The sequence below is a fragment of the Lentzea sp. NPDC058436 genome (genome assembly GCF_042721515.1).
Classification (GTDB): domain Bacteria; phylum Actinomycetota; class Actinomycetes; order Mycobacteriales; family Pseudonocardiaceae; genus Lentzea.
The window spans coordinates 171,625-227,245 of record NZ_JBHXLF010000003.1; the positions used below are offsets into that span (position 1 = coordinate 171,625).

Consider the following 55,621-nt stretch of genomic DNA (forward strand, 5'->3'; position numbering starts at 1 on the left):
AGCTGGCCGAGGGCACCAAGGACCGGCTGCTGGAGCTGATGGAACCCGAGGAGTCAGCACCGGTCCGGCGCCTGCTGGAGTACTCGTTCGACACCGCCGGCGGTCTGATGACCCCGGAACCGATCATCCTCACGCCGGACGCGACGATCGCGGAAGCGTTGGCACGAGTGCGAAATCCCGACCTGACGCCCGCACTGGCGTCGATGGTCTTCGTGTGCCGCTCCCCCTCCGCGACACCGACGGGCCGCTACCTCGGCTGCGTGCACATCCAGCGCCTGCTGCGCGAACCGCCGTTCGACCTCGTCGCCGGCGTCCTCGACACGGACATGGCGTACCTGTCGCCCAACGCCTCGCTGAGCGACGTCACGCGCTACTTCGCCACCTACAACCTGGTGTGCGCCCCGGTGCTCGACGAGACCGAGCACCTGCTCGGCGCCGTCACCGTGGACGACGTGCTGGACCACCTGCTGCCGGACAACTGGCGCGAGACGGGACTGAGCCATGCCTGAAGTACTGCCCCGGCGCAGACTCGACCAGCCGCGCGAGCCCCGCGGCTTCCGGTTCTCGGTCGACCCCGACACGTTCGGCCAGCTCTCCGAACGGCTCGCGCGCTTCCTCGGCACCGGCAAGTTCCTGTTCTGGCAGACGCTGATCGTCGTCGCCTGGATCACGACGAACCTCGTCGCGGTGTCGCTGCGCTGGGACCCGTACCCGTTCATCCTGCTCAACCTGGCCTTCTCGACGCAGGCCGCCTACGCCGCACCGTTGATCCTGCTCGCGCAGAACCGGCAGGACGACAGGGACCGGGTGTCGCTGGAGGAGGACCGCAAGCGGGCGGCGCAGACCAAGGCGGACACCGAGTACCTGGCGCGCGAGCTGGCGGCGGTGCGGCTGGCGCTCGGCGAGGTGGCCACTCGCGACTTCATCCGCGGGGAGCTGGAGAAGCTGGTGAAGGAGCAGAACAACCTGAAGAAGGTCAGGCCCTGACCCGTCCACCCGCGACCAGGTCGTCCAGCACCTCGTGGATCGCGGGAGCGGTCTCGGCGTGCCCGCGGTACTCGTCGCGGGTCACGTAGGTCAGTTCGGCGATCTCGCCCGTGGGCCGCGGTGTGCCTTTCAGGACCGCCGTGAAGCAGGTCATGTCGACCATCGCGCCTTCGCCCTCGCCGTACGCGGGTGAGACGTAGCGCTTCAGTTGCGAGGGATCGTCGAGTTCGACGCCGAGCTCTTCGCGAACCTCGCGGCGGACGGCGTCTTCGAGGGATTCCCCGGCCTCGATCTTGCCGCCGGGCAGGTAGAAGGCCTTCTTGTTGCGTGAGCGCACAACGAGGAGACGGCCAGCCTCGACGTGCACGAGTCCCACCACCGTGATCATGCGATCAGGGAAACACGTCGTCCGCGGCGAGGCGGTCGCAGGTGCGGCCGAACGCTTCGAGCTCACCGGGGCCGAAGCTCTCCCCGAAGTGCTCGGCAACGCCGGCGAGGTGGGTCGTGGAGGCACTGCGCAGACGTTCGGCGCCCAGCGGTGTGAGCACCGCCACGATGCCGCGTCCGTCACCGTCGGCGCGTTCGCGCCCGACGAGACCGGCACGTTCCAAACGGTCCACCAGGCGGGTCACGCCAGAGCGGGACAGCAGAACGGCATCGGCCAGTTCGGTCATGCGCATGCGCATGGAAGGCGTCTCGGCCAGTTGAACCAGCACGTCGTACGCCGCGAGCGATAGGCGCTGCTCAGCAATCAGTTCGGCCTCGAGGACCCTCGTGATCCGTGCATGCGCGCGGAGGAACGATCGCCACACCCCGAGCTCGACACGGGTGGGCAACCGGGAACTACCCGATTCCGGCACGGGCGTCGATGTTACGGACAGCGCGCTCCCGGCTACGACCTGGGCCTGCACTGGAAAGTGACCGGCCGGTAGGACCGGTGCGAACCGGACGTAGCATGGATCGGTGACCACCACGCAGCCCCTCCCCACCGTCGACGACGTCCGCAAGGCGCTCGCCGGTGTGCAGGACCCCGAGATCCGCCGTCCGATCACCGAGATCGGGATGGTCAAGGACGTCGAGGTCGGCGCGGACGGTGCCGTGGTCGTCGGCATCTTCCTGACGGTCGCGGGCTGCCCGATGCGGGACAAGATCACGAAGGACGTCACCGCGGCGGTGGAGGCCCTCGACGGCGTCTCGTCCGTGCGCGTCGACCTCGACGTCATGAGCGACGCCCAGCGCACCGAACTGCGCAAGACGCTGCGCGGCGGCACCGAGGAGCCGGTCATCCCGTTCGCCCAGCCGGGCTCGCTGACGCGCGTGTACTGCGTCGCGTCCGGCAAGGGCGGCGTCGGCAAGTCCTCGGTCACGGTGAACCTCGCGGTGGCGATGGCGGCCCGCGGCCTGTCCGTCGGCATCGTCGACGCGGACATCTACGGCCACTCGATCCCCCGCATGCTGGGCGCGGACGGCCGTCCCACCCAGGTCGAGAAGATGATCATGCCGCCGCAGTCGCACGGCGTGAAGGTCATCTCGATCGGCATGTTCACCCCGGGCAACACCCCGGTCGTGTGGCGCGGCCCGATGCTGCACCGCGCTCTTCAGCAGTTCCTCGCGGACGTGTTCTGGGGCGACCTGGACGTCCTGCTGATCGACCTGCCGCCCGGCACCGGCGACATCGCGATCTCCGTCGCCCAGCTCGTGCCGAACGCCGAGATCCTGGTCGTCACCACCCCGCAGCAGGCCGCCGCCGAGGTGGCCGAGCGCGCCGGGTCGATCGCGCTGCAGACCCGTCAGCGGGTCAGCGGTGTCATCGAGAACATGTCGTGGCTGGAGATGCCCGACGGTTCGCGCATGGACGTCTTCGGGACCGGTGGCGGTGCGGCCGTCGCCGAGTCGCTGACGAAGGCGATCGGGTCCGACGTGCCGTTGCTCGGGCAGGTGCCGCTGGACCCGCGGTTGCGGGAGAACGGTGACACCGGGACGCCGATCGTGAAGGCGGTGCCGGAGTCGGCCGCCGCCCAGGTGCTGACCGAGGTGGCGACGAAGCTCTCGGTGCGGTCGCGCGGGCTGGCCGGGCGGCTGTTGAACGTCTCGCCCGCCGGGCGCTAGCTCTCACACAAAACGCATGAGGGGCCTCTCCGCAGTGGAGGGGCCCCTCATGGCGTTTCGGACTCAGGTCGCGTCCGGGTCGTACGGCGGACGCTCACCTGGTGCGAGCGGGCGCTGTTCGGCCGCGGGCGGCGTCGGGTAGCCGTTGGACTTGGTCGGCTCGGGGTCTTCGAACAGGTGCTTGGTGACCGCGCGCTTCGGGTCGAAGTTGCGCAGCTCGCGGAGGTCTTCGAGCGGCTTGCGCAGCGACTCGAACTCAGGCCCCATCTCCTGCTTGAGCTGCTCGCGTGCGCCGGTCGCGTACTCGCGGACCTGCCTCACCGTCTTCCCCAACCACGCTGCCGCGGACGGCAGGCGCTCGGGCCCCAGGATGAAGAGACCCGCGACGACGATGATGAGGATCTCTACCCATCCGATGCTGTCGAACACGGTCCCAGCCTACTGCTCAGTCGCTCTTGAGGGTCACGTCGAGTTTGAGTTCACGGCCTTGGCGCGCAAGCGTTACCTGCACCGTTTGACCGATTTCGTGCTCCCGGACCGCCACGACCAGTTCTGCGGCGTTGCGGACCATGCGGTCGCCGACCCTGGTGATGACGTCGCCCTCCTGGATGCCCGCGGCCGCCGCGGCGCCGCCGGCCGGGACGTTCTGCACCTGGGCGCCCTCGGAGGTCTCCGCGGACACGGACTTCACGTTGACGTTCATGTCGGCGTGCTTGACCTGGCCGTTGCGGATCAGCTCCTGGCTGATCTTGCGGGCCTGGTTGCCGGAGATCGCGAAGCCGAGGCCGACCGAACCGCCGGTCTCGGTCCGGATCGACGAGTTGATGCCGATCAGGGCGCCGCGCGAGTCGACCAGCGCGCCGCCCGAGTTGCCCGGGTTGATGGCGGCGTCGGTCTGGATCGCGTCGTAGGTGACCTGAGGGCCGCCGTTCTCGCCCGCCGCCGTGACCGGGCGGTGCAGCGCGGAGACGATGCCCTCGGTGACGGTGTTGGAGAGCTGCAGCGGTGAGCCGATGGCGATCACGCTGTCGCCGACCTGGAGTTCGTCGGAGTTGCCGAACTGCAGGACGGTCGGGTTGGTGACCTCGACCTTGATGACGGCGAGGTCGGTCTTCGGGTCGCGGCCGACGACACGGGCCGCGGCGCGAGTGCCGTCGGTGAAGACGGCGCTGAGCTTCGCGGACGAGTCCTGCGCGGCCGGGGCGACGACGTGGTCGTTGGTCAGGATGTAGCCGCCGCCCTCGATGACGACGCCGGAACCGACGCCCGCCACGTTCGCGCCCTTGAACTCGATCGAGACGACGCTGGGCGTGACGCGCTTGGCGATGTCCGAGATCGAACCGGCGGGGCGTTCCTTGCCCTGGGCGACCTCGGACAGCGTGACGGTCGAGTCGGTCAGCGGGTTGCCGGCGCGGCCGATCAGCCAGCCGACGAGACCACCGACGGCACCCAGCACGAGCGCCACGGTGAGCAGCAGCGCCAGGGCGGTCGGCTTCACGCGACGGCCGAACAGAAGCTCGGGAATGCTCAGCTGCGGGCCGGGCTCGGGCTTGCGCTCGGGTTCGCCGGGAGGTTCCTCGCCGACGGCGGGCGGGCCGATCACGGCACCGGAGGCGGGGTCGCGCCACGGGTCACCGGCGGGCTTGTCGCCCCAGAACACGGGGTCGATGTCCGGATCCGGGTCGGACGTGGGCTGCGGCGGCCGCTGCAGGAGTTCCTGCGAGCCCTGGCGGCCGAACGCCGTCACGAGGGACTCGGGAGGCGGCGGCGCGGACTGGAGCTGGGACACGGGCACGTCGCGCGAGGCGAACGCCCCGGCGACACCGTCCGGGCGACCGAAGGCGGTGGCGGACGCGGGGTCGACCGGCGGCTGCACCAGGGGCCGTGGCCGGAGCCTGCGATGGGCTCCGTCGTCCACTCCGGAAACGGGTGTGGACGTCTGGCCGTTGGGCGACTGCTGGCTCATCTCTCCCCGAATTTTCCGCTAGGAGTGCTGAACTACAGCGTGCCTGACGAACGGTGAAATGACTGTCAGGGGGTGGTCGCGAAGACCGCGCCGGCGTTCTGCGGCGCCGGGACCTGGACCGGCGGCTCGCCGTCGGACGTGGTGAACGCGAGCGCGCTCAGCAACATGCCGCTCACGACGACACCGGCACCCTGGCGGGCGCGGCGGCCGCTGAACCAGCCGTTGCTGCCCAGTGGTCTCGACGAACCCAGCACCGGGCCCGAGCCGAACGCGGGCTTGTCCGTGCGCTGGACGGCGACGAACTGGCCGTCCTCGGTGATCGCGAGCCCGTCCGGAGCGGACGGCAGCTCGACCTCCTGGGGGATCGCTCCGAGCCTGTCCAGCAGCGACGCCGACGCCGTTGGCGCCGGTGCGGTGCGCACGGCTGCGCGCGCCTGCTGCTGCGTATAGGCCTCGAAGGCGCAGAAGCCGCAACTCTGGATGTGCGCGGAGGCTCGTTCGTGGGCGGTCGAGGAAAGCTCCCCGTCCACGAACGCCACCACGGCATCCAGCGCGAGATGCTGCTCAGGCAGTCCCCAACCACGGAGGTCGGTCATGCAGAGTCCTCCAGCAACGATTCCTGACGACGGCGTTCGAGCGCGACCCTCAGAGCCTGGCGGCCCCTGTGGATCCTGCTCCTCACGGTACCCATCTTCACCCCGAGCGTGGCGCCGATCTCCTCGTAGGAGAGTCCTTCCACGTCACAGAGCACGACCGCGGCGCGGAACTCCGGCGGGAGCTCGTCGAGCGCGGCCTGCAGGTCGGGGTCGAGGTGGTTCTCGTCGTAGATTTCCTCGGGGGACAGGTCGTCACCCTCAAGGCGGTCGTTGTCCTCGGGCAGCGCCTCCATGCGCACGCGGCTGCGCCGGCGTGCCATGTCGAGGAAGAGGTTGGTGGTGATGCGGTGCAGCCACCCCTCGAAGGTGCCCGGCTTGTACGACGCCAGCGACCGGAAGACGCGGATGAAGGTCTCCTGCGTCAGGTCCTCGGCGTCGTGCTGGTTGCCGGTCAAGCGGTACGCGAGCCGGTAGACCCTGTCCGCGTGCTCGCGGACGATTGCGTCCCACGAGGGCGGCGTCCAGTCGGCCGTCTCGATGGGCGCGACGGCCTCCGGCGAACTCGACTGCGTGCGCATCAGGTGTTTCGGCACCTCCATGTGGGCCGCCCGGCGACCCTTATGCGGCTCAACGGGCGACGGGTCCGGCTTGTTCCCGACTAGAGCCTGGCTTCTTGCTTCTGTACCTTCTCCTGCTCCCTTTAAACGATCGTGAGAGTGGGCTGAGAGCATCCTGAGAATCTCGGTTCGGGCCGCGTTCACCCGTTTTGGGCACAGTTGGCACTAACCTGCTAGACCGTGACCACGGAATCGGCCCTGCGGGAGTACGTCGAGCAGTACCTCCCCGAGGACGACGTGCACCTGGCGGCGCGAGCACGCGGCCAGGAACTGGGCTGCGTGCCCATCGGCGCGGGCGGAGGCGCCGCCCTGCGGTTCCTCGCGACCGCACTCCAGGCCCGCGCGGTGGTCGAGATCGGCACCGGAGCGGGCACCAGCGGCCTCTACCTCCTGGCGGGCATGCCTGCGTCAGGCATCCTGACCTCGATAGACGTGGCCTCAGAACACCAACGCGCCGCCCGCGAGGCCTACGCGGCGGCAGGCATCTCCCCGTCGCGCACCCGCCTGATCATGGGCAAGGCGCTGGAGGTGCTGCCCAGGCTGACCGACGCGGCGTACGACCTCGTGTTCGTGGACGCCTACAAGCCCGAGTACCCGCAGTACCTGGAACACGGCGTGCGCATGCTGAGGCCGGGCGGGGTCATCGCGTTCGACAACGTGCTGTGGCACGGGTCGGTCGTGGACGCCTCGAAGCGGGACGAGTCGACGCAGGCGATGCGGGACATCGCAAGGCTGGTGAAAGAGGACGCGCGGCTGGTGCCGGTGATCCTGCCTCTGGGAGACGGCCTGCTGGTGGCGGCCCGCAGGCCTTAGAGCAGCGGGGCGCGAGCCGCAGGGCGGCGGGGCGCGAGCCGCAGGGCAGCGGGCCGCAGGGAATCAGGGGCGCAGGCCGCAGAGGGCAGCGGGGCGCCTGATCGCCCGCGATGCCGCAGGCGAGGCGGATGACAGACGCGAAGCCGCAGGCGAGCCGTGTGATGGCCGCGATGCCGCAGGCGAGCCGTCCTTAGCAAGCTGGCCGGGCGGTGGGGTCCCATCACGAGTCGCGCCATAGCTCTTGCCACACCTGGTCAGGGGTGTCAAGCGGACACGCTTTTCGTCCGCTTGACACCCCTGACCAGGTGTGGCCCGCTCTTGGTGCGGCTCGTGATGGGACCCCACCGCCAACGCAACCTCATAAGCAACGCGCAGCCGCCCTACGCAACAGGCGTGCCATCAACCTGCCCCCAGCGCTACCCCCATTTCAGATTGCCGGGGTCTGGGGCAGAGCCCCAGGGGAAGCACGCAACGCAACAGGCCGCACGCAAAACAACCACCCGCAAAACAGGCGCCAACAAAGCAAAGACCCCCAGCCACAAAGCCGGGGGCCCGCCAAACCAAGCCAACCAAACCAACAGACCTACTTGGACTCACCCTCCGAGTTCTCAGCAGGCAGCTCAACATCCTCAACAGCCTTGCCATCCTTCAAAGGCGCGGGCATCAAGGAATCCAAAGCAGCCCCAGCGATCCGCCGGAACGCCCGCCGAGGCCGAGCCCGCTCCAGAACAGCGACCTCCAGCTTCGCAGCCGGAAGCAACTCGGACGACCCGGCCGCGGTAGACGGCGACCCGGCCGACAACGCCTTCACCGCAACCGGAACAGCCTCAGCCAACGACAAGCCGTCGGCAAAGGCCTCCTTCAACGCCGTGTTGGCAGCATCCACGGTGCCGCCCATCACGATGTACTGCGGCTCGTCCACGATGGACCCGTCGTACGTCAAGCGGTACAACGTGTCGGTGGCGGACGAGTCGCCGACCTCGGCCACCGCGATCTCCACCTCAAAAGGTTTGATCTGCTCGGTGAAGTAGGTACCCAACGTGGTCGCGTAGACGTTCGCCAACGACCGAGACGTGACGTCACGCGGGTCGTTCTGATACCCGCGGACGTCGGCGAACCGGATGCCGGCCTGACGGAGGTTCTCGAACTCGCTGTAGCGGCCGACGGCGGCGAAGCCGATGCGGTCGTAGATCTCCGAGACCTTGTGCAGGGTGCTGGAGGGGTTTTCCGCGACGAACAGAATGCCGTCCGCGTACTTCAGCACGATGACGCTGCGACCCCTGGCGATGCCCTTGCGGGCGTACTCCGAGCGGTCGCGCATCACCTGCTCTGCCGATGCGTACAGCGGCATCGTCATGGGTGGTGCTCCTGACGTCGAACCTGTGGGGGACTCAGCCTGCTGGGCGGGACCTGCGGCCTTCGACGACCGCGTCGGCGACCGTGGCGACCTCGGGTTCCGGCACCTCTACCGCGCCGTCGGCGCCGTTGATGGTGACCACTACCGGGTAGAGGCGGCGGACCGGGTCCGGGCCGCCCGTGGCCGAGTCGTCGTCGGCCGCGTCGTACAGGGCCTCGACGACCGAGCGGATCGCGGCGTCCGCGTCGGCGTCCGGGTCGTAGAGCTTCTTCAGCGCCGACTTCGCGAACAGCGAGCCCGAGCCGACGGCCTGGTAGCCCTGCGACTCCTCGTAGCGGCCACCGGTGACGTCGTAGGACACGATGCGGCCGGCCCGCTCCGGGTCTGCGGCCGAGATGTCGTACCCGGCGAACAGGGGCACCACGGCGAGGCCTGCCATGGCCGCGTCCAGGTTGCCCCTGATCATCGCCGAGAGGCGGTTCGCCTTGCCGTCGAGCGACAGCGGCACGCCCTCGATCTTCTCGTAGTGGCGCAGCTCCACCGTGTACAGGCGCACGATCTCGATCGCGATGCCGGCGGTGCCGGCGATGCCGACGGCCGAGTGGTCGTCGGTGACGAAGACCTTCTTCATGTCGCGCTGGGCGATCACGTTGCCCATCGTCGCGCGCCGGTCGCCGGCGATGACGACACCACCCTTGTAGGTGGCCGCGACGATCGTCGTCCCGTGCGGGGCCTGGACGGTCCCCTCCGGGAGCTTCCGGGCGCTAGGCAGCATGTCGGGTGCCTGGGCCCGCAGGAAGTCCGTGAACGACGACGAGCCCGGCGTGAGGTACGCGGAAGGCAGCGCCGCGGCCGGGTAACGCCCGGTCGAGCTGTTGTCCATGTGTTGGTTGTTCTCCCGTCCCCGAGGTGGTCCGCAGGCCCCCGAAGGCCTACTGACCACCCTTCTGCACGTATGCGCGGACGAAGTCCTCCGCGTTCTCCTCGAGCACGTCGTCGATCTCGTCGAGGATCGCGTCCACGTCCTCGCCGAGCTTCTCGCGGCGTTCCTGACCTGCTCCGGCGGCGTCGTCCGCACCGTCGTCGCCGTCGCCACCGCCCTGGCGCTGCTTCTGTTCCTGGGACATCTCGGCCTCCCGCTCACTCGCCTGACAAGAACACTACCCAGCGGCACCGACAAAAACCCTGAGCCACTCGGGTAGACGATCACCCGCGGGTCAGCGCGTCCACCAGCTGCTCGGCGGTGTCAGAAGCCTCCAGCAACGCTCCGACGTGGGCTTTCGTGCCCCGGAGCGGTTCGAGCGTCGGAATCCGCACGAGCGATTCCCGACCCAGATCAAAGATCACCGAGTCCCACGAGGCTGCCGCCACCGAGGTCGGGTAGCGCTCCAGGCACCGGCCGCGGAAGTACGCACGCGTGTCCTCGGGCGGCGAGGTGATGGCCGCGATGACCTCCTCCTCGCTCACGAGGCGCTTCATCGAGCCGCGCGCGACCAGGCGGTTGTAGAGGCCCTTGTCGAGGCGCACGTCGGAGTACTGCAGGTCGACCAGGTTGAGCCGCGCCGCGCCCCACTCCAGGCCGTCGCGCTGCCGGTAGCCCTCCAGCAGCCGCAGCTTCGCGACCCAGTCGAGCCGGTCCGCGCACTCGGACGGGTCACGGGCCAGCGCGTCGAGCACCTCGCCCCAGATCCGCAGGACGTCGCGGTCGCCGACGCCCTCCTTCTCGACGAACGCGGTGGCGCGCTCGTGGTAGGCGAACTGCACGTCGAGGCCGGTGAACTTGCGCCCGCCGGTCATCTCGACCTTGGTCTTGAGCGTCGGGTCGTGGCTGATCTGGTGCACCGCGCGCACCGGATCGACCATGCGCAGGTCGTCGAACCGCTGCCCGGCCTCGATCATGTCGAGCACCAGCGAGGTGGTGCCGACCTTGAGGAACGTCGAGTACTCGGCCAGGTTCGCGTCACCGATGATGACGTGCAGGCGGCGGTACTTGTCCGCGTCCGCGTGCGGCTCGTCGCGCGTGTTGATGATGCCGCGCTTCAACGTCGTCTCCAGGCCGACCTCGACCTCGATGTAGTCGGCGCGCTGCGAGAGCTGGTAGCCGGCCTCCTCGCCGGACTGCCCGATGCCCACGCGCCCCGAACCGGTCACGACCTGGCGCGACACGAAGAACGGCGTGAGGCCCGCGATGACGGCCGTGAACGGCGTCGACCGCTGCATCAGGTAGTTCTCGTGCGTGCCGTACGACGCGCCCTTGCCGTCGACGTTGTTCTTGTACAGCTGCAGGCGGGGCTGGCCCGGCACGGAGGCGGCCTTGATCGCGGCCTCCTCCATCACCCGCTCCCCCGCCTTGTCCCAGATCACCGCGTCGCGCGCGTTGGTGACCTCGGGAGCCGAGTACTCGGGGTGCGCGTGGTCGACGTAGAGCCGCGCGCCGTTGGTGAGGATGACGTTCGCCGCGCCCAGGTCCTCGACGTCGGAGTCGGCGGGGTGCCCGCCGGGCGAACCCAGGTCGAACCCGCGGGCGTCGCGCAACGGCGACTCCACCTCGTAGTCCCAGCGCGCCCGCCTGGCCCGCGGTATGTCGGCCGCCGCCGCGTACGCGAGAACCACCTGTGTCGAAGTGAGCACCGGGTTCGCGGTCGCGTCGCCCGGCACTGAGATGCCGTACTCGACTTCGGTTCCCATGATCCGCCGCATACGCAACACCTTATGACCTGACCCCGACAACGGAGTGCGGGGAGCTTCGCGTTGAAGCTCCCCACACCCTATTCACCCGGATGCCAATCCGGCTGCAGGTCGGATCCTCGAAGCACCGCGAGAAGGCCCGAACGCGGCGACGACGGCGAGCAGGACGACGATCGCCGCGCCCGTGACCAGCGGCAACACCACCCTGAGCCCCGGCAGCGTCAGCGGGATGCCGAGCGACATGAACGCGACCTCCGCGTACAGGAACCCGAGCACACCGCCCCCGATCACCCCGACGAGGGCCAGCATGACCGCTTCAGCGATGACCCCGCCCTGCAGTCCGCCTTGAGTGACGCCCAAGGCGCGCCGGAGGGCGAGCTCCTTGCGGCGCTCCTGGACGGAGATGGTCAGCGCGGTGCCGATACCGGTCACGGCGACCGCCACGGACAGTCCGAGCAACACCATCATCAGCACGGTGCCGAGGTGCATGTACCGGGCCGCCTCCGCCCGCTCGTCCGCGTCGGTCCGCACGATCACGGTCGGGTTGTTCGGCAGCGCGGCCTGCAGCGACGACCGGAACTGGGCGGGGTCGACGCCGGACTTCAACGCGACGAGCACCTTCTCCGCCGGTCCCGTCGTGGGACCGGCGATGATCGGCGTGTAGCCCGTGATGCTGCCGGGAACGGTGCCGACCACCTTGTACTGCTTGCCGTCGGCCTCGACGAACGGCCGGTCCTCCCAGTGCGGCGGCACGATCGCGGTTCCCGCGACGAGCTGCTCGGCGCCGGACACGTTCTGCGCCTTGAGCCACGTCCTGAACTGCTCGGGGTCGACGCTCGCGGCGCTGTCCCCGGTCTTGTGCAGCACCACCGAGGCCGCCACGCCGGGCTGCGCGGGGATCTCCGGCAGCGGCCGCTCGCCCGTGTCCACCACGGTCGCGTCCGGGCGCTCCTCGTTGGCGTACTGGAACGTCAGCTCCTCCGCACCGCCCAGCACGACCAGGAAGAACGTCACCATCGAGCTGGCCAGCAGCAACGGCAGCGCCACCGACGCCGACCGCTGCGGCATCCTGCGCACCTCGGCGCCGGCGAGCTTCCACTGCGTGCCTCCGATCCTGCCGAACAGCCGCGCGATCAGCGGGACCGTGACCGGGCCGAGGATCCAGAACAGGCCGGTCACCGCGGCGATCGCGGAGAACGTGACGGCGAGCGGAGCGGCGGACGTGCCCTTGGCCGCGATCGCTGCCATCGCGAGCAGCGCGGCGCCACCGGTGAACAACACGCCGAACACGAGCCGAAGGCGACGCACGGACCGTGGCGGCACCTCGCTCTCCGCGTCACGCAACGCGGCGAGAGGCGACACGCGCGCGGCGTTGACCGCAGGACGAACAGCAGCGATGACGCTCAACAGCGCTGCGACGCAGACTCCGAGGATCACGTAGCCGAGCGAGGGCAGCAGTTCCGGGCTGAGCTCCACCGCGCCGAACAGGACGGAGATGCCGGTGACGTCGAACGTCCTGGCCAGCAGCCACGCCATCGGACCGCCGAGCAACGCGCCGGCGACCCCCGCCAGCGCACCCGTCACGAACGCCTCGAACAGGCTCCTGCGCACCAACGGCCCGCGCTGGGCGCCGATGCACCGCAGCAACGCCGTCTGCCGCTGCCGTTGCGCGTAGACCGCCCGGAACGTGGCCGCCGCGACGAACACCGCCGTGGCCAGCGCGAGCACGCTGAACGGCAGCAGGATGAACGTCAGCTCGTTGCCGATGCTGTCCGCGTCCGGCGCCGGGTCCCACACGACGTAGGAGGCGCCCGCCGCGGCCGCGACGGCGTCCCGAGCGCCGCCGATCACCCAGACCTCCTTGGTGAACGGCTGCGGGTCGAGCTTGCGCGCCAGGTCGGGACCGGCCACGAGAACCGGCCGCGCGTCGAGGCCGCCCTTCTTCATGACCCCGCTGACGGTCACCTCGATCGGCTTGCCGTCGGCAGCGGCGACCTGGACCTTGTCACCGGGCTTCAGGCCGCGTTCGTAGGCGGTGATCTTGTCGACGGCGACCTCGCGGTCCGCCGCCGGCGCCCTTCCCTCGGCCAGCGGCCAGCGCACCAGGTCGGGCTGCTGGACGTGCACCTCGGCGCGGTGCTCCCCCGCGCGGCCGTTCGCGTCCAGCAGGTCGCCCTGCGCGACCTGCACCGGCACCGCCCTGCCGACGGCGGAGAGCTTGGCCAGCAACGCGTCGTCGAGCTTCGCCCGGCTCGCCTCGTCGGCGCCGTACTCGACGGGCTTTGTGTCCACCACGTGACCCACCGTGGACGGGGTGAGGGGCGCGCCCTCGTCGACCGACCTGGTGAGCGCGTCGCTCAGCACCAGGGCGGCCAGCAGGCAGGCCACGCCGACGACGAGCGCGACGCCGGGCAGCAGCGCGCGGCCCGGCCGGGCGCGGAACTCGGCGACGCCGAGCCGCAGGGAAGTGGACACGAATCCTCCTCGGTGACGTCTGACGTACCCGAAGGTAGGAAGGAAGGCGATCAGCGGGCGTCGGACTGGGGTAGCAAGCTCGCGTACGACCACAGGAGGACAGCGGGATGATCAACCTCTACGACGCCGACGCGAACGTCATCGGCGAGGTGACCAGAGAACGCATGCGCGCCGAGAACCTCTGGCACGGCTGCGTCCTGACCGTGGTCTTCTCGACCGACGGCGAACGGATCTACGTGCACCGCCGCACGGACACCAAGGACATCTTCCCCGGCCTGTACGACTTCTCGGCGGGCGGCGTGATCGACGCGGGCGAGACCCCGGACGAGGCCGCCGTCCGCGAACTGCGCGAGGAGCTCGGCGTCGAGACCCCGCTGACGCCTCTGTTCAGGACCACCTACGTCGACGAACTGACGCGCTACCACGCGTGGGTCTACGAGACGCGCAGCGACGGCCCGTTCACCCACCAGCCCGAGGAGGTCGCCTGGGGCGGCTGGATGGACGCGGCCGAGGTGCGCGGCCGGATCGAGGACCCCGAGTGGCCACTCGTGCCGGACGGCCGCGCGATCGGCCGTGAGTGGCTGAAGCACCAGGGGTTCAATTTGGTCTAGACCACACGTAGGCTGCGACCTGCCGTCACCCCAGCAAGGAGCAGCCATGGACTTCGCCAGCGACTACGGCGCCGCGGTGCGCGAGCACCTCCGCCTGATCGAGGAGCACAACGCCACCACCCTCGACGAGGTGGCGGGCCGGTTCCTCGGCGTCGTGCGCGCCGACCGGCTGGTGCACACCGCGGCCACCGGGCACGGCCTCGCCGCCGTGCTGGAGAGCTTCTACCGCGCCGGCGGGCTCGCCTGCGTGCTCCCGGTGTTCCACCCCGGGCTGCTGCCCCTGCAGAACGCCCAGGCCAGCACCCAGCTCGAACGCGTCCCTGGGCTGGCCGCGACGCTGACGGCGCAGGCCCGGGTCCAGCCGGGCGACGTCGCCGTGATCTTCTCGAACTCGGGCATCAACGCCGTTCCCGTCGAACTCGCCCGCGAACTGAAGGAGCGCGGCGCCTACGTCGTCGCGGTCGTGTCGAAGCCCCACATGGACAACGCGCCGGCGCGGTCGTTCGCCAAGCTCGGCGACGTGGCCGACGCCGTGCTGGACACGGAAATCCCGTCCGGTGACGCCGTGTTCCCCAGTTCCAGCGGCATCACCGCGGGCCTGTCCACCCTGTGCTTCATCCACCTGTGGAACCTGCTGCTGGTGCGCCTGACCACGCAGGCGGAGGCCGCCGGCGTCACCGTTCCGCTCTGGCAGAGCTCGAACCTCCCCGGCGGGGACGCCGCCAACCAGGGGCACCTCGACCACTACCGGGCACAGGTGCCGACGCTCTAGGGCCGCCGGAACCCGTGGCTGCGCTCCACCTTCGCGATGTGCAGCGTGTAGCTCTCGTACCAGTCGGCCCGGCCGCGCTTCTGAGCCGACTGGTGCTCGGCGTTCGTCCGCCACTGCCGGAGGGCCTCCTCGTCGCGGAAGTACCCGACGGTGATGCCGAGCCCGCCGGGGTTCTGCGCGTGGTCCATCCCGAGGTAGCCCGGGATGTCCTTCACGAGCTCCTCCATGCGCGCGTTGGTCTCGCGGTAGCCGGTCTGCTCCTGAGTGCGCACGGTGGTGAAGATGGCGGCGTAGTAGGGAGGGTCAAAAGCCTCGATGGGCGCGTCGCTCACGGCGCCACGGTAGCTAGTTCCAGGTGAGGCCGGAACGGATTTTCCAGTACCGCTCGGCAGGCTCGGCCAGGTCCGGCAGGTCCACCTCGATCCGCAGTGCCTCCACATTGGACCGCAGCTGCGCGGGACTCGCCGCCCCGGACAGCACGACGTCCACCCACGGCTGCCGCGCGATCGCCGCCAGTGCGACCGCGTCCGGACCGACGCCGAGCGCTTCCGCCTGTGCCGCAACCGCTTGCGGGGGCTCCACGACGAGCCGCCCGTTGGCCACGCCCTCCTTGACGATCACCCGCAGCCCGGCGTCGTGCGCCTCCCGCAACGCCTCCCCCGCCGAGGTCTCCAGCAGGTTCCAGGTGGACTGCACGGACCGGAAGACGCCAAGGTCCAGGGCCTTGCGGATGGTGTCGGCCTGCCGCGGCCCTGACGTCGAGAACCCCAGCGGCACACCGATCTCCACCATGGCATCCTGCAACGCCCTGTCGGTGAACAGCGGGCTGTCGGCCGTCAGCGAGTGCACCTGGTAGAGCGCGACCCGCGGCAGCAACGCACGGGTCTCCTGCCACTGCCGGGTGAACCGCGCGAGCGAGTGCTCCTTGACCTCGTGCACCTCGGCATCGGGCCGCCAGTCCGCCGTGTAGGCGTAACCCCACTTGCTGGAGACCGTCACGTCGTCGTGGCCGGGCAGCCACGACGACAGGAAGTCCTCCGACAGCCCGTACGACCGGGCCGCGTCGACCCACCGGATACCCAGTTCGTAGGCCGTGTCGAGCACCCGGTGGCACTGCGCGCGCATGGACTCGACGTCGCGCACGGCCGGCAGCGCGTTCTCACGGCCGAGGTTGATGTAGTGAGGACGACCGAGAGAGGCGAGACCGAGCGCGAGTTGAGCCATGCCGTCAAAGGTAAACGGCGGCCCCGAAGGACCGCCGCTCACCTGACCCGCCGGGGTCGTTCAGAACCGATCAGAAGTCGTCAGCCGTGCGGATGTGGTTGCGCACCCACTTGCCGGACTCCTTCAGCACACCCTCACCGGCGAAGTTGCTGCCGGAGCAGGTGCCGCCGTTGAACACCGCGCCCGTGCGGTGGTCGTCGGAGAAGTTCCAGTTCGTCCACGAGATCTTCGCTTCCTTCATGAACGCGATGAACTTGTTCGCCATGGTGAAGTCGTTGGGACCGTCACCGGAGGCCTCCTGCGAACCGAACTCGGTGACGAAGACCGGCACCTGGCTCGAGACCGTGCGCAACGCGTTGAGGTACGAGTCGCGGTGGTCCTTCGCGTAGAAGTGGAACGTGTACATCAGGTTCGCGGCGTTGACCTTGTTCTGGCTGACCTCGTTGATGTTGCGGCCGTCGGACAGGCCGAACGTCGACCAGCCGTGCGTGCCGACGAGCACGAGGCTGTCCGGGTCCTCCGCGCGGATCGTCGGGATGACGGCCTCCGCGTAGGACTTGACCCGCGCCCACGTCACGCCGTTCGGCTCGTTGGCGATGTCGTAGATGATGTTCGTCTTGTCCTTGTGCCGCTGCGCGATCTCCTTGAAGAACGTCTTGGCGCGCGCGGTGTTGTGGTTCGGGTCGCCCGGCGAGAGCTGGTGCCAGTCGACGAGCGCGTACAGGCCGCGCTTCGTCGCCTCCTCGATGTAGCCGTGCACCATGTCGGTGAACTTACGAGGGTTCGACTCGTAGCCGCCCTCCTGGATGTACATCGAGATGCGGAGGACGTCCGCCTTCCAGTCGTTGGCGAGCGCGTCCAGCGACGCGGTCTTGACGCACTGGGAGTACCACTGGATGCCGTGCGTGCTCATGCCGCGCAGCTGGATCTGCTTGCCGTTCTTGTTGCACAGCTTGACGCCGCACACCTTGAGCTGGCCGTTGACCGCCGCGGGCGAACCCGGCGGCAGCGCGGCGGCGGCGAAGGTGCCCTTGGGCGCGTCGGCGACGGAACTGCCCGCCATCACACCGGTCAACGGGAGCACGAGTGCCGCGGCGAGCGCCACCACAGACTTCTGCCAGGACATACAGCGTCTCCTCTCGGACTGCCGGCGGCGGATTTGTTAGGTAAGTTTCCTTACCGATTAAAGGTATAGATGACCATAGGTCGACCCCAAGAGCGAGTCAAGCGTCTCGTCGCAGAAGCGACACGGTTCCGGTACCCAGAGTCACCAGTACGTACATCCCCAAAACTGCGATGGCGGCCAACGGCCCCAGCGGCGGGTCCTCGACGACGCCCGAGACCTCCCACACCAGGTACGGCACCATGACCGCCGACGCGTCGACGTTCCACGGTTCGGGCAGCATCGGCGTGATGGCCGGCAGACCCCACAGCAGCACGCCCACCACCACGATCGTCACGGCCGTCGACCTCACCGCGAGCCCCAGCCCGAGGCCGGTCAGGCCCGTCACCAGGATCGACAGCACGGCCGCGCCCGCCCACGGCAGCACGTCGCCGATGCCGTCCCACGGCGCGATCGGCGGCGGCCGGTCCCCCATGTTCCACCAGCTCGTGCCGATGCTCAGCGCCAAGGCGGCGGCGCCGAGCACCACGGACGCGGTGGCGACGAGCACCGTCTTGGCCGCCAGCAGGCGCTTGCGGTCCGGCACGGCGGTCAGCGCGGTGAGCCTCGGGTCGGAGGTCGCGACCAGGGCACCGAGCGCGGCGACGAGGAACTGCACGACCGGCGTGATCACCACGCTGGCGTCGGCCGAGGCGAACGTCGCCTGCTCGGCGGCCGGCGACGTGTCGTAGTCCTGGACCATCAGCCACGACAGGAGCGCGCCCGCGGCCACCATCGAGCCGATCGCCGCCACCACGCCGTACGGCGCGCGGACGGTGCGGAGCTTCAGCCACTCCGCGGCGAGCGCGTTCTTCACAGTCCCCTCCCGGAGGTCAGGTCGAGGTAGGCGTCCTCCAGGGAGCCGTTGCGGGTCAACGCCTCCATCGGCGTCTCCTTGACCAGCTGTCCTCTTGCGACGATCACGACGTGGTCGGCGGTCAGCGCCATCTCGCTCATCAGGTGGCTGGAGACGAAGACCGTCCGCCCCTCCTTCGCGAGGCCGCGCATCAGGTCGCGGATCCACCGCACGCCCTCGGGGTCGAGCCCGTTGACCGGCTCGTCGAACATCAACACCTCGGGGTCGCCCAGCAGCGCCGCCGCGACTCCCAGCCGTTGCTTCATGCCTAGCGACAACGCCCTGATCCGCCTGTGCCGCAGGCCTCCCAGGCCGACCTGCTCCAGCAGCGCGACCGCGCGGGCCTGCCCGATCCCGTTGCTCGCGGCGATCCAGCGCAGGTGGTCGAGCGCCTTGCGGCCGTGGTGCACGGCCGCCGGGTCGAGCAACGCGCCGACGTGCCGCAACGGCCGGTCGAGGTCCGCGTACCGCTTGCCGCCGACCAGCGCCTCACCGCCGGTGGGCCGGTCCAGGCCGAGGATCATCCGCATCGTCGTGGACTTGCCGGCGCCGTTCGGGCCGAGGAAGCCCGTCACCAGTCCGGGGTGGACGGTGAACGACAGGTCCCGGACCGCCGTCGTGTCCCCGTATCTCTTCGTCAGGTTCCGCACCTCGATCATGCGGAAGAGAGTCGGCTGTTCGTGCGGGAAAGGGATCGGCCCCTGCTCCGATCCCGGGAATCGGACCGTGGTCCGAGGCGGTCGGGACGCACGCTCGTTACCGTCGTCGTCGTGATCGCACGACTGCACCTCTACCTGGTCGACGCCACCGCCGCGGTGGTGATCGGCGTCCTGGTGGGCTACGCGATGGTGGAGCACCAGGAGAAGCCGTGGTGGCTCGTCGTCCCCGGCACCCTCCTCGTCGCGTTGCCCGTCACGGTCCGCCGGATCTGGCCCGTGACCGCACTGGTGGTCAGCACGGTCGCCACGGCGGCGGTGGTGATCGGACAGGTGCTGCCGACCGAAGCCCTCGGCGCCCCGGTCGGAGCCGTGTGCTTCGCGCTCTACACCGTGGCCGTCGACAGGTCCCGGACGTGGTCGCTCGCCGCCCTCGCGTTCGCGGTGGCCGTGATCGCCGGCATCTCCGGCGGTGAACCGGAGAACGTGCTGGTCGTGCTCGCCGCGATGAGCGCCGTGTGGGTCATCGGCTACACGACCCGGATGCGGCGGTCCTACTTCGAACGCGAGAGGGCGCAGCAGGGCGAGCAGGCCCTCGCCGACGAACGCCTGCGCATCGCCCGCGAACTGCACGACGTGGTGGCGCACAACCTTTCGCTGATCGCCGTGCAGGCCGGGAACGCCGCACACGTGCGTTCACCCGAGCACGCTTACGAGGCGTTGCAGGTCATCTCGGAAACGAGCCGTGCGGCTCTGACGGAGATGCGGGGGCTCTTGGGCGTGCTGCGCTCGGACGCCGACCTCGCCCCGTCCCCCGGCCTCGGCGGGCTCGCTGACCTGGCCGACCGCGCGTCACTGGCAGGCGTGCGCGTCGCGCTGGAGGTGAAGGGGGACGCCGTTGTGCCGGAAGGGATCGGGCTGTCGGCGTACCGGATCGTGCAGGAGGCGCTGACGAACGTCGTGAAGCACGCGGCACTCGCCTCGTGCACTGTTCTGGTGGACGTGACACCGGAAGCCGTCCGCGTCGAGGTCGCGGACGACGGGCCAGGGGTGAGGGAGCTCGGGGTGGGGCACGGGTTGATCGGCATGCGCGAACGCGTGGCGGTGTACGGCGGCACGTTCAGCGCCGGGCCGGGCGAGGGCGGCGGATTCCGGGTCGTCGCGGAGCTGCCGGTCCGATGACGAGTGTGCTGATCGTCGACGACCAGGCGTTGCTGCGCGCCAGCTTCCGCATGCTGGTGGACAACGAACCGGACCTGACCGTCGTGGGAGAGGCCGGTACGGGCGTTGAAGCCGTGGCGCTGGCTGCCTCCACACGGCCCGACGTCGTGCTGATGGACATCCGCATGCCCGAGATGGACGGCATCGAGGCCACGCGCCTGCTGGACGGGCCGCGCGTGCTCGTGCTGACCACGTTCGACCTCGACGAGTACGTCTTCGGCGCGTTGCGGGCCGGTGCGTCGGGATTCCTGTTGAAGGACACGCCTCCCGCGGACCTGCTGGCGGCCATCAGGGTCGTCGCGTCCGGGGAGTCACTGCTCTCCCCGACGGTCACGCGCCGGCTGATCTCGGAGTTCGTCCGGCAGCCGGCTTCTCCCGTGGTGCGCGGGCTGGAGCGGGTGACCGAACGCGAGAAGGAGGTCCTGCTGCTGATCGCCCACGGGCTGTCCAACGCGGAGATCATGGCCGAGCTGCACGTCAGCACCGGCACGGTGAAGACGCACATCGGGAACCTGCTGGCGAAGCTGCACGCCCGCGACCGCGCCCAGCTCGTGATCGCGGCCTACGAGTCGGGGCTGGTCCGCTAGATCACGTCGTCCCGCAGGAGACGGCCACCGGCGTCGTAGGCCCGGATCCGCACGAAGCTGATCTTCTCCGGGACGACGCAGAGGAAGACCTCGCCGTACAGCTCGGCCTTGACGACCTTGCCGCTGGGCAGCACGAACTCGAGGACGGCGACCTCCCGGGCGACCCGCCCCACCTCGACGCTCTGGTCGTCCCGGAGCAGGCCCACACGGCCGTTGACGTACTCGGCTCCGGGCGCGCCGGCTTTGACGGTCGACCAGGTCGCTCCCCCGTCGCCGACGGAGCAGAGGAAGAACTCCTCGGCGGTGACGCCCGCCTCCACGACCGTCCCCATGAGCATCTGAAGGGTGTCGGCGCGGTATCCGGGCGGCCGCTCGCAGCCGTTGTCGGCGAGGGCGCGCATCGAGTCGGCAGACAGCGGTGCCGGCGTTCCGGCGAGAGCCACCGGGTCCGCGACGTCGTGGGCGTAGGCCAGCGCGGTGACGACCCCCAGCGCTCCCAGCACGTGCCAGACGCCCCTCATGTCCCACCCCCGGACGGGAGTCTAGAACGCGGAACCGCCCCGGCCGTGGGAAACGACCGGGGCGGTTCGGTTTCGAGCTGTCCTACAGGTACGTGCCGGTGTTCGTGGCCGTGTCGATCGCGCGACCCGTGTCCTGGTTCTTCCCGGTGACGAGCGTGCGGATGTAGACGATCCGCTCGCCCTTCTTGCCCGAGATGCGAGCCCAGTCGTCCGGGTTCGTCGTGTTCGGCAGGTCCTCGTTCTCGGCGAACTCGTCGAGGATGGCCGCCTGCAGGTGCCGGACGGAGAGTCCGGGCTGCTTCGTGTCGAGCAGCGACTTGATCGCCGCCTTCTTGGCCCTGTCGACGATGTTCTGGATCATGGCGCCGGAGTTGAAGTCCCGGAAGTACAGGACCTCCTTGTCACCGTTGGCGTAGGTGACCTCCAGGAACCGGTTGTCCTCGGACTCCTCGTACATGCGCTCCACGGTGTGCTGCACCATGCCCTCGATGCAGGCCTTCGGGTCCCCGCCGAACTCGGCGAGGTCGTCGGCGTGCAGCGGGAGGTTCGGAGTCAGGTACTTGTTGAAGATGTCCTTCGCGCCCTCGGCGTCGGGCCGCTCGATCTTGATCTTCACGTCGAGCCGGCCCGGGCGGAGGATCGCCGGGTCGATCATGTCCTCGCGGTTGGAGGCGCCGATGACGATGACGTTCTCCAGGCCCTCGACGCCGTCGATCTCGGCGAGGAGCTGGGGCACGATCGTCGTCTCGACGTCGGACGACACACCCGAACCACGGGTGCGGAAGATCGAGTCCATCTCGTCGAAGAACACGATCACGGGGGTGCCGTCGGACGCCTTCTCACGAGCCCGCTGGAAGATCAGGCGGATGTGCCGCTCGGTCTCACCGACGAACTTGTTGAGGAGTTCGGGGCCCTTGATGTTGAGGAAGTACGACTTGGCCTGCTTGTCGGTCTCGCCGCGGATCTCCCGCACCTTCTTGGCCAGCGAGTTCGCCACCGCCTTGGCGATGAGCGTCTTGCCGCAGCCGGGAGGGCCGTAGAGCAGCACGCCCTTGGGAGGACGCAGCTCGTACTCGCGGAACAGGTCGGCGTGCAGGAACGGCAGCTCCACGGCGTCGCGGATCTGCTCGATCTGCCGGGAGAGGCCACCGATGTCGTTGTAGTCGATGTCCGGGACCTCCTCGAGCACGAGGTCCTCGACCTCGGCCTTGGGGACCCGTTCGTAGGCGAAACCCGCCTTCGAATCGACCAGCAACGAGTCGCCGGGCTTCAGCGGCGAGTCGAGCAGCGGCTGGGCGAGCCAGACCACCCTCTCCTCGTCCGCGTGGCCGACGACCAGCGCACGCGCGATGGTGTCATCACCGTCGTCGGTGAGCACCTCCCGCAGCGCGCAGACCTCGCCGGAACGCTCGAACCCGCCCGCCTCGACGACCGTCAGCGCCTCGTTGAGACGCACTGACTGCCCGTAGGCGATCTTCTCCGGCTCGACCGCGGGGGACACGGCCACCCGCATCCTGCGGCCTGAGGTGAAGACGTCCACTGTGCCGTCGTCGTACCGCGCCATGAAGACGCCGTACCCGCTGGGCGGTTGCGCCAGCCGGTCGACTTCCTCACGCAGCGCGAGCAGCTGGCTTCGTGCTTCGCGGAGGGTGTCTATGAGCTTCGTGTTTCGCTCGGTCAGCTGGCTGACGCGCTCTGTCGCCTCAGCCAGACGCTGCTCGAGCAACCGCGTGTGCCGCGGGGACTCGGTCAGCTTGCGACGCAACGACGCGATCTCGTCCTCGAGGAACCTGATCTGCGCAGTCAGCTCAGCAGAATTGTTGCCCTGGTTCAGCTCGCCACCCTCATCGGGTTGGCTGCCGGGATGACCGTGCTGCATGTCGGCACCCTCCTCCCGTGTTCGTACCGATTACGGTACCGGCGATCACCGACAAAATGGGGTACTCACAACATCATCTTCGCTCGTGTGACGCAACGGCACTGCCTCCAAGAGAGCTCGACTGCTCCATCTCGGTGTTCGGTCCGACCGTCCGACCGCTACGGTGCGTCCCAGACACCACCATCGGCGTTTCGCACCGCGACACGCCAGACGACCTGCGAGAAGTCCGAGGAGAGGGTCATGGGAGCACCTGTGCGGGCACCCGGCCCCCACGCTCCGCGACCACACTCGGGTGATCACGTGCACGCCTGGTGCGGCTCACGACCCGGCGACGGGCCGCGATCCGCCGCCGTCCCACCAGGTGGACCAGCGGTTGAGCCGTTCGGTGGTCACGCACCGCAACCCACTCCGTTCGTGCCCGTCCGAGGCCCGGTTCGAGCAGGCCTCCGGTGCGACCGGAGGGCGTGCGGCCAACCGGGTGGTTCTCCCGGCGCGACCGGCTCACCACACCGACAGCGCAGTGCATCGCACTCGATTCCCGGTGGAGTTGCCACAATCGTTATCAGACACGGCCTTCGCGCGCCCAGATCGCCACTCAGGGCGTGTGCATAACCACTCGTGCGTGTCGATAGGCACCATTCGCCCGCGAGTCACAGGGCGAAGTACGACAATGTCCAGCGAAAGACCGCCTCATCCACATCGGGGGAGTTTCGATGACCTACCCGCCGCAGCAGCCCGGTCCCTACGGGCAGCAGCCGCCGCCCGGCGGGCCGTACGGGCAGCAGCCGCCGCAGCAGCCGGGTCACGGCCAGCCCCAGCCCGGCTACGGGCAGCAGCCGCCTCCCGGGTACGGCCAGCAGCCCGGTCAGTACGGCCAGCCGCAGCAGGACCCGTTCGGCCAGCAGGGCCCGCCCAGCGGCGGCTTCCAGCAGCAGGGCCAGTACGGCCAGCAGCCCTACGGCCAGCCCGGCCCCTACGGCCAGCAGCCGTACGGTCAGCCCGGTCCGTACGGCCAGCCCGGCGGGTTCGGCGGTCCGCCGCCCAAGAAGAGCAACACCGGCCTGATCGTCGGCGTCGTCATCGGCGTGCTGGTCCTGGTCGGCGGCGGCGTCACGGCGGCCGTGCTGCTCTCCGGCAACAGTTCGAGCAGCAGTTCCAGCAACTCGGCGTCGGAATCCGGTTCGGGTGACGACGAGGCCGACCTCAAGAAGGCCGTCGACGAGTACATCGCCGTGGCGACCTCCAAGAACGAGAGCAAGGCCAAGTCGATGGCCTGCCAGGAGATGCTCGACGAGGCGGCCGAGGCCGAGAAGAGGCTGACCCCGGAGCAGCGGAAGCTGGCCGAGGAGGCCAAGAAGCTGCCGGTGCCGAAGATGACGTACAAGAGCTCGAAGATCTCCGGCGACGAGGCGACCGTGACGCTCACCCTCAGCGGCGAGTACGGCGGCCAGACCCAGACCCTGGACTCCGACGTGAAGTTCAAGAAGGTTTCGGGAGACTGGAAGGTCTGCATCCTGAGGAAGGACGTCAAGATCCCGACGACCAGGTAGTCGTCAGCCGGTTCTCTTCTTTCGCTTCGGGGGACTCCCATGACCTATCCGCCACAGCAGCCGGGGCCGTACGGGCAGCAGCCGGGCGAGGGCCAGCAGCCCGGTTACGGCCAGCAGCCACCACCGGGGTACGGCCAGCCGCAGCAGAACCCCTACGGACACCAGGGACCGCCCGGCGGCGGCTTCCAGCAGGGCCCGTACGGCCAGCAGCCACCGCCGCCCGGCTACGGACAGCCCGGCCCCCACGGCCAGCAGCCGTACGGCCAGCCCGGCGGGTTCGGCGGTCCCCCGCCCCCGAAGAAGAGCAACACCGGTCTGATCATCGGCGTCGTCATCGGCGTGCTGGTGCTCGTCGGCGGTGGCATCACCGCGGCCGTCCTGCTCACCGGCAACAGCTCCGGCAGCTCGTCTTCGAACTCGGGCGGCTCCGACGAGGCCGCCGAGGTCAAGAAGGTCGCGGAGGAGTACTACGCGGCCGGCGTCTCGGGTGACACCGCCAAGGCCAAGTCCATGGCCTGCCAGGAGGTCCTCGACGAGGCCAAGGAGGCGGAGAAGAAGCTGGAGAGCCTCACGCCCGAGCAGCGCAAGCAGGCGGAGGACCTCGCCAAGCAGCTGAAGCCCGCGGTGAAGGTCAACGACGTGACCGTCTCGGGCGACGAGGCGATGGTCAAGATCAACGTCTCGACGTCGCTCGGCGGGCAGAACTCCAGCGTCGACACCGAGGTCAAGTTCAAGAAGATCTCGGGCGACTGGAAGTTCTGCACGCTCACCAAGGACATCAAGATCCCGACCACCAGGTGACCCGTCACCTCCGGATCCGTTCATCACCATCGGGGGACGTTCCATGACCTACCCGCCGCAGCAGCCGGGGCCCTACGGGCAGCAGCCGCCTCCCGGACAGGGCCAGCAGCCCGGTTACGGGCAGCAGCAGCCGCCGCCGGGGTACGGCCAGCCGCAGCAGGACCCGTTCGGACAGCAGGGTCCGCCCAGCGGTGGCTTCCAGCAGGGCCCGTACGGCCAGCAGGCACCGCCGAGCGGTGGCTTCCAGCAGCAGCCGTACGGCCAGCCTGGTCCGTACGGCCAGCAGCCCTACGGCCAGCAGCCTTACGGACAGCCCGGCTTCGGTGGTCCCCCGCCGAAGAAGAGCAACACCGGCGTGATCATCGGTGTCGTCATCGGCGTGCTGGTCCTGGTCGGCGGTGGCGTCACGGCGGCGGTCCTGCTCTCCGGCGGCGACTCCAACAGCACCAGCGCCGCGCCGACGGCCACGAGTTCGGATCCGGACCCGTCGGACGGCAGCACGAAGCCGGCGCCGCCGTCGTCGAAGAGCCCGTCGAGCGGCGGTGACAGCGCCGCCAAGGACGTCGCGGAGGAGTTCACCGACCGGGTCCTGAAGGGTGTTCGCGCGGGCAACAGCGACCCGAACGACATCAAGGACCTGGTGTGCACGGCGGAGTTCCCCAAGCTCAAGGCGCAGTCCGGGCAGGCTCAGCCCGGCGCGGCGGCCACCGTGACGGAGGTCAGGACGTCGGGCAGCACCGGCACGTTCCGGCAGAGGCTCAGCGGGCTCGTCGATCCCGCCAACCCCGGCAAGACCTCGACGGGCAGCATCATCTACAAGCTGTCGAAGGAAGGCAGCAAGTGGACGGTGTGCGGCATCGACAAGATCGAGGCCAACTGACCTGACGCGAAAGGCCCGCACTCCGCGGAGTGCGGGCCTTTCGCGTGCTCAGCCCTTGCTGGGACGGCGCTGCGGCCTCGGTGCCGTCACGCCCTCCGCGAGCCTGCGCGTGGTCAGCAAGAACGCGGTGTGCGCGATCATCCGGTGCTCCGGGCGCACGGCGAGGCCGACGACGTGCCACGGTCGCACGAGCGTCTCCCACGCGTGCGGCTCCGTCCAGCACGTCATCTCCCGCAGCGCCTCGGTGACCACGGACAGCTGCGTGGTGGTGGCGACGTAGACGACCAGGACGCCGCCGGGGATGAGGTTCTTCGCGACCGTGGGCAGGACCTCCCACGGCGAGAGCATGTCGAGGATGACCCGGTCGACCTCGCCCTCGTGGTTCTTGACGTCGTCGACGGTGATCGACCAGTTGCCGGGGCGCTCGCCGAAGAACGTCTCCACGTTGCGGATGGCGTGGACCGCGTGGTCGTCGCGCACCTCGTAGGACTGGACGCTGCCCTTCTCCCCCACCGCGCGCAGCAGCGAGCACGACAACGCGCCGGAACCCGCGCCGGCCTCCAGGACGCGCGCGCCCGGGAAGATGTCGCCGTACATGCAGATCTGCGCGGCGTCCTTCGGGTAGATGACCTGCGCGCCCCGCGGCATCGACAGCACGTAGTCCGGCAGCAGCGGGCGCAGCGCCAGGAAGTTCGTGCCGCCGACCGACTGCACCACGGACCCCTCCGGCTGCCCGAGCAGCAGGTCGTGGGGAATGGCGCCGCGGTGGGTGTGGTACTCCTTGCCGGGTTCGAGGACGACCGTGTAGTGCCGCCCCTTGGGGTCGGTCAGCTGTACCCGGTCACCCGGCTGGAACGGTCCACTTGCGCTAATCACCGCGCAATGGTGTCAAACGCCCTTCTCAATGGCCGCACGCAGGTCCTCCCTGCGCAGCACACCGGCCGGGCGGCCCTCCATGTCCACGACGAGGAACTGCCACGCGGCGGTCTCCTGGACCTGCTTCACGATCTCCTCGCCCGCCTCCCCGGCGAACAGCACGGTCTCCGGCCGGATCGGCTCCGCGGCCTGCTCGGCAGGCGCGAACGGACTCGATGCCGCGAGCTTGCGCGCGAGCTCCGCGTCGAGCAGCCCCGCCGCGACACCGTCCGCCCGCACCAGCACCACACCCCGCCCGGCCGACGTGCTCAGCGCGTCCGCGACGGGACTTTCCGCGGGCAGCTGGAGAACGGGCCGGATGAGGTCGTCCAGCGTCACGCCCTCAGGCCACGCACGACGGCGTTCGCCGGCAAGCTCACTCCTCGCACCAGCGACGACTCCCCACGCCGTGATCACACACACGCCGAACCGCAACCACCGGTCCTGCGCACCCTCCGCAACGCCGTACAGCGCCCACACCACCAACGCGACAGCCACGGCAATGCCACCGACCACGGCAACACGCGTACCCGTCGCCCGTTGCCCAGTCACGGCCCACACGCCGGCCCGCACGATCCGGCCACCGTCCAGCGGCAGGCCGGGCAGGAGGTTGAAGACCGCGACGGCGGCGTTGGCCACGGCGAGCTGGAAGACCAGCACCCACACGACACCGTCCTGGTTCATGACCGTCGCACCGATGCCGAAGACGCCGGCCAGCACGACGGACACGACCGGCCCGGCACCAGCGACCAGCCCCTCGTGGCCGGGTCTGCCGGGCGTGCGCATGATCTCGGTGGACCCGCCCAGCAGGAACAGGTGCACCCGCCTGACCGGCAGCCCCAGCTTGAGGGCCGCGACGCAGTGCCCCAGCTCGTGCGCAAGAACCGACAACCCGAGGAACACGGCGAGCAGCGCCGCCATCAGCAACCCGACACCGGGCGGCGTGCCGGGCGCGAGGTCGTCGACGAACGGCGCGTAGAAGGCCACCACGATCGCCGAACCGATCCACCACGACGGCGCGAGCAACACCGGGATGCCCGCCACCCGGAACAGCAGCAGGCCGCCTGTTCGATCACTGGTCCGCGCGGCCACGGGAGCACTGTAGAGCGGTGGGTGTGATCTCGCGGTTCGGTGGCTCGGGGCAGGTGGGCCTCGGTAGGCGGTGTGGAGCCTCTCGCTTATCGGCGCCTCTCTCGCGCCTCGCCCGCGCACGCCTTTCTCTCACGGGCCTACGGCTCTGTCGTGTCTCTCGGCATCGCACGCTCTCTCGCGCGCTTCTTCGGCTCGCGCGCTTCTTCGGCTCTGACGCCCCCCGCGCCCACACGCCTCTCTCGCGCACGCCCTCCCATACGCACTTTCGACTCTCTCGCGCCTTCTGCGGCTCTCTAGCGCTCTCGCGCCCACACGCCCTCACACACACGCTCTCCTTGCACCTTGCTGTTCTCCCGCGCCCCTCGCCCTCGCCCCTCCGTTCCTCTCCCTCCGTTCCTCTCCCTCCACCCCTCGCCACTCGCCCCCGCGCCCTCCACCCCCGCGCCCTCTACCCCTCGCCCCTCGCCCTCCGCCTCTCACCTCTCGCCCCTGGCCCTCCGCCTCTCACCCCCGTTCCTCGCCCTCCACCCCTCGCCTCTCGCCCCTCCTCCTCCACCCCTCACCCCTCACCACTCGCCCGCCACGCCCCTGTCGCGTCCGGCCCGGCCAACCCGGCCAATCCCGCCGCCGCCCCGGTGGCCCGCGCAGGATTGTCAGACCCCTGTCCTAGGGTGCGAACCATGAGCACCACGTTGCGCAGGCCCGCGCTCTCGCCTTCCCGGGCAGGGGACTTCAAGCAGTGCCCGCTGCTCTACCGGTTCCGCGCGGTCGACCGGCTGCCGGAGAGGCCGACGAAGGCGCAGGTGCGCGGCACGGTGGTGCACGCGGTGCTCGAAGACCTGTTCGCCCTGCCCGCCGCCGAACGCGTTCCTGACCGGGCGCGTTCGATGATCACGCCCGCCTGGGAGCGGGTGAAGGCCGAACGCCCGGAGTTCGCCACGCTGTTCGAGGCCGAGGGCGGCGAGGAGGAGGCGGAGTGGCTGAAGTCCGCTACGAAGCTGCTCGACGGCTACTTCGGCCTTGAGGACCCGCGCCGTCTGGAACCGGAGTCGCGCGAGCTACTCGTCGAGTCCGAGCTGGCCTCCGGAGTGCTGCTGCGCGGCTACATCGACCGCGTGGACGTCGCCCCGACGGGTGAGATCCGCGTCGTGGACTACAAGACCGGCGCCGCGCCCCGCGAGATCGGCGAGGCGAAAGCGTTGTTCCAGATGAAGTTCTACGCACTGGTCCTGTGGAAGCTGCGCGGTGTCGTCCCCCGCCAGCTGCGCCTGATGTACCTGGCCGACCGCCAGGCCCTCGCCTACACGCCGGACGAGTCGGAGCTGGCCCGCTTCGAGCGCACCCTCGACGCGATCTGGCAGGCCATCATGCGCGCGGCCCCGACCGGCGACTTCCGCCCGAACCCCAGCCGCCTGTGCGACTACTGCGACCACAAGGCCTTCTGCCCCGCCTTCGACGGCACCCCGCCGCCCTACCCCGGCTGGCCGGAGCCCGACGACACCGAGACCCTCCAGGACCGCGACTGATGCCCGCCTTCTACCTGCCGCTGGGCGACGACACGTTCCGCTCCACCGAACACACCGTCGGCCCGTGGGGCCCGGACAGCCAGCACCTCGGCCCGCCCTCCGCGCTGCTGGTGCGCTCACTGCTGAACCTGGGCAACGAGTCGTCGGCCCTGGCCCGCGTCACGTTCGAGGTCCTCGGCCCGGTCCCGGTGGCGGACCTGAAGGTGTCCACGTCGATCGAACGCCCAGGCCGCTCCGTCGAACTGCTCGCGGCGTCGCTGTCCCACGAAGGCCGCACGGTGCTGACGGCCCGCGCGTGGCGCATCGTCGGCTCCGACACCACCTCCGTGGCAGGCGGCGAGGTCCCGGCGATGGCACCGCCCAACACCGCCGTCCCGATGGAGATCCCGGACCACTGGGGTGGCGGCTACCTGGCCGCCGTCGAGTGGCTGTCCGTGTCGGGCGGCATCTTCACGCCGGGCGACGCCCAGGTGTGGGCCCGCCCGCGCGTAGCCGTCGTCGAGGGTTCCGAGCCCACGCCCATCGAGCGCCTGTTCGCCGTCGTCGACTCCGCCAGCGGAGTCTCGTCCCGTGTGGACATTCGCAAGTGGTACGCCATCAACACGGACCTGACGGTCCACCTGCACCGCCGGCCCACCGGCGAGTGGGTGGGCATGGACGCGCGGACGACCATCGGGCCGGACGGGGTCGGGCTCGCAACCAGCGTCGTGCACGACGCGGAAGGGCCGGTGGGCACGACGGCGCAGGCGCTGTTCGTGCGCGAACGCTGACACCAGGAGGCAGCCGTGCGCGGCGATGAGGCGATGGTGGTGGGGGCGTTCCACTCATGGCTCGAATCCGAAGGCTGGGCGGCCGAAGCAGTGCGCGATCACTGGGACCTCATCGCCTCCAGGAACGGCGAAACGCTCTACTGCGAAGCGAAGGGGAGCACGAGCGAACCAGGTCTCGACATCCACACGGCGTACGGGCAGATCATCTGCCGCCAGGCTGAGCAGGACGACCACGCGGCTCGCTACGGCCTGGTGATCCGAGACGAGCCGAAGCTGGTGCGGGCGGCGCTCCGCGCACCGGCCAGGCTGCGCGTCGCGTTGCGGACGACGATCTACGCGGTGTCGGAGGAAGGCGCGGTGCGACTGGTCTGAGCCGGTTCGACTCGTCTTGCCGCTCGCCTCCCCCGACGGCATGCGCGTAGCGTCAACTGGACTGTGAAGAGGTTCGCGAACCGGCAGGAAGCGGGCCGCGCCCTGGCAGCGCGACTCGCCGACCTCCCCTGGCACGACCCGCTGGTCCTGGGCCTGCCCCGAGGCGGTGTCCCGGTCGCGAGGGAAGTGGCGCGCCACCTCAACGCCGAACTGGACGTCGTCGTCGCGCGCAAGATCGGCGCACCCGGCCACCCCGAGTACGGCGTGGGAGCGGTGACCGCCGACAGCGAGCCCATCTACGACCCGAGGGCGCTCAGAGCCCTGAACCTGACCGAAGAACAACTGGGCCGCACCTGCGACGAAGAACGAAGGGAAGCCCAGCGGCGCACGCTCCTCTACAGAGGTACCAAGCCGCTGACCGTCGAGGACCGCGACGTCATCCTCGTGGACGACGGCCTGGCCACCGGCGTCACCGCCCGAGCAGCGCTCCTCTGGATCGCCCGGCGCGCCCCGAAGAGCGTCACCCTGGCCGTTCCCGTGGCCGCCAGGGAGTCGCTCAGGACGTTCAGCACACCGGTGATCGCCGTGCTGACGCCCAAGCACTTCCAGGCGGTCAGCCGCTGGTACGAGAGCTTCGATCAGACCACGGACGAGGAGGTGCTCAGCGCGCTCTCGAAGTGGGAGACCACCGGGAACGGCGAGTAGAAGCGGTGCAGCAGCGAGGACCAGCGCTCGTACGAGGGTCCCTGCCGGAAGCCGACCTCGTGCGCCTCGACCGAGTCCCAGCGCACGAGCAGCAGGTAGCGCGACGGCGTTTCCAGGCACCGCAGCAGTTCAAGGCCGCGGAAGCCCGGCGAGGCGGAGATCAGCTCCCGCGCCTCGCCGAACGCCCACTCGAACTCCTCCGAGGAACCCGGAAGCACGTCGAGCAGAGCGTGCTCCGTGATCACAGGCGGCAGAACCTGATGTCCGAGGCCAGCACGGCCTTGGCACCGATGGCGGCGAGCTCGTCCATCACCTTGTTCGCCTCCTTGCGCGACACCATCGCCCGCACGGCCGCCCAGTCAGGGTTGGCCAGCGGCGCGACCGTCGGCGACTCCAGGCCCGGGGTCAACGCGATGGCGTCGTCGAGGATCGAACGCGGGCAGTCGTAGTCGAGCATCAGGTACTGCTGCGCGAACACGACGCCCTGCAGTCGGGCCGTCAGCTGCTTCTTGGCGGCCGTGAGCTCCGAGCCGTTGCGGTGCACGAGGACCGCCTCCGACTCGCAGATCGGGTCACCGAACGGCACCAGGTCGTGCTGCTTGAGCGTCCGGCCCGAGCCCACCACGTCGGCGATGAGGTCGGCCACGCCCAGCTGGATCGAGATCTCCACGGCGCCGTCGAGGCGGATCACCTTGGCGGTGATGCCGCGGGCCTTGAGGTCGCGGCCGACGAGCTTCGGGTACGCCGTGGCGAGGCGCTTGCCTTCGAGGTCGGAGACCTTCCAGTCCGTGCCGCGGGGCCCGGCGTAGCGGAAGGTCGACGCGCCGAAGCCCAGCGCCAGCAACTCCTGCACGGAGGAGCCGTTGTCGTCGGCGCCCGAGTCGGCGGCCAGGTCCCGGCCGGTGATGCCGAGGTCGAGGTCGCCGGACGCCACGTAGATCGCGATGTCCTTGGGACGCAGGAAGAAGAACTCGACCTCGTTGTTGTTGTCGAGCACGGTCAGGTCGCGCGGCTCGTGCCGCTGCCGGTATCCGGCCTCGGTGAGCATGGCGGAGGCGCGTTCGGCGAGCGCGCCCTTGTTCGGGACTGCTACGCGCAGCATGTGGAAGTCTTTTCAGTCAGAGGTACTTGTACACGTCTTCGAGGGTGAGCCCACGGCCCAGCATGAGCACCTGGAGGCGGTAGAGCAGCTGCGAGATCTCTTCGGAGAGCTTCTCGTCGGACTCGTACTCGGCGGCGATCCAGACCTCGCCCGCCTCCTCCAGGACCTTCTTGCCCTGCGCATGGACCCCGGCCTCGAGCGCGGCGACGGTGCCGGAACCTTCCGGCTTGGTGGCGGCTCGTTCGGTCAGTTCAGCGAACAGGGAATCGAAGGTCTTCACGGCTTCACATCCTCCCATCCCGCCGCCCCCCGTCCACACCGCGGTCACATCTGTCCCAGGCCGTGGACTTGACTTACTCCCCGCTCACAGGCGAGGAGCCCCACCCGACTCATGCCGGATGCCTCACGGGTGTGCCTCACAACACAGGGTTTCCTGCTTCACCGCTGACCGCGGAGGGGCGGACCCCTTCCGTCTCACATCAACTCCACAGGCATCGTCCGAGTTTCCTCGGGCTACGGCTCGACCAGCCGCAAGTATGTTCTTCGCCGCGTTGAAGTCCCGGTCGTGCCGGGTGCGACACTTCGGACACGTCCAGTGCCGAATGGACAGTCCCAGTTCACTCAGCAGATGTCCGCAAGCCGAACAGGTCTTGGTGCTGGGATACCAGCGATCAACGACCAGCAGCGTCCGTCCTGCACGACGCGCCTTGTACTCCAGCATCGTCCGGAACTCACCCCAGGCCACGTCGCTGATAGCGCGGGCCAATCGCCGGTTTCGGACCATGTTGGCAACCGCGAGATCCTCGATCGCGATGACGACGGAATCCCGGACGATACGAGTGCTGGTGCGATGCAGGAAGTCTCAGCGAGCGTTGGTGACCTTGCGATGTGCGGCGGCAACTCTCGTCTTGGCCTTGCGGCGATTGTTGGATCCGCGTTGGGCGCGGGCCAACCGCCGCTGATACCGGGCCAGGTTGCGCGCTTTGCGCTGCAGATGTCCGGGATTGGCGATCCGTTGGCCATCACTGGTGACGAGGAAGTGCTTCACGCCGAGGTCGAGGCCGACGGCGTGATCGGTGGTGGGGAATGGCTCTGGTTCAACGGTGTCCACCGTGAACGTGATGTACCAGCGTTGGTCTGGATCACGTGCGACAACGACCATGCTGGGGTCGAGTTCGACCAGATTCACCTGGTCGAACGACCATGCGAACCGAATCGCCCCTGTCGTCTTCGCCAGGTGGAGCTGACCGCCACGCATGCGGAACGCCGAACGGGTGAAGTGCGCCGACTGCCGGCCCGCCCGCGACTTGAAGCGCGGGAACCTCGCACGTCCGGCGAAGAAGTTCTGGTATGCGATGTGCTGATGGCGCAACGTCTGCTGCAAAGGTACGCAGGACACTTCTGACAAGAAGGCCAGCTCTTCGGTGCGCTTCCAGGCTGTCAGTGCGGCGTCGGTCTCGCGGTACGAGGTGGTCTTGCCCTCCGTGCGATATCGGCTGGATCGCTCGGCCAGCGTCTTGTTCCACACCAGGCGCACGCATCCGAACGTGCGATTCAGCATCGCGATCTGTTCGGGGTCCGGGTAGGCCCGGCAGCGGTACGCCGTCCTCACCAGGCCAAGCTAGCCGACCGCACTCCACCAGGATCGGGGCCTCCTGGCCGTCCGATGAGATTCCACCCAGTAGCGTGAATTCCCGTGTCCGAATTCGCGGAGGTCCTCGAAGCGCTGCGCCGGGTGCGCGGAATCAACCCGTTCTTCGCGCTCGACGTGGGTCGCCCGGACGAGTCCTGGCTGCCGGGAACCGCACTTCTCGACGGCCCGGCGCTCAAAACCACGATCGACGCCATCGCGAACCGGTACAAAGCCGACGAACCACGCGTCGCGGCGAGCCTGTTCTTCCTGAGTTACACCGCACGGCTGCTCAGCCCCCTCACGGCCGCGAACATCCCGATCGACGTGCGCCCCGAGAACCTCTGGTGGCGGCACGACCCCGCGAACGGCCTGAGCGTGCGCATCGACCAGCCACGACTGGGCCCGCCGGCCGCCGAGGCACTGGCCCCGGTGGTGGAGGCGATCCAGGCGGTCGCACCGGTGGCGCGCGGACTGTTGTGGGGCAACGCGATGTCGAACATCGCCGGCGCGCTGAAAATGGTTGTGCGCGCACGCATGCTCACAGAGGAGGAAGCGGAAGAACGCGGCGAACGGCTCATGAGCGCACCGCCGTTCGAACAGGCGGGAGAATTCCTGAGCTTCCCCGGCGAGCTCGGGTTCCGGCGCAGGAGCTGTTGTCTTTACTACCGCGTCGCCGCAGGTGGGAAGTGTGGTGACTGTCCACTCGTGAAGTGAGGAACGCAACAACTCTTATGGCCGGTTGTGCTTAACGGGCGGCTCAACTTACGGTGCACGCGCCGCAGTGACGGGAAGCCGGTGTGAATCCGGCGCGGTCCTCGCCACTGTGACCGGGAAGCGATCCCCGCCGAGCACGTCACTGGTCCCCGCCGGGACTGGGAAGACGCGGGGGCAGCGTTGATCCGGGAGTCAGGAGACCGGCTGCGGCGCCGCAAGGAGAGTTGACCTTCCACGAGGTATGGAGGAGCCCGTCATGACGAGCCCCGCAGCAAGCCTGTCCGCCGTCCGCGTGCCCAAATGGGCCTTCGCCGTCTCACTGCTCGGCCTGATCGTCACGTACCTGGTCCTGCAGGAGAACGGCCTCGCGCTCGGCGCGGGATCCGAGTTGCTGCACGAGTTCTTCCACGACGGCCGCCACGCTCTCGGCGTCCCCTGCCACTGATCCGACTCCACCGATCACGCAGATGACCACTTACAAGTCCATCGCACTGCGCGGGATCGCGGCCGGCGGCATCGCCGGTGTCGCGTCCGCCCTGGTGCAGCTCCTGGTGACCGAGATCCCGATCCGCGCCGCGCTCGCGGTCGAGGAGGCACGGGCACCCGCCGGCGAAGAGGCCGGCCACTCCCACGGCGGCGAGGAAGAGCTCGTCAGCCGCGGCGCGCAGGTCGTGGGCGGCATGCTCGGCGTGGTGATCGTCGGCATCGCCGTGGGCCTGGTGTTCGCCACGGCTTACGCGCTGTCGAAGCGCTGGTTCGCCGGCAGCACGCCGTTCACGCGCAGCTTCACGTTCGGTGCCGCGGTGTTCGGTGCCGTGGCGTTGCTGCCGTGGCTCAAGTACCCGGCCAACCCGCCGGCCGTGGGCGACCCGGTGACGGTGAACTACCGGACCGCGCTCTACCTCGGCGTGGTCGTGGCGGGCCTGCTGATCGTGTGGGGAGCGAGCTGGCTCGCCGCGCAGCTGAGCACGCAGCCGCAGCCGGTGCGGGCAACGGCCGTGCTGCTCGCGGTGGCCGCGGCCGTCGCGCTGGTGCTGCTGGCGTTCCCCGCGCCGCCGGACACGATCCCCGCGGACATGCCGGTGAACGTGCTGTGGCAGTTCCGCCTCAGCTCGCTCGCCCAGCTGGCGACGCTCTACGTCGGCATCGGCGTGGTGTTCGGCCTGCTGGTGGACCCGGCCACGCGCAAGGCCAAGGCACGCGTCACCGAAGCGGTCTAGAGCGCTTTCAGCACCTCGAGGTCGACGCCGACGAGGGAGTCGCGGAAGATCCGCCGCTCCCCCGTCGGCACCTCGACGTCACACGGCACGACCAGCACGGTGCACCCGGCGGCCACCGCGGCGGAGACACCGGTCGGCGAGTCCTCGATCGCGACGCAGAGCGCGGGATCGACGCCCAGCAGCCGCGCCGCCTTCAGGTACGGCTCGGGCAGCGGCTTGTTCAGCCCGTCCACCTCGTCGCCGCACACGGTGACGTCGAACAGGTCCCGGCCGATCGTGTCCAGCGCGACCTCGGTCAGCCCCCGCTCGGTGGACGTCACCAACGCCATCGGCACGCCCGAAGCGCGCACCGCCTTCAACGCGTCCTGGGCGCCGGGACGCCACGGCAGACCGGCGCGGAAGACCTCCTCGGTGCGGCGCAGGATCCACGCGGCGCCGTCGGCCATGTCGGACTCGGTCGGCTCGATGCCGACGTCGCCGAACAGCAGGCGCATCGTCGTGGGCACGTTGCTGCCGACCATGCGCTCACGGGTCTCCAGGGACAGCACGCCGCCGAGCTTCTCCGCGTACTCGTAGAGCGGGATGTCCCAGAGCTTCTCGGAGTCCAGCAGCGTCCCGTCCATGTCCCACAGGACTGCTCGCAGGTCAGACATCGAAGTACTTCGCCTCCGGGTGGTGCGCCACGAAGGCGTCGGTGGACTGTTCCGGGTGGAGCTGGAGTACCTCGGACAGCGCCACCCCGGTGCGGGACGGGTCGAGGGGCACACGAGGTCTTCGCGGACGCGCCTGTGCTCGGCCAGCGCCTCGGTGAGCCGGCCCCCAGTCCGTGGACTTCCAGGTGCTCACGATACGCGTTCTGGCCGAACAACTCGTCCGCGTGGCCTGCGATCGGCCTGCTCATCGTCACGCGGTGGAACGCGATGGCGCCGATCCCTTTTCTGGCGCGGAAAAGTGAGCCGGAAGCGCGCACGGGAAGCAGCCGTGGACGACAGCGGCGTGGGCAAGAACACCTTCCGCGGCAAGGCGTTCCAGCCGGTGGATCCGGCGAGCGGGAGGCCGGCGGCCCGGAGCGTCGTGCCCATGGCGCCGTCAGCGACGACAACACGGTTCACCAGCGCTTCCGGCGACGGCGACGCTCCGCGATCACGCATGGGCCAAGCCTACGATGAGTTGACCGGCCGAACCCGTAGTCTGGCGCCGTGAACGATCCGTCCCAGGAATCCCCGACCCCCTCGAACCCGCGCATCCCGCTCACGGCTCCGATCATGGTCTGTGCGTTCGAAGGCTGGAACGACGCAGGCGACGCCGCCAGCACCGCGATCGAGCACCTCCAACTCACCTGGGACGCCACCCCGCTCGCCGAGATCGACCCGGACGACTACTACGACTTCCAGGTGACGCGGCCGACCGTCCGCCTGGTCGACGGCGTCACCCGCAGGGTCGACTGGCCGACGACGCGGCTGTCGGTGTGCCGCCCTCCCGGCTCGGACGTGGACGTGATCCTCGTGCACGGCATCGAGCCGAACATGCGGTGGCGCAAGTTCGCCGCCGAACTTCTGGGCCACATCGACGCCCTCGGGGTGACGACGGTGGTGACGCTGGGCGCGCTGCTGATGGACACGCCCCACACTCGCCCGGTCCCGGTCACCGGCACGGCCTACGACGCGGACGCCGCCGAGAAGTTCGGCCTGGAGCACTCGAAGTACGAGGGCCCGACCGGCATCGTCGGCGTGTTCCAGGACGCGTGCGTGCGGGCGGGCATACCGGCGATCTCGTTCTGGGCCGCGGTCCCGCACTACGTCTCGCAGCCGCCCTCCCCCAAGGCCACGCTGGCCCTGCTGCACCGCGTGGAGGAGGTCCTCGACATCGAGGTCCCGCTCGGCGCGCTGCCGGAGCAGGCCGAGGAGTGGGAGCGCACGGTCTCCGAGATGGCCGACGAGGACGAGGACGTGCGCAACTACGTCCGCGCCCTGGAGGAGCGCGGCGACGCGGCGATGCAGATCACCGAGGCGTCGGGCGACGACATCGCGGCGGAGTTCGAGCGCTACCTGCGCCGCCGCGGCCGTGGCCCCGGCTGGCCGTCCCCCGGTCCTCGTTAGCGTCAACGCAGGTCAGGAGCCGTCTCGGTCATTTGGACCGGGACGGCTTTTTTCACGCTTCCGAGTGATTGAGCCGGGGTTTCCACACGCCGAGGAATGGGTAGCAAGATCCATCTCAAGACAGGAACCACCGTGTCTCTCGTGCGCAAGATCGCTGTCGGTCTCGCTGCGGGCGGCGGCGTGCTGTTGGCCGTGTCTCCCGCCAGTGCAGCTCCCATCTCCTCCGTCGACTCCCTCGGGGAGAACGGCCCTCACACGGCCGTGAACGACGTCAGGGAGTCGTTCCAGGACAACCTCTTCGGGGTGCAGGAGAAGGCGCACGGCGTCTCCCGCGGCCTCCGCGGCTGAAAACTTAGCGACACTAACCACTTTTCGGGGATCTCCGCCGCCCGCCCGTCCTAGGGTGGGCGGCGGAGGTGTCAGTTGGGACGGTTGGCACGCGCCGGGCTGTACGCGGGCGCCTTGATCGGGCCGTTCGGCGGCGCCATCACCACGTCGATCCTGCCGGAGATCGGGGCCAGCTTCGGCCGGTCCGCGGGCTCGGCGGCCTCGACGCTGACGTACTACCTCGTGCCGTTCGCGGTGCTGATGCTCGCCTCCGGCACTCTCGCGCAACGCTGGGGTCCACAACGGACTGTCCGGATCGCGTACGTCGCCTACGCCGTCACGTCCGCTTTGGCCGCTTCCTCCTGGACGTTCGAGGTGCTGCTGGCCTCCCGCGCGTTGCAGGGCGCGGCGAACTCGTTCACCACACCGGTGCTGCTCGCGGTGATCGCCGCGTCGACGCCGAAGGAGAAGCTCGGGCGCGCGCTCGGGTTGTTCGGGTCGATGCAGGCGGCCGGGCAGACGTCGGCCCCGCTCGTCGGCGGGCTCACCGCCGAGATCGACTGGCGACTGGCGTTCGTGGTGATCGCCGTGGTGGCCGTCGGTCTGGCGATCCTCGGCGTGCCGCAGACCGACGCCGAACCGGAGCGCGACGCGAGCCTGCGCAGCGCCTTCGTACCGAGCACGCTGTGGCCCGCGCTCGTCGGGTTCATCGGCTGGGCGTGCCTGGGCGGGTTGTCGTTCCTCGTGGCGTTCCGGCTCGACGACGTCTTCGGGCTCGGCGCCGGCCAGCGCGGTGTGCTGCTCACCGGGTTCGGCGTCGTCGGCTTCCTGACCGCGCGGTACATCGGCAAGGCGATCGACCGGTTCGGCGCGCGGACCACCATCACCGTCGCCGCGACGTTCGGCGCGGGCCTGATCGCGGCGGTCGGCACGACGCCGTTCACGGCCCTCGTGGTCCTGTCGTGGGCGCTCACCGGAGCGGCCGCGCAGGGCGTGCTGGTGAGCATCAACGCGTTGGTGCTGCAGAGCGACAGCGCCAACAGGGGCGGCAGCGTCAGTGTCGTGCAGTCACTGCGCTTCATGGGTGCCGCGGCCGCCCCGCTGGCGTTCGTCCCGCTCTACCAGGCCCACCCGCTGCTGGGGTTCCTCGTCCCGGCGGGCCTGCTCGTCACGATCCCCGCGATCGTCACGTTGTCAGGTCGCGGCGGCGGAACCCGGCGAACCCCGCTACCAGGAGCAGCACCGCCACCCCGGTGAGCCACGCCAGCGGGCCGAAGGTGATGTCCGGGTACTTCGGGACGTGCGTGAACGGCGAGACGTCGATGACCCACTGGTCGAGCTGCAGCGCCGGGCCGAGCAGCGTGAGCACGAGCGACGCCGACACCACTGCCCAGCTCACGCCCGTGAGCTGCGGGAACAGCCCGAACAACACCAACGCCACGCCCGCGATCACCCAGGCCGCAGGCAGCTGGACCAGTGCCGCGCCGAGCATCTTGGGCAGCTGCGTGCCGACGTCGCCGGACTGCAGGCCGTGCACGAGTCCGAGGCCGAGACCGGACGCCGCCAGCACGACCGCGCCGCCGACCAGGGCGAACGACGCGTGCGTGGCGACCCAGCCCCACCGCGAGACCGGGGTGGCGAGGATCGGCTCCGCGCGGAACGACGTCTCCTCCGACCGCAGCCGCAGGACCGCCTGCACGAGGTAGATCGACGTGATCAGGCCCAGCAGCTGGGTGATGGTCGCGAAGAACGCGTCCACCATCGCGTCGGCGCCGCCGATCTTCTGCACGATCTGTCCGAGCGTCGGGTTGTCCTGCACCATCTGCCCGACGGCCTGCGCCACGCTGCCGTAGATCATGCCGACCACGAACAGCGCCAGCGTCCAGCCGATCAACGCGCCCTTCTGCAGCCGCCACGCCAGGCCGAACGGGGTGACGATGGTGCCCTCCGGAGGCCCGGGGCGGGTCGCAAACAGGCCGAGGCCGACGTCCCGGCGCGTCACGATGAACGCGGAGACGCCGACGAGGACCACGAACGCCGCGAGCGGGAGCAGCAGCACCCAGAACCTGTTGTCGGCGAACGACCTGACGTGCTCGGTCCAGCCGATCGGCGAGAACCAGGTGAGCCACTGCGGCCCGGACTCCCCCGCCGCGTCACCGGCCGCGCGCAGCAGGTAGACCACGCCGAGGAACCCGCCCGCGACCGCGTTGGACACGCGCGAGTTCTCCGAGAGCTGCGCGGTGAACGCGCTGACGCCGGTGAACACCAGCCCGACGCTCGCCGTGGACAGTCCGAACGCGAACGAGCCCGCCGCGTCCAGGTCCTTGCCGATCAGCGCGACCGCCTGCAGGAGGCCGATCAGCAGGCTCGTGCCGCCCGCGACGACCACGGCGGCGGCCAGCGGCGCGTGCCGTCCGACGACGCCCGCACTGATGAGTTCCGTGCGGCCTGCTTCTTCTTCTGCGCGCGTGTGCCGGGTGACGACCAGCATGGCCATGATCGCGATGAACAGGCCGGAGAAGACGCCCCAGCGCCACACGACCAGACCGCCGAGCGACGACCAGTCGTGCAGCGGCCCGAGCATCGCCAGGAAGGCGGAGTTGGCGTTGGCGGTGACGCCGAGCTGCGCCCGCGCCTCGGCGCCGCTGTACAGCTCTTCGAGGGCGGTCGTCGTGGAGTAGGTGACGCCGACCAGGAACAGGACCCAGACGGGCAGCAGGATCCGGTCGCGGCGCAGGGCCAGCCGGACGAGGTGCAGCGTGCCGATCATTTCGCGTCCTCGTAGTGGCGCAGGAACAGCTCCTCCAGCGTGGGCGGCTGGGAGGTCAGCGTGCGCACGCCCGTGGACACGAGCTGCTTCAGGACCGGGTCGAGCTTGTCCGAGTCGACCTCGAACTTCACCCGGTTGCCCTCGGCCACGAGGTCGTGCACGCCTGCCAGCGACGCCAGCCCGTTGGGCGGGGAGGCGAGCTCGGCGGAGATCGACGTGCGGGTGAGGTGCCGCAGGTCGGCCAGGGTGCCGGTCTCGACGATGTGGCCGTTGCGGATGATGCTCACCCGGTCGCACAGGGCCTCGACCTCGGCGAGGATGTGGCTCGACAGCAGCACGGTGCGCCCGCGCTCGCGCTCGTCGTTGATGCAGTCCTGGAAGACGGCCTCCATCAACGGGTCGAGGCCCGAGGTCGGCTCGTCGAGGATCAGCAGCTCTACGTCGCTCGACAGGGCGGCGACCAGCGCGACCTTCTGCCGGTTGCCCTTGGAGTAGGTGCGGCCCTTCTTGCGCGGGTCGAGCTCGAAGCGCTCCAGGAGCTCCGCGCGGCGCGTCTTGTTCAGGCCGCCGCGGAGCCGTCCGAGCAGGTCGATGACCTCGCCACCGGTCAGGTTGGGCCAGAGGTTCACGTCGCCGGGGACGTAGGCGAGCCGGCGGTGCAACGCCGCGGTGTCCTTCCACGGGTCGCCGCCGAGCAGCCGCGCGGTGCCGGAGTCGGCACGCAGCAGGCCGAGGAGGATCCGGATCGTCGTCGACTTGCCGGAGCCGTTCGGCCCCAGGAAGCCGTGCACCTCACCGGTCTGGACGTCCAGGTTCAGGTCGTCCAGTGCACGCGTCGGGCCGAAGGTCTTCACCAGGCCCGACACGGATATCGCAGATGTCATGGCCGGTAAGCTACGCTTCTTTCACAACTTCGTGAAGCATGTAAATTTTGCCCGATCGGCTGACGAAAGGGATGATGCCGCCGTGACGAGTACTACGGAGCGTGACACGCAGGCGGTGAGCCAGTTCGTCGAGCGGTTCGGCGGGATCCTGGCGGACACCGGCGTGCCCCGCATGCCGGCTCGCATCCTCGCGGCACTGCTGACGACCGACTCCGGACGGCTCACCGCGGCCGAGATCGCCGAGCTGCTGCAGATCTCCCCGGCGGCGGTGTCGGGCGCGGTGCGCTACCTCACGACCGTGCAGATCGTCAGCCGTGAGCGCGAACCGGGATCACGCCGTGACGTGTTCCGGATGCGCGACAACGTCTGGTACGAGACGACGTTCCGCAAGGACCAGATGCTCGGCATGATCGACGAGGTGCTCGGCGAGGGCGTCGAGGCGCTCGGGCAGGACTCGGCGGCGGGGGCGCGGCTGGACGAGACGCGCGAGTTCTTCCGGTTCGTGCACGGCGAGCTCGGCTCGCTGCTGGACCGGTGGCGCGTGCACCGCGAGAAGTGGCTGGAAGAGCGCTGAAGACAGCGGACGGGGGAGCTTCCGGCGTGGAAGCTCCCCCGTCCGTCACGAACGTCAGCCCGTGGTGAGAGTCAGGCCGTAGGCCTCGAGGATCTCGTTGACCGGCTGGTAGTAGGTCGTGCCGCCGCTGGTGCAGTCGCCGGAGCCACCCGAGGTGACGCCCTGCGCCTGCGTGCCGCTGACCCACGAGCCACCCGAGTCACCGGGCTCCGCGCACACGTTCGTGCGCGTGAGGCCGCTGACGGAGCCCTCCTGGTAGTTCACGGTCTGGCTCTTGGCCTGGACCTCGCCGCAGTGCCAGCCCGTGGTCGAGCCGGAACGGCAGATCGAGGCACCGACCGCGGACTCGGTGTGACCGGAGACGACCACGTCCTCGCCGCCGTAGTGGTTCACCTTGGCCGTCGACGTCCACGACGAGTTGGTCTTGACGAACGAGTAGTCGTTGCCCGGGAAGGACGACTTGTCGAACTCGCCCATCGCCGTCTTGTCGACGCCGGTCACCGTGTCGCCGGGCGACCCGCAGTGGCCGGCGGAGACGAACCCGCCGTCGACCGCGAAGCCGACCGAGCAGCGTCCGGCGTTGTTGATGTAGTAGGCGTCGCCACCGCGGGTGTCCTTGAACAACCGCGGGGCCTCGTCGGTCTCGACGACCTTCGCGACCGAGCCCGCCTTCTCCACCAGCGACTGCGCCGCGCCGGTCTGGCCGCGCTTGACGGTAATCGTCACCGCGTTCGCCTTGGTGTCCACGTACCAGCCGGTGACCTCGGCCGGAGCCGGTGACGCGTCGAGCTTCGCCTTGGCCGCGTCCAGGTCAGAGGCCTTGTGCGCGACCGTGCGGGGCTCCGCGCCGAGCTTGCGGAGCCGGTCGGTCTTGGCCGCGTCGGTCACGCCCACGACGAGCTTGCCCGAGGACGCGTCGAACCACGCGCCACCGAAGCTCTCACCGGCGAACCCCTCCGCGACACGCTGCAGGACCGCGGCCGCGCTCTCCTGGCGCAGCCTCTCCGCCGCCTGCTGGGCGTCCAGTCCGAGGTCGCGCTGCATCGCGGCGAGCAGGTCCGCTGACGGTTGCGGTGCGGCGACGGCGGCAGGGGATGCCGTGGCCGCGAGTGCACCCGTCAGAACAGCCACAGCCGCGACAGCCATGCGCTTCATAGGCACTTCTCCTTGATCTTCGGTTTTTTCTGCAGGGCCGGTGTAACGCCGGACCGGGCAACCGCGATGAGGAGATCAGCTGTGCTGCAACACAGCTCGCACGACACCGGATGACAGGCGTCCCCAGGCGGTCGAACTGCCCGATCAGTTCGTTCCTCCGTCTGGGCGACGCTACTTCGGCGTGCTTACCGGACGGTAGGGTCGATCGAGGGGTGGACCTCGGCGCGTCCGAGTTGATATAGGGAATGCAAATTCGTTCTCTCAGCCTATTTCCGTGACGCAGAGCGACCATTCGGCTTGACACGAAACGTCAAATCTGTCAACAGTTCGCACTCGCTGGCGTATCCCTCTGACCTGGGCTTCAGGTCTAGCGTGCTGGTCACCCTGTTCCCTGCACGAGGGAGAAACCCTGCCATGCGAAGAGTCTTGGGTGCGGGACTCACAGCCGCTGCCGCCGTGTGTCTGGCCGCCGCTGTGGTTCCAGCCGCTTCCGCTCAAGAAAACGTGGGGACGATTCTCGGCGCCGACCGCGCCGATGTCGTGAAGGACAGCTACATCGTCTCGCTGAAGGCCGACACGGCGTCGAGGGCCGCCGCGCCGGGCCTGGCGAGCAAGTACGGGGGCCAGGTCGACCAGGTCTGGCAGCACGCGCTCAACGGCTTCTCGGTGAAGATGACGGCCAAGCAGGCCGCCAGGCTCGCCGCGGACCCGAAGGTCGCGTTCGTCCAGCAGGACGCCACGGTGCACGCGCTGGACGTTCAGCAGAACCCCCCGTCGTGGGGCCAGGACCGCGTGGACCAGCGCGACCTGCCGCTGAGCAACAGCTACCAGTACGACACCACGGCATCCAACGTGACGGCGTACGTCATCGACACCGGTGTGCGCACCACGCACACCACGTTCGGCGGCCGTGCGACGTGGGGCACCAACACCTCCGGTGACGGCAACAACAGCGACTGCAACGGTCACGGCACGCACGTCGCCGGCACCATCGCGGGCTCGCAGTACGGCCTCGCGAAGGCCGCGAAGGTCGTCGCCGTCAAGGTGCTGAACTGCTCCGGCTCCGGCACGACCGCCGGTGTCGTCGGCGGCATCGACTGGGTGACGGCGAACGCGGTCAAGCCCGCCGTCGCCAACATGTCGCTCGGCGGTGGCGCGGACGCCACCCTGGACGCGGCCGTGCGCCGTTCCATCGCGTCCGGCGTGACCTACGCGATCGCGTCCGGCAACTCGAACACCGACGCCTGCAGCACCTCGCCTGCACGCGTCACCGAGGCCATCACGGTCAACTCCTCGACGAACACCGACGCGCGTTCGTCGTTCTCGAACTACGGCACCTGCACGGACATCTTCGCCCCGGGCTCGAACATCGTGTCGGCGTGGAACACCAACGACACCGCCACGAACAACATCTCGGGCACGTCGATGGCCACCCCGCACGTCGCGGGCGCGGCTGCCCTGTGGCTCGCCACGCACCCGACCGACAGCCCGGCCGCCGTCTGGTCCGGTCTGAGCGCGGCCTCGACCCCGAACAAGATCACCAGCCCGGGCACCGGCTCGCCGAACAAGCTGCTCTACACGCTCTTCGGCGGCGACCCCCAGCCCGGCAACCCCTCGGTGACCAACCCCGGCACGCAGACCTCCACGGTCGGCACCGCGGCGTCGCTGCAGCTCGCGGCCTCCGGCGGCACCGCGCCGTACACGTGGTCCGTCTCGGGTCTCCCGGCCGGCCTCTCGGCGAACGCCTCGGGCGCCGTCTCCGGCACCCCGACCACCGCGGGCACCTCCACGGTGACCGCGACCGTGACCGACTCGGCCGGCAAGACCGGCTCGGCCACGTTCTCCTGGGTGGTCAACGCGGTCGGCGGCAGCTGTGACGCCAGGACCAACTCGACCCCCGTCGCCATCGGTGACCTCTCCACCGTGACCAGCACGATCGTCGTCTCCGGCTGCGCGGGCAACGCGTCGGCCACGGCCTCGATCAAGGTCGCCATCACCCACACCTACAAGGGCGACCTCGTGGTCGACCTGGTCGCACCGGACGGTTCGGTCTACAACCTGCACAACCGCACCGGCGGCTCGGCCGACAACATCAACGAGACCTACGCCCGCAACCTCTCGGGTGAGGCCGCCAACGGCACCTGGACGCTGCGCGTGCGTGACGCGGCGTTCCTGGACACCGGCACGTTGAACAGCTGGACGCTCGACGTCTGATCGTCTCTCCGCTGAACGAGCCGCCCCCGGTGCTTCCGCCTCGGGGGCGGTTCCACGTTCAGGCCCTCCTGACGCTTCAAGCCTCGCGGAACCACTCGCGCCGGTGCTCGAACCACTCCTGGAGGTCGTCCTCGTCGAGATCCTGGTCCAGCAGCTCCAGCACCGCGTCCCGGTCCGGGTGATCACTCGCCCGCACGTGGTCGGCGGTGGCCTCGACGCCCGCAGCGCAGAGGTGCTCCACGTCGTACATGCAGCCGGCGTCGAAGTTGGCCCGCTTGAGCGCGAAGTGCCGCCAGACGTCCTCCGGCCGCCGGTGTTCGGCCAGCAGGAACCCGGCCAGCGCGGCCTGCTCCCCCAGTCCCTGGGAGTTCGCGCGGCACAAGGCTTCCTGCTCGACCAGGAACCGCAGCAGCGGTAGGTCTGCGGCCGTGCTCTCGGCCGCCAGCACTTCGCCGCGCGCCGCCTCGTTCAGGTCCTCGCCGTCGGGGCCGCGCTCGTACCGCAGTGACTCCATCACCGGCACAGTGTGGCGGGCGCGCGCCACCGCGAAGCAGCGCGCGCCCTCAGCCCGTTAAAGCTCCACGCCCAGAAGCGCGTCCACCGCCGTGCGAACCTGCGAAGGCCCGTGCCGGTCCGACCCACCGTGCGCCAACGCCTCATCGGCCCAAGCGTCAACGGCCGCCAGCGCGCGCGGCGTGTCGAGGTCGTTGCCCAGGTGGTCGCGCAGCCGCGTCACGGTGTCCACAGCGGACGGTCCGGAGTCGAGGGCGGCCGCACGACGCCACTTGTCCACCCTGGCCAGGGCCTCGTCGAGCAGGTCCTGCGACCACGGGCGGTCGGTGCGGTAGTGGCCGGCCAGCAACGCGAGGCGGACGGCGTTCGGGTCCACCTTCTCGGCGCGCAGCTTCGACACGAAGACCAGGTTGCCGCGCGACTTCGACATCTTCTCGCCGTCGAGGCCGATCATGCCCGCGTGCACGTAGTGGCGTGCGAACGGGTGCTGGCCGGTCTGCGCCTCGGCGTGCGCGGCCGAGTACTCGTGGTGCGGGTAGATCAGGTCGGAGCCGCCGCCCTGCACGTCGAAGCCGGTGCCGAGGCGGTTGTGGGCGATGGCGCTGCACTCGATGTGCCAGCCGGGGCGGCCCTCGCCCAGTTCCGACGGCCAGGAGGGCTCGCCGGGACGCTTCACGCGCCACAGCAGCGCGTCGAGCGGGTGCTTCTTGCCGGGGCGGTCCGGGTCTCCGCCGCGTTCGGCGAAGAGCTTCAGCATCGTCTCCTCCGAGTAGTTCGACTCGTAGCCGAACCGCCCGGTGGCGTTGTGCTCGAAGTAGATGTCCGGGTACTCGGCGTCGTCGACTCGGTAGGCGTGGCCGTCGGCCACGAGCTTCGCGACGACCTCGACGATCTCCGGGATCGCCTCGACGATGCCCACGTAGTCCTGCGGCGGCAGGACGCGCAGGGCCTCCATGTCCTCGCGGAACAGGGCCGTCTCGCGCATGGCGAGCACCACCCAGTCGTCCTTGTCGCGCAGAGCCCGCTCCAGCAGCGGGTCGTCGACGTCGGTGACGTTCTGGACGTAGTGCACGTTGTGGCCGTTGTCGAGCCACACGCGGTGCACGAGGTCGAACGCCAGATAGGTGGCGGCGTGGCCGAGGTGAGTCGCGTCGTACGGCGTGATCCCGCAGACGTACAACCTGGCGGTGTCTCCTGGAGCCGTGGGGCGCACCTCGCCCGTAGCCGTGTCGAACAGCCGCAGCGGGCGGGGGTCCCCCGGAACCCGCGGCACAGGAATGGATGACCAGGTCTGCATGTGTCCGACATTAACGCGTACCGCCGAACAGAGCGTGATTTCCGGCTGTTGGGACGAGCACGGGCGATTCGTTCGGACAGAAAGGCAGGACATCCGTTGACGGCGTCTCGGGGGCACCCCTAGCTTCGGGAGGCATGCTTCGTGTCGTCGTAGCCACGGTGGTAGCGCTCTCACTCTCCCCGGCAACCGCACAGGCCGAACCCCTGGATGCCTTGGCATATCTGGAGAACCCCAGAATGACGGGCGAGCACCAGGAGCCTCCGCACCCGGATCTGAAGCCGGAGCGAAAACTCAGCCTCAACGGCGAGTGGCGCCTCCGGATGTTCGACAGGCCGCAGGACGTCCGCGAGACGACCGACGGCTGGCGCACGGTCAAGGTCCCCCACACGTGGCAGACCGACTTCCTCGACCACCCGATGTTCCGCAACATCCCCACCGAGATGTACCCGGACGACCCGCCGAACGTCCCGCACGACGTCAACCCCACCGGCGTCTACGAGAAGACGTTCGACCTGCCGGCGGACTGGGACCGCACGCTGGTCAGGTTCGAGGGCGTGACCAGCGGTTACTTCGTCTGGGTCAACGGCGCGTACGTCGGCTACGACCAGGGCGGGTACACGCCGGCCGAGTGGGACGTCACGAGCAAGCTGAAGCCCGGCCGCAACACGCTGAAGCTGCAGGTCCACCGTTGGGGCTCCGGCTCCCACCTGGAGGACTACGACCAGTGGCGGTTCTCCGGCATCTTCCGCGAGGTCTGGCTCTACTCGACCCCGAAGACGTACCTCCAGGACGTGACGATCAGGACCGACCTCGACGCCGAGTACCGCGACGCCACCATCACCGCGGACGTCAAGATCGGCGGCCCGCAGGAGGGCCACACCGTCCGGACCAGACTGTTCGACCCGAAGGGCCGTGAGGTCCCCGTCAGGGACGGCAAGGTCGCGAACCCGCTGAAGTGGACCGACGAGACCCCGAACGTCTACGAGCTGCGGATCGAGCTGGTCAAGAACGGCCGGGTGATCCAGACCGGCAGGCAGCCCGTCGGGTTCCGCGAGATCGAGATCGTCGACCGGCAGTTCAAGATCAACGGCAAGCGGGTCCTGTTCCGCGGCACGAACCGGGCTGAGACGTCCACTCACGGCAGCAGGTACGTCACCCGCGCTGACCAGGAAAAAGACGTCCAGCTGATGAAGCGGTTCAACATCAACGCCGTGCGCACCTCGCACTACCCGAGCGACCCGTACTTCTACGAGCTCGCGGACCGCAACGGCCTGATGATCGCCGACGAGGTCGATACCGAGACCCACCACCACGACGGCTGCCCGAACAACTGCCTCGCCGAACGCCCCGAGTGGCAGGACGCGTTCCAGGACAGGTTCGTGGCGATGATGCAGCGCGACAAGAACCACCCGAGCGTGGTCATGTGGGACACGGGCAACGAGGCGGGCCTCGGCAGGGCGCACTACACGATGGCCGAGTACGCGAAGAAGAACGACACGCGCCCGCTCTACCACCAGCCGAACGTGCCGGACGGCGACGCGCCCTTCGCGGACGTGGCCGGGCCGCGCTACCCGTCGCCCGCGAGTCTCGAAGCCAAGGCGAAGACCACGACCAAGCCGATCATCATGGGCGAGTACGCGCACGCGATGGGCAACAGCCTCGGCAACTTCAAGGAGTTCTGGGACGTCGTGCGCGCCTATCCGCAGGTGCAGGGCGGCTTCATCTGGGACTGGGCCGAGCAGAACATCGCCCTGCCGCTGTTCACGACCCCGGACGACGCCAACGGGATCCTGAGCTACCTGTCCGGCAAACCGTCCCAGGTGGACGGACCGCACGGCAAAGCGTTGCAGCTCAGCGGACTCGACGACTTCGTGGAGGTCTACCGCGACCGCAAGCTCGACGAGGTCGGCACGGGGCTGACCCTGGACGCGTGGGTCAAACCCGACACCTGGACAGGTGACTTCACGGTCATCTCCAAGGGCGACCACCAGTACGCGCTGAAGATGTCCAACGCCACGACGCTGGAGTTCTTCGTGCACAGCGGCACGTGGCGCACGGTCCGTGCGACCGTCCCGGCGGACTTCTACGGCAACTGGCACCGCGTCACCGGCACGTTCGACGGCACCAAGCTGCGGCTGCTGATCGACGGCCGTGAGGTCTCCACGGTCGACTACAGCGGCACGATCGACTGGTCGCACTGGCCGGTCAACATCGGCCGCAACGCCGAGACCATGCAGGAGAACGTCGGCACGCGCATGGCGCACGGCAGCGTCGACCAGGTCCGGATCTACCACCGCGCCCTGACCGAGGCAGAACTCGCGGCGGACCCGAAGAAGACCGCCGTGCTGGCGCTCGACTTCGAGAAGCTGGAGGACAAGGGCCGCAAGGAGTCCTACGGAGCGGGCACCGGCGGTGTCGACGGCGTCGTGTGGGCCGACCGCAGGCCGCAGCCCGAGACCACCGAACTGATGGCAGTTCACTCCCCCATCCGGTTCTCCTTCTCCGACAACGAGCTCACGACCGTCAGCGAACGCCAGTTCACCGGCACCGACGACCTCGAACTGCGCTGGGAGGTCCAGGACAACGGCCGCACGATCGCCCAGCACCGGGGCAGGCTCCAGCCGGGCACGACGACGTTGCCGGACTTCCGAGCCGAGACCGAGCGCTGGCTGACCGTGCGCGCGACGGATCGGCGCGGCACCGACGTGGGCATCGCGCAGTTCCCGCTGGGCGGCACGCAGATCACCGGCCTGCACTCGCCCGGCACGCCCGGCACACTCACCACCACGCAGAACGACTCCGAGGTCGTGCTGTCCGGCAAGGACTTCCGTTATGTGCTCAGCAAGAAGACCGGCACCCTCACATCGATGCGCGTGCGGGGTACCGAGCTGCTGCACACCGGCCCGGAGCTCGACGCGTGGCGCGCGCCGCTGTCGAACGAGTACATGAGCGAGGACTCGTCCTGGTACCGCAGCGGCCTCGACCGCCTCAAGACATCACCAGTCGATATCACTGTCTCACAGGGCACCGACACTCTCGTCACGGTGCGGTCGACCGCCCAGGCGGTGCGGGACGCGTCGTTCACCCAGACCTTCACCTACCGCGTCACCGGGGACGGCGAGATCCACGTCGGCCACCGGGTCGCGGCGCAGGACCGCATGCGCGACCTGAGCTACCTGCCCGGCATCGGCTTCACGCTCAAGGTTCCCGACACCTACCAGAAGTTCACCTGGTACGGCCGCGGCCCCGGTGAGAACTACGACGACCGCAAGTCCGGCAACCCCGTCGGCGTCTACCAGTCCACTGTGGACCGCGAGTTCAACGACTACTACAAGCCCCAGGACTACGGCAACCACGCGGACACGCACTGGGCGACTCTGTCCAACGGCCGCGCGGGCCTCCTCGTCGCGGGCGACCTGGACGTGCGCGTGTCGAAGTACGACGACCTCGACCGCGCCGCGCACCCGTTCGCGCTCAAGAAGAACGACGGCTGGACGACCCTGCACGCCGCACACCGCGTCACGGGCGTCAGCGAGACGTTCCACGAGCCTTTGCCGCAGTATCAGGTGGAAGCGGGCAACGAGTACGCGTACTCCGTGCTGCTGCGCCCGCTCACGCCCGTGGAGGCGGCAACGGGCAAGCTCGGCCGTCACGTCGACTGCGCACCCACGGCCGAACTGCGAGCCACGGACACCACGCTCGAACCCGGCGAGCAGGTCGAGGCCGAACTGGTCCTGACGAAGCCCTGCCCCGGCACGACCAGGGCCAGGCTCACGGCGCCGGAGGGCTGGTCCGTCACCCCGCAGACCGCCGATCTCACCAGCGGCTCCGCGAAGGTGACGATCAAGCGCGACGGCGGGGAGACCGGCACCCGCCCGGTGTTCGCGGAGATCATCACGGGCAAGGCGACCTCGACGCTGACGCACGACTTCACCGCCACACCGCGGCCTCCTTCCGGCGAGGCGCAGGTGTCCGCGCTGGAGTTCCTCGACGAGCACAACGGCTGGGGCCCGATCGAACGCGACCGCAGCAACGGCGAACAGCAGGCAGGCGACGGCAACCCGATGAGCATCCGCGGCGCGCGGTTCGACCGGGGCGTGGGCGCGCACGCCGACTCGGAGTTCCAGGTCTACACCGGCGGCAGGTGCGCTGTCCTGACCGCCACGATCGGTCTCGACGACGAGACGAACGGCGGCGGCACCGTCCAGTTCGAAATCCTGAAGGACAACCGATCGGTCTACCGAAGCCCTGTGCTGACAGGACGGAGCGCAGCCGAACCGATCACCGTGGACACGAGTGGAGCAACCGTGCTGACGTTCCGGGTGACAGATGGAGGTGACGGCAACGCCCACGACCACGCCGACTGGGCGGCCCCGGTTCTGCACTGCTGAAAACTGTCAGACCCGAGGCGTACCGTTGGAGATCAAGGGCATTCGCCGCTGAAAGGCGGGGTCTCATGGTCTTCTTCGAAATCCTCGGCGGGCTGGTCGCGCTCGGAGGCCTCGGCCTCGCCATGAGCGCCAGAGTGATCAAACAGTTCGAACAGGGACTGGTGTTCCGGTTCGGCAAACTGCAGGAGGGCGTGCGCGGGCCGGGGCTGACGATGCTGATCCCGGGGGTAGACCAGCTGAGGAAGGTCAACCTCCAGATCGTCACCCTCCCCGTGCCGGCGCAGGACGGCATCACGCGCGACAACGTCACCGTGCGCGTCGATGCCGTCGTGTACTTCAAGGTGCAGGACGCGGCGAAGGCCGTCATCAACGTCGAGGACTACCGGTTCGCGATGTTGCAGGTGGCGCAGACGTCGCTGCGGTCGATCATCGGCAAGAGCGAGCTCGACGACCTGCTGTCCAACCGCGAACGCCTCAACCAGGGCCTGGAGCTGATGATCGACACGCCCGCACTGGAGTGGGGCATCGACATAGACCGCGTGGAGATCAAGGACGTGGCGCTGCCCGAGAGCATGAAGCGCTCGATGTCGCGCCAGGCGGAGGCCGAACGCGAACGCCGCGCGCGCATCATCACCGCGGACGGCGAGCTGCAGGCGTCCAAGAAGCTCTCCGAGGCCGCCGGAACGATGGAGGAGACACCGGGCGCGCTCCAGTTGCGGCTCCTGCAGACCATCGTGGAGGTGGCGGCGGAGAAGAACTCGACGCTGGTGCTGCCGTTCCCGGTGGAGCTGCTGAGGTTCCTGGAGAAGAACACCAACTCGGAGTTGCCGGCCAAGTCCGGGGGCGAGAAGCCGGCCGTCGCAGCGGAGGAACCGCCGAAGGAGTTGGCCGACGAGCGACCGAAGGAGTTGGCCGACGAGCGACCGAAGGAGTTGGCCGACGAGCAACTGAAGGAGCTGAAGGAGCAGGCGTAGGGGTCTGGCGGCACGATGCCGGCCGCCTCGCTCGCAGCAACGACGGCTCCGGCGGAACTCAGGCACCCGCCGGAGTCGGCAGCCCGCTGTCCACGCCGGCCCACCAAGGCAGCAGCCCGCTGTCCATGCTGGCCCACCAAGGCAACAGCCCGTTGGCCACGCAGCCCCACCCGGTCCGGCAACGGCGACCGCGTCGGCCGCACGTCCAAACCAGCCCACCCGAACCAGCAGCCGCACGCCACCTCGACCACATCAGCGGCCCCAACTCCCCCTCCGGCACCGCCACCCACCTCAGCCCGGCCCCGCTACGCCGTGTGAGTTAACCCGAGTAACGCCCCCAGCCCGGGAACGACGTCCGATCAGGGGGTAGTGACGCATGGCGGAGAGGGTCAGGGACAGGTTCGTCGGCATCGGCGTCGGCTCCTACGAGCTGGTGCAGCCGCTGCAGCACGCCGTGAGCGACGTGCGGGAGCTGCGCGCCCTGCTCAAGGGCTACGCGGGCGAGCCGCTCGCCGATCCGGCCGAGGCCGACGTCCGCGCGCACATGAAGGCGCTCCGACAGAACCCGCAGGACGGCGGCGCGCTGGTGGCGTTGTGGAGTGGCCACGCGATTCCCGTCGCGGGCAACCTCAGGCTGCTGGCCAGGGACAACGACGGCGCGGTCGACGGCATCATGCTGCACGAGTTCGCGTTGTGGTGTGCGGCGTCGGGTGCGCACCAGGTGCTCATCATCATCGACGCCTGCTATTCGGGCGCGCAGCTGGACGAGGCCGTGCGCACGGTCGCCGCCGTGCAGGAGGAGTTGCTGGCGGGGCGGGTGCACTGGGCGGGTGTGCTGGTGTCGTGTTCGAGCGTCGAGACGGCTCGTGACGGGCTGTTCGGCGGGAAGTTGCGCAAGCTGCTGCGTGCCGGCCCCACGGCCGATGAGGACGCACGGCGGTGGAGCGACCGCATCGCACTCGTCGACGGTGGTGCGGTCGGTACGGCGCTGCTGAACGCGTGGGACAGCGACGTCCAACGGCCGCGCTTCATGCAGTACGGGTCCGCGCAGCCGATGCTGCCGAATCCGCTCTACGCCGCGAACACGGTCGTGAAGCACCTGCTGCTCGCGGCGCGCGGTGGCGACTCGGCCGACAACAGGTCGTGGTTCACCGGCCGGACGGCCCAGGTCGACAAGGTCGTGAGCTGGGTGCGGTCCGGAGCCGCCGGCCTGCGGGTGGTCACGGGATCGCCGGGCACCGGCAAGTCCGCGGTCGTCGGCCGAGTTGTCAGCCTGTCCAACTCGGCCGAGCGCGACCTGCTGCTGACCGCAGGACCGTCGTTCCGGCACGCCGACCCCGGGCCCGGCTCGGTCGACGCGGCCGTGCACGCCCGCGCGATGGACGCCGACCGCGTCGCCGACCTGCTCAGCCGCCAGCTCGTCAACGCCGGCCTGATCCCCGCGCCCGAGGGGCCACGGCGGGGCGCGGCCGAGCTGGTCGGTGTCGTGAGCGCGTTGAAGGAACCGCCTGTGCTGGTGGTCGACGGCCTGGACGAGGCGCGCGGCGAGTCGTTCTCGATCGCCACCTCGTTGCTGACCAAGCTCGCGGGCTACGCCGTGGTGATCGTGTCGACCCGGCAGGCGCACCGGGTCGCGGGCGGTGCTCCCCTGCTCACCGAGTTGTCCCCGGTCGAGATCCTCGACCTCGACCAGGCGGGCAGCGAGACCGACGTCCGCGAGTACGTCCTGGCACGCCTGGGACCCGGCGCGGCACAGTCCACTGTGGACGAGCTGGCGAAGCTGCCGTTCCTGACGGCGTGGATGATCACCGACCAGGTGCTGGCGGACGGCGGCGCGGACCTCAAGCTGTCGCTGGACGCGGCCTTCGACCGTGAGCTCGCGAAGGTCTCTTCGGCTCGTGCGTTGCTGACGGCACTGACGTGGAGCTACGGCGCGGGGTTCCCCGAGGAGGAGTGGCGCGCTGTCGCCGAAGCGTTGTCCGGGGAAAAGTTCAGCCGTGAGGACATCACGGCCGTGCTCACCGAACTGGGCCGTCACATCGTGCA

The 55,621-nt window shown here is 69.4% G+C and carries 54 protein-coding genes, 3 pseudogenes and 1 riboswitch (2 of these 58 running past the window's edge); of the genes and pseudogenes, 26 read left to right on the top strand and 31 right to left on the bottom strand.

The window, feature by feature from the left end; translation table 11 throughout:
- Together ACFWN2_RS14485 and ACFWN2_RS14490 are read left to right on the top strand one after the other, a co-directional pair.
- Positions 1-509: the end of a magnesium transporter MgtE N-terminal domain-containing protein gene (locus ACFWN2_RS14485; protein ID WP_382427687.1), read on the top strand. 745 nt of this gene lie to the left of the window's left edge; only the last 509 of its 1,254 coding nucleotides appear in the window; its start codon lies off the left edge, out of view; the stop codon is at positions 507-509.
- Positions 502-987 (top strand): DUF1003 domain-containing protein, encoded by a 486-nt coding sequence (locus tag ACFWN2_RS14490; RefSeq protein WP_382427689.1) that lies wholly within the window; start codon positions 502-504, stop codon positions 985-987. Before ACFWN2_RS14485 ends, ACFWN2_RS14490 begins: the two co-directional genes overlap by 8 nt.
- Here ACFWN2_RS14490 and ACFWN2_RS14495 read toward each other — a convergent pair.
- Positions 977-1,375, bottom strand: coding sequence for an NUDIX domain-containing protein (locus tag ACFWN2_RS14495; protein ID WP_382427690.1), 399 nt, complete (start codon positions 1,373-1,375; stop codon positions 977-979). The genes ACFWN2_RS14490 and ACFWN2_RS14495 overlap by 11 nt on opposite strands.
- Before the next feature lie 4 nt (positions 1,376-1,379).
- Complete coding sequence (locus tag ACFWN2_RS14500; RefSeq protein WP_035913526.1) at positions 1,380-1,847, bottom strand: MarR family winged helix-turn-helix transcriptional regulator; 468 nt, start codon at positions 1,845-1,847, stop codon at positions 1,380-1,382.
- A gap of 103 nt (positions 1,848-1,950) precedes the next feature.
- Here ACFWN2_RS14500 and ACFWN2_RS14505 point away from each other — a divergent pair, with 103 nt between their 5' ends.
- Positions 1,951-3,096 (top strand): Mrp/NBP35 family ATP-binding protein, encoded by a 1,146-nt coding sequence (locus tag ACFWN2_RS14505; protein WP_382427691.1) that lies wholly within the window; start codon positions 1,951-1,953, stop codon positions 3,094-3,096.
- A gap of 63 nt (positions 3,097-3,159) precedes the next feature.
- Here the strand turns inward: ACFWN2_RS14505 and tatB are convergent, their stop codons facing one another.
- The 4 genes from tatB to sigE all read right to left on the bottom strand — a co-directional run bounded on the left by tatB (position 3,160) and on the right by sigE (position 6,236).
- Positions 3,160-3,525, bottom strand: coding sequence for a Sec-independent protein translocase protein TatB (gene tatB, locus ACFWN2_RS14510; RefSeq protein WP_382427693.1), 366 nt, complete (start codon positions 3,523-3,525; stop codon positions 3,160-3,162).
- A gap of 16 nt (positions 3,526-3,541) precedes the next feature.
- Positions 3,542-5,062, bottom strand: a complete 1,521-nt coding sequence (locus tag ACFWN2_RS14515) for a trypsin-like peptidase domain-containing protein (RefSeq protein WP_382427695.1) — start codon at positions 5,060-5,062, stop codon at positions 3,542-3,544.
- A 65-nt stretch (positions 5,063-5,127) separates the two neighbouring features.
- Complete coding sequence (locus ACFWN2_RS14520; protein ID WP_382427697.1) at positions 5,128-5,658, bottom strand: anti-sigma factor family protein; 531 nt, start codon at positions 5,656-5,658, stop codon at positions 5,128-5,130.
- Positions 5,655-6,236 (bottom strand): RNA polymerase sigma factor SigE, encoded by a 582-nt coding sequence (gene sigE, locus ACFWN2_RS14525; protein WP_169746025.1) that lies wholly within the window; start codon positions 6,234-6,236, stop codon positions 5,655-5,657. The genes ACFWN2_RS14520 and sigE overlap by 4 nt, the downstream gene beginning before the upstream one ends.
- A 219-nt stretch (positions 6,237-6,455) precedes the next feature.
- Between sigE and ACFWN2_RS14530 the strand changes: the two genes are divergently transcribed.
- Positions 6,456-7,088 (top strand): O-methyltransferase, encoded by a 633-nt coding sequence (locus ACFWN2_RS14530; RefSeq protein WP_382427699.1) that lies wholly within the window; start codon positions 6,456-6,458, stop codon positions 7,086-7,088.
- Positions 7,089-7,671: 583 nt separating this feature from the next.
- Here ACFWN2_RS14530 and prcA read toward each other — a convergent pair.
- From prcA to ACFWN2_RS14555, 5 genes are all read right to left on the bottom strand, one after another.
- A complete protein-coding gene (gene prcA, locus ACFWN2_RS14535; RefSeq protein ID WP_382427701.1) occupies positions 7,672-8,445 on the bottom strand; it encodes a proteasome subunit alpha in 774 nt (257 codons plus the stop codon).
- Positions 8,446-8,479: 34 nt separating this feature from the next.
- On the bottom strand, positions 8,480-9,328 hold the full coding sequence (prcB, locus tag ACFWN2_RS14540) for a proteasome subunit beta (protein WP_382427703.1): 849 nt from the start codon (positions 9,326-9,328) through the stop codon (positions 8,480-8,482).
- Positions 9,329-9,377: 49 nt separating this feature from the next.
- A complete protein-coding gene (locus ACFWN2_RS14545) occupies positions 9,378-9,572 on the bottom strand; it encodes a ubiquitin-like protein Pup (protein WP_030471529.1) in 195 nt (64 codons plus the stop codon).
- A gap of 79 nt (positions 9,573-9,651) precedes the next feature.
- On the bottom strand, positions 9,652-11,145 hold the full coding sequence (gene dop, locus ACFWN2_RS14550; protein WP_382427705.1) for a depupylase/deamidase Dop: 1,494 nt from the start codon (positions 11,143-11,145) through the stop codon (positions 9,652-9,654).
- A 72-nt stretch (positions 11,146-11,217) separates the two neighbouring features.
- The gene (locus ACFWN2_RS14555) at positions 11,218-13,608 is read right to left on the bottom strand and encodes an FtsX-like permease family protein (RefSeq protein ID WP_382427707.1); all 2,391 of its coding nucleotides are present in this window, start codon (positions 13,606-13,608) and stop codon (positions 11,218-11,220) included.
- 107 nt (positions 13,609-13,715) lie between these two features.
- Between ACFWN2_RS14555 and ACFWN2_RS14560 the strand changes: the two genes are divergently transcribed.
- Both ACFWN2_RS14560 and ACFWN2_RS14565 read left to right on the top strand, forming a co-directional pair.
- Positions 13,716-14,219: an NUDIX domain-containing protein gene (locus tag ACFWN2_RS14560; RefSeq protein WP_382427709.1), complete on the top strand. Its 504-nt coding sequence runs from the start codon at positions 13,716-13,718 to the stop codon at positions 14,217-14,219.
- Between the two features lie 46 nt (positions 14,220-14,265).
- Positions 14,266-14,991, top strand: a complete 726-nt coding sequence (locus ACFWN2_RS14565; RefSeq protein ID WP_382427711.1) for a sugar isomerase domain-containing protein — start codon at positions 14,266-14,268, stop codon at positions 14,989-14,991.
- Here the strand turns inward: ACFWN2_RS14565 and ACFWN2_RS14570 are convergent.
- From ACFWN2_RS14570 to ACFWN2_RS14590, 5 genes and pseudogenes are all read right to left on the bottom strand, one after another.
- The gene (locus tag ACFWN2_RS14570) at positions 14,988-15,323 is read right to left on the bottom strand and encodes an antibiotic biosynthesis monooxygenase family protein (protein ID WP_382427713.1); all 336 of its coding nucleotides are present in this window, start codon (positions 15,321-15,323) and stop codon (positions 14,988-14,990) included. The two genes, ACFWN2_RS14565 and ACFWN2_RS14570, sit on opposite strands and share 4 nt — an antisense overlap.
- Before the next feature lie 13 nt (positions 15,324-15,336).
- The gene (locus tag ACFWN2_RS14575; RefSeq protein WP_382427715.1) at positions 15,337-16,215 is read right to left on the bottom strand and encodes an aldo/keto reductase; all 879 of its coding nucleotides are present in this window, start codon (positions 16,213-16,215) and stop codon (positions 15,337-15,339) included.
- A 70-nt stretch (positions 16,216-16,285) separates the two neighbouring features.
- On the bottom strand, positions 16,286-17,341 hold the full coding sequence (locus ACFWN2_RS14580) for a glycoside hydrolase family 5 protein (RefSeq protein WP_382427717.1): 1,056 nt from the start codon (positions 17,339-17,341) through the stop codon (positions 16,286-16,288).
- Between the two features lie 97 nt (positions 17,342-17,438).
- The gene (locus ACFWN2_RS14585; protein WP_382427719.1) at positions 17,439-18,194 is read right to left on the bottom strand and encodes an ABC transporter permease; all 756 of its coding nucleotides are present in this window, start codon (positions 18,192-18,194) and stop codon (positions 17,439-17,441) included.
- Positions 18,195-18,250: 56 nt separating this feature from the next.
- Positions 18,251-18,892 (bottom strand): annotated as a pseudogene (locus tag ACFWN2_RS14590) (ABC transporter ATP-binding protein); the annotation flags it as partial.
- A 111-nt stretch (positions 18,893-19,003) separates the two neighbouring features.
- On the opposite strand from ACFWN2_RS14590, the gene ACFWN2_RS14595 reads away from it, so the two are divergent.
- Positions 19,004-20,071 (top strand): sensor histidine kinase, encoded by a 1,068-nt coding sequence (locus ACFWN2_RS14595; protein WP_382427721.1) that lies wholly within the window; start codon positions 19,004-19,006, stop codon positions 20,069-20,071.
- Entirely contained in the window at positions 20,068-20,697 is a 630-nt protein-coding gene (locus ACFWN2_RS14600; RefSeq protein WP_382427723.1) for a response regulator, read from the top strand. The genes ACFWN2_RS14595 and ACFWN2_RS14600 overlap by 4 nt, the downstream gene beginning before the upstream one ends.
- Here ACFWN2_RS14600 and ACFWN2_RS14605 read toward each other — a convergent pair.
- Positions 20,694-21,218: a hypothetical protein gene (locus ACFWN2_RS14605; RefSeq protein WP_382427725.1), complete on the bottom strand. Its 525-nt coding sequence runs from the start codon at positions 21,216-21,218 to the stop codon at positions 20,694-20,696. The two genes, ACFWN2_RS14600 and ACFWN2_RS14605, sit on opposite strands and share 4 nt — an antisense overlap.
- Positions 21,219-21,300: 82 nt before the next feature.
- Positions 21,301-23,097: a proteasome ATPase gene (arc, locus tag ACFWN2_RS14610; protein ID WP_382427727.1), complete on the bottom strand. Its 1,797-nt coding sequence runs from the start codon at positions 23,095-23,097 to the stop codon at positions 21,301-21,303.
- A 713-nt stretch (positions 23,098-23,810) separates the two neighbouring features.
- Here arc and ACFWN2_RS14615 point away from each other — a divergent pair.
- Genes ACFWN2_RS14615 through ACFWN2_RS14625 form a run of 3 tightly spaced genes read left to right on the top strand, consistent with a single transcriptional unit; the run spans position 23,811 to position 26,328 of the window.
- Positions 23,811-24,647: a hypothetical protein gene (locus ACFWN2_RS14615; RefSeq protein WP_382427729.1), complete on the top strand. Its 837-nt coding sequence runs from the start codon at positions 23,811-23,813 to the stop codon at positions 24,645-24,647.
- Positions 24,648-24,686: 39 nt separating this feature from the next.
- The gene (locus tag ACFWN2_RS14620; protein WP_382427731.1) at positions 24,687-25,448 is read left to right on the top strand and encodes a hypothetical protein; all 762 of its coding nucleotides are present in this window, start codon (positions 24,687-24,689) and stop codon (positions 25,446-25,448) included.
- 43 nt (positions 25,449-25,491) lie between these two features.
- Positions 25,492-26,328 (top strand): hypothetical protein, encoded by an 837-nt coding sequence (locus ACFWN2_RS14625; RefSeq protein ID WP_382427733.1) that lies wholly within the window; start codon positions 25,492-25,494, stop codon positions 26,326-26,328.
- Between the two features lie 48 nt (positions 26,329-26,376).
- Here the strand turns inward: ACFWN2_RS14625 and ACFWN2_RS14630 are convergent, their stop codons facing one another.
- Complete coding sequence (locus ACFWN2_RS14630; RefSeq protein ID WP_382428724.1) at positions 26,377-27,201, bottom strand: tRNA (adenine-N1)-methyltransferase; 825 nt, start codon at positions 27,199-27,201, stop codon at positions 26,377-26,379.
- 15 nt (positions 27,202-27,216) lie between these two features.
- Positions 27,217-28,335, bottom strand: a complete 1,119-nt coding sequence (locus ACFWN2_RS14635; RefSeq protein ID WP_382427734.1) for a site-2 protease family protein — start codon at positions 28,333-28,335, stop codon at positions 27,217-27,219.
- 680 nt (positions 28,336-29,015) lie between these two features.
- On the opposite strand from ACFWN2_RS14635, the gene ACFWN2_RS14640 reads away from it, so the two are divergent.
- The 4 genes from ACFWN2_RS14640 (at position 29,016) to ACFWN2_RS14655 (ending at position 31,708) form a co-directional block, all read left to right on the top strand.
- On the top strand, positions 29,016-29,861 hold the full coding sequence (locus ACFWN2_RS14640; RefSeq protein ID WP_382427736.1) for a RecB family exonuclease: 846 nt from the start codon (positions 29,016-29,018) through the stop codon (positions 29,859-29,861).
- Positions 29,861-30,631, top strand: a complete 771-nt coding sequence (locus ACFWN2_RS14645; protein ID WP_382427738.1) for a thioesterase family protein — start codon at positions 29,861-29,863, stop codon at positions 30,629-30,631. Before ACFWN2_RS14640 ends, ACFWN2_RS14645 begins: the two co-directional genes overlap by 1 nt.
- 15 nt (positions 30,632-30,646) lie before the next feature.
- Positions 30,647-31,003 carry a hypothetical protein gene (locus ACFWN2_RS14650; protein WP_382427739.1) on the top strand — a complete coding sequence of 119 codons (357 nt, stop codon included), beginning with the start codon at positions 30,647-30,649 and terminating at the stop codon, positions 31,001-31,003.
- Between the two features lie 63 nt (positions 31,004-31,066).
- Positions 31,067-31,708, top strand: coding sequence for a phosphoribosyltransferase (locus tag ACFWN2_RS14655; protein ID WP_382427741.1), 642 nt, complete (start codon positions 31,067-31,069; stop codon positions 31,706-31,708).
- Here the strand turns inward: ACFWN2_RS14655 and ACFWN2_RS14660 are convergent.
- The 4 genes and pseudogenes from ACFWN2_RS14660 to ACFWN2_RS14675 all read right to left on the bottom strand — a co-directional run bounded on the left by ACFWN2_RS14660 (position 31,642) and on the right by ACFWN2_RS14675 (position 34,422).
- Positions 31,642-31,953, bottom strand: a complete 312-nt coding sequence (locus tag ACFWN2_RS14660; RefSeq protein ID WP_382427743.1) for an antibiotic biosynthesis monooxygenase family protein — start codon at positions 31,951-31,953, stop codon at positions 31,642-31,644. The genes ACFWN2_RS14655 and ACFWN2_RS14660 overlap by 67 nt on opposite strands.
- Complete coding sequence (gene hisG / locus ACFWN2_RS14665; protein WP_382427745.1) at positions 31,950-32,810, bottom strand: ATP phosphoribosyltransferase; 861 nt, start codon at positions 32,808-32,810, stop codon at positions 31,950-31,952. Before hisG ends, ACFWN2_RS14660 begins: the two co-directional genes overlap by 4 nt.
- A 16-nt stretch (positions 32,811-32,826) precedes the next feature.
- Positions 32,827-33,090, bottom strand: coding sequence for a phosphoribosyl-ATP diphosphatase (locus ACFWN2_RS14670; RefSeq protein ID WP_089912086.1), 264 nt, complete (start codon positions 33,088-33,090; stop codon positions 32,827-32,829).
- A 123-nt stretch (positions 33,091-33,213) separates the two neighbouring features.
- Positions 33,214-34,422 (bottom strand): annotated as a pseudogene (locus ACFWN2_RS14675) (RNA-guided endonuclease InsQ/TnpB family protein).
- A gap of 84 nt (positions 34,423-34,506) precedes the next feature.
- On the opposite strand from ACFWN2_RS14675, the gene ACFWN2_RS14680 reads away from it, so the two are divergent.
- From ACFWN2_RS14680 to ACFWN2_RS14690, 3 genes are all read left to right on the top strand, one after another.
- Complete coding sequence (locus ACFWN2_RS14680) at positions 34,507-35,157, top strand: (2Fe-2S)-binding protein (RefSeq protein WP_382427747.1); 651 nt, start codon at positions 34,507-34,509, stop codon at positions 35,155-35,157.
- 70 nt (positions 35,158-35,227) lie between these two features.
- A riboswitch (cobalamin riboswitch) is annotated at positions 35,228-35,360 on the top strand.
- Positions 35,361-35,413: 53 nt separating this feature from the next.
- The gene (locus ACFWN2_RS14685) at positions 35,414-35,602 is read left to right on the top strand and encodes a CbtB-domain containing protein (RefSeq protein WP_177229632.1); all 189 of its coding nucleotides are present in this window, start codon (positions 35,414-35,416) and stop codon (positions 35,600-35,602) included.
- 22 nt (positions 35,603-35,624) lie between these two features.
- Positions 35,625-36,377, top strand: coding sequence for a CbtA family protein (locus ACFWN2_RS14690; RefSeq protein ID WP_382427749.1), 753 nt, complete (start codon positions 35,625-35,627; stop codon positions 36,375-36,377).
- Here the strand turns inward: ACFWN2_RS14690 and ACFWN2_RS14695 are convergent.
- Positions 36,374-37,030 carry an HAD family hydrolase gene (locus ACFWN2_RS14695; protein WP_382427751.1) on the bottom strand — a complete coding sequence of 219 codons (657 nt, stop codon included), beginning with the start codon at positions 37,028-37,030 and terminating at the stop codon, positions 36,374-36,376. The genes ACFWN2_RS14690 and ACFWN2_RS14695 overlap by 4 nt on opposite strands.
- Positions 37,023-37,409, bottom strand: a pseudogene (locus tag ACFWN2_RS14700) (methionine synthase); the annotation flags it as partial. The pseudogene ACFWN2_RS14700 and the gene ACFWN2_RS14695, both read right to left, overlap by 8 nt.
- Before the next feature lie 167 nt (positions 37,410-37,576).
- Here ACFWN2_RS14700 and ACFWN2_RS14705 point away from each other — a divergent pair.
- The 3 genes from ACFWN2_RS14705 (at position 37,577) to ACFWN2_RS14715 (ending at position 40,060) form a co-directional block, all read left to right on the top strand.
- On the top strand, positions 37,577-38,476 hold the full coding sequence (locus tag ACFWN2_RS14705; protein ID WP_382427753.1) for a PAC2 family protein: 900 nt from the start codon (positions 37,577-37,579) through the stop codon (positions 38,474-38,476).
- Between the two features lie 141 nt (positions 38,477-38,617).
- Positions 38,618-38,824 (top strand): hypothetical protein, encoded by a 207-nt coding sequence (locus tag ACFWN2_RS14710; RefSeq protein WP_382427755.1) that lies wholly within the window; start codon positions 38,618-38,620, stop codon positions 38,822-38,824.
- 75 nt (positions 38,825-38,899) lie between these two features.
- On the top strand, positions 38,900-40,060 hold the full coding sequence (locus ACFWN2_RS14715) for an MFS transporter (protein WP_382427757.1): 1,161 nt from the start codon (positions 38,900-38,902) through the stop codon (positions 40,058-40,060).
- Here ACFWN2_RS14715 and ACFWN2_RS14720 read toward each other — a convergent pair.
- Positions 39,990-41,573 carry an ABC transporter permease gene (locus tag ACFWN2_RS14720; protein ID WP_382427758.1) on the bottom strand — a complete coding sequence of 528 codons (1,584 nt, stop codon included), beginning with the start codon at positions 41,571-41,573 and terminating at the stop codon, positions 39,990-39,992. The genes ACFWN2_RS14715 and ACFWN2_RS14720 overlap by 71 nt on opposite strands.
- Positions 41,570-42,457 carry an ATP-binding cassette domain-containing protein gene (locus ACFWN2_RS14725; protein ID WP_382427759.1) on the bottom strand — a complete coding sequence of 296 codons (888 nt, stop codon included), beginning with the start codon at positions 42,455-42,457 and terminating at the stop codon, positions 41,570-41,572. The genes ACFWN2_RS14720 and ACFWN2_RS14725 overlap by 4 nt, the downstream gene beginning before the upstream one ends.
- Before the next feature lie 82 nt (positions 42,458-42,539).
- On the opposite strand from ACFWN2_RS14725, the gene ACFWN2_RS14730 reads away from it, so the two are divergent.
- A complete protein-coding gene (locus ACFWN2_RS14730) occupies positions 42,540-43,031 on the top strand; it encodes a GbsR/MarR family transcriptional regulator (RefSeq protein ID WP_382427761.1) in 492 nt (163 codons plus the stop codon).
- 54 nt (positions 43,032-43,085) lie between these two features.
- On the opposite strand, the gene ACFWN2_RS14735 is transcribed toward ACFWN2_RS14730, so the two are convergent.
- The gene (locus ACFWN2_RS14735) at positions 43,086-44,186 is read right to left on the bottom strand and encodes a S1 family peptidase (RefSeq protein WP_382427762.1); all 1,101 of its coding nucleotides are present in this window, start codon (positions 44,184-44,186) and stop codon (positions 43,086-43,088) included.
- 414 nt (positions 44,187-44,600) lie between these two features.
- On the opposite strand from ACFWN2_RS14735, the gene ACFWN2_RS14740 reads away from it, so the two are divergent.
- A complete protein-coding gene (locus tag ACFWN2_RS14740; protein WP_382427764.1) occupies positions 44,601-46,400 on the top strand; it encodes a S8 family serine peptidase in 1,800 nt (599 codons plus the stop codon).
- Between the two features lie 76 nt (positions 46,401-46,476).
- Here ACFWN2_RS14740 and ACFWN2_RS14745 read toward each other — a convergent pair whose 3' ends face one another.
- Positions 46,477-46,914, bottom strand: coding sequence for a hypothetical protein (locus ACFWN2_RS14745; RefSeq protein WP_382427766.1), 438 nt, complete (start codon positions 46,912-46,914; stop codon positions 46,477-46,479).
- Between the two features lie 57 nt (positions 46,915-46,971).
- The gene (gene mshC, locus ACFWN2_RS14750) at positions 46,972-48,210 is read right to left on the bottom strand and encodes a cysteine--1-D-myo-inosityl 2-amino-2-deoxy-alpha-D-glucopyranoside ligase (protein ID WP_382427768.1); all 1,239 of its coding nucleotides are present in this window, start codon (positions 48,208-48,210) and stop codon (positions 46,972-46,974) included.
- A gap of 236 nt (positions 48,211-48,446) precedes the next feature.
- Between mshC and ACFWN2_RS14755 the strand changes: the two genes are divergently transcribed.
- The 3 genes from ACFWN2_RS14755 to ACFWN2_RS14765 form a co-directional block, all read left to right on the top strand.
- Positions 48,447-52,601 carry a glycoside hydrolase family 2 TIM barrel-domain containing protein gene (locus ACFWN2_RS14755; protein WP_382427769.1) on the top strand — a complete coding sequence of 1,385 codons (4,155 nt, stop codon included), beginning with the start codon at positions 48,447-48,449 and terminating at the stop codon, positions 52,599-52,601.
- Positions 52,602-52,666: 65 nt separating this feature from the next.
- Complete coding sequence (locus ACFWN2_RS14760; RefSeq protein ID WP_382427771.1) at positions 52,667-53,575, top strand: slipin family protein; 909 nt, start codon at positions 52,667-52,669, stop codon at positions 53,573-53,575.
- Positions 53,576-53,951: 376 nt separating this feature from the next.
- A protein-coding gene (locus ACFWN2_RS14765) for a hypothetical protein (protein ID WP_382427773.1) crosses the window boundary here: on the top strand, positions 53,952-55,621 show its start. The gene runs 2,227 nt beyond the window's last position; only the first 1,670 of its 3,897 coding nucleotides appear in the window; the start codon lies at positions 53,952-53,954; the stop codon falls past the right edge of the window.

Excerpts from the sequence above, each read along its gene's own strand:
- ACFWN2_RS14720 (WP_382427758.1), bottom strand. The coding sequence starts at position 41,573 with ATGATCGGCACGCTGCACCTCGTCCGGCTGGCCCTGCGCCGCGACCGG.
- ACFWN2_RS14495 (WP_382427690.1), bottom strand. The coding sequence starts at position 1,375 with ATGATCACGGTGGTGGGACTCGTGCACGTCGAGGCTGGCCGTCTCCTC.
- ACFWN2_RS14620 (WP_382427731.1), top strand. The coding sequence starts at position 24,687 with ATGACCTATCCGCCACAGCAGCCGGGGCCGTACGGGCAGCAGCCGGGC.
- ACFWN2_RS14685 (WP_177229632.1), top strand. The coding sequence starts at position 35,414 with ATGACGAGCCCCGCAGCAAGCCTGTCCGCCGTCCGCGTGCCCAAATGG.
- sigE (WP_169746025.1), bottom strand. The coding sequence starts at position 6,236 with ATGCGCACGCAGTCGAGTTCGCCGGAGGCCGTCGCGCCCATCGAGACG.
- ACFWN2_RS14580 (WP_382427717.1), bottom strand. The coding sequence starts at position 17,341 with ATGTCCTGGCAGAAGTCTGTGGTGGCGCTCGCCGCGGCACTCGTGCTC.
- ACFWN2_RS14735 (WP_382427762.1), bottom strand. The coding sequence starts at position 44,186 with ATGAAGCGCATGGCTGTCGCGGCTGTGGCTGTTCTGACGGGTGCACTC.
- ACFWN2_RS14690 (WP_382427749.1), top strand. The coding sequence starts at position 35,625 with ATGACCACTTACAAGTCCATCGCACTGCGCGGGATCGCGGCCGGCGGC.
- prcB (WP_382427703.1), bottom strand. The coding sequence starts at position 9,328 with ATGGACAACAGCTCGACCGGGCGTTACCCGGCCGCGGCGCTGCCTTCC.
- ACFWN2_RS14560 (WP_382427709.1), top strand. The coding sequence starts at position 13,716 with ATGATCAACCTCTACGACGCCGACGCGAACGTCATCGGCGAGGTGACC.
- ACFWN2_RS14755 (WP_382427769.1), top strand. The coding sequence starts at position 48,447 with ATGACGGGCGAGCACCAGGAGCCTCCGCACCCGGATCTGAAGCCGGAG.
- ACFWN2_RS14515 (WP_382427695.1), bottom strand. The coding sequence starts at position 5,062 with ATGAGCCAGCAGTCGCCCAACGGCCAGACGTCCACACCCGTTTCCGGA.
- ACFWN2_RS14695 (WP_382427751.1), bottom strand. The coding sequence starts at position 37,030 with ATGTCTGACCTGCGAGCAGTCCTGTGGGACATGGACGGGACGCTGCTG.
- ACFWN2_RS14725 (WP_382427759.1), bottom strand. The coding sequence starts at position 42,457 with ATGACATCTGCGATATCCGTGTCGGGCCTGGTGAAGACCTTCGGCCCG.
- mshC (WP_382427768.1), bottom strand. The coding sequence starts at position 48,210 with ATGCAGACCTGGTCATCCATTCCTGTGCCGCGGGTTCCGGGGGACCCC.
- ACFWN2_RS14640 (WP_382427736.1), top strand. The coding sequence starts at position 29,016 with ATGAGCACCACGTTGCGCAGGCCCGCGCTCTCGCCTTCCCGGGCAGGG.
- ACFWN2_RS14565 (WP_382427711.1), top strand. The coding sequence starts at position 14,266 with ATGGACTTCGCCAGCGACTACGGCGCCGCGGTGCGCGAGCACCTCCGC.
- ACFWN2_RS14520 (WP_382427697.1), bottom strand. The coding sequence starts at position 5,658 with ATGACCGACCTCCGTGGTTGGGGACTGCCTGAGCAGCATCTCGCGCTG.
- dop (WP_382427705.1), bottom strand. The coding sequence starts at position 11,145 with ATGCGGCGGATCATGGGAACCGAAGTCGAGTACGGCATCTCAGTGCCG.
- ACFWN2_RS14745 (WP_382427766.1), bottom strand. The coding sequence starts at position 46,914 with ATGGAGTCACTGCGGTACGAGCGCGGCCCCGACGGCGAGGACCTGAAC.
- ACFWN2_RS14645 (WP_382427738.1), top strand. The coding sequence starts at position 29,861 with ATGCCCGCCTTCTACCTGCCGCTGGGCGACGACACGTTCCGCTCCACC.
- ACFWN2_RS14545 (WP_030471529.1), bottom strand. The coding sequence starts at position 9,572 with ATGTCCCAGGAACAGAAGCAGCGCCAGGGCGGTGGCGACGGCGACGAC.
- arc (WP_382427727.1), bottom strand. The coding sequence starts at position 23,097 with ATGCAGCACGGTCATCCCGGCAGCCAACCCGATGAGGGTGGCGAGCTG.
- ACFWN2_RS14575 (WP_382427715.1), bottom strand. The coding sequence starts at position 16,215 with ATGGCTCAACTCGCGCTCGGTCTCGCCTCTCTCGGTCGTCCTCACTAC.
- ACFWN2_RS14600 (WP_382427723.1), top strand. The coding sequence starts at position 20,068 with ATGACGAGTGTGCTGATCGTCGACGACCAGGCGTTGCTGCGCGCCAGC.
- ACFWN2_RS14615 (WP_382427729.1), top strand. The coding sequence starts at position 23,811 with ATGACCTACCCGCCGCAGCAGCCCGGTCCCTACGGGCAGCAGCCGCCG.
- hisG (WP_382427745.1), bottom strand. The coding sequence starts at position 32,810 with ATGCTGCGCGTAGCAGTCCCGAACAAGGGCGCGCTCGCCGAACGCGCC.
- ACFWN2_RS14740 (WP_382427764.1), top strand. The coding sequence starts at position 44,601 with ATGCGAAGAGTCTTGGGTGCGGGACTCACAGCCGCTGCCGCCGTGTGT.
- ACFWN2_RS14625 (WP_382427733.1), top strand. The coding sequence starts at position 25,492 with ATGACCTACCCGCCGCAGCAGCCGGGGCCCTACGGGCAGCAGCCGCCT.
- ACFWN2_RS14605 (WP_382427725.1), bottom strand. The coding sequence starts at position 21,218 with ATGAGGGGCGTCTGGCACGTGCTGGGAGCGCTGGGGGTCGTCACCGCG.
- ACFWN2_RS14760 (WP_382427771.1), top strand. The coding sequence starts at position 52,667 with ATGGTCTTCTTCGAAATCCTCGGCGGGCTGGTCGCGCTCGGAGGCCTC.
- prcA (WP_382427701.1), bottom strand. The coding sequence starts at position 8,445 with ATGACGATGCCGCTGTACGCATCGGCAGAGCAGGTGATGCGCGACCGC.
- ACFWN2_RS14490 (WP_382427689.1), top strand. The coding sequence starts at position 502 with ATGCCTGAAGTACTGCCCCGGCGCAGACTCGACCAGCCGCGCGAGCCC.